At 64.4% G+C, this 46,879-nt stretch carries 51 protein-coding genes; 20 read left to right on the forward strand and 31 right to left on the reverse strand.

What is annotated here, in order from left to right; translation table 11 throughout:
• The 7 genes from C2134_RS07525 to C2134_RS07555 form a co-directional block, all read right to left on the reverse strand.
• Positions 1-507 (reverse strand): phage protein Gp37 (locus tag C2134_RS07525; protein WP_158248716.1); only part of this gene is annotated, 507 nt, incomplete at its 3' end.
• A 73-nt stretch (positions 508-580) separates the two neighbouring features.
• Positions 581-796, reverse strand: coding sequence for a hypothetical protein (locus C2134_RS07530; RefSeq protein WP_071110672.1), 216 nt, complete (start codon positions 794-796; stop codon positions 581-583).
• A 10-nt stretch (positions 797-806) separates the two neighbouring features.
• Positions 807-1,004: a TraR/DksA C4-type zinc finger protein gene (locus C2134_RS07535; RefSeq protein ID WP_043625671.1), complete on the reverse strand. Its 198-nt coding sequence runs from the start codon at positions 1,002-1,004 to the stop codon at positions 807-809.
• Entirely contained in the window at positions 1,001-1,564 is a 564-nt protein-coding gene (locus tag C2134_RS07540) for a hypothetical protein (protein ID WP_103318863.1), read from the reverse strand. The genes C2134_RS07535 and C2134_RS07540 overlap by 4 nt, the downstream gene beginning before the upstream one ends.
• The gene (locus tag C2134_RS07545; protein ID WP_103318866.1) at positions 1,561-1,782 is read right to left on the reverse strand and encodes a hypothetical protein; all 222 of its coding nucleotides are present in this window, start codon (positions 1,780-1,782) and stop codon (positions 1,561-1,563) included. Before C2134_RS07545 ends, C2134_RS07540 begins: the two co-directional genes overlap by 4 nt.
• 2 nt (positions 1,783-1,784) lie before the next feature.
• Positions 1,785-2,189 carry a M15 family metallopeptidase gene (locus C2134_RS07550; protein WP_103318868.1) on the reverse strand — a complete coding sequence of 135 codons (405 nt, stop codon included), beginning with the start codon at positions 2,187-2,189 and terminating at the stop codon, positions 1,785-1,787.
• A gap of 27 nt (positions 2,190-2,216) precedes the next feature.
• On the reverse strand, positions 2,217-2,636 hold the full coding sequence (locus tag C2134_RS07555; RefSeq protein WP_043625680.1) for a Mor transcription activator family protein: 420 nt from the start codon (positions 2,634-2,636) through the stop codon (positions 2,217-2,219).
• A 333-nt stretch (positions 2,637-2,969) separates the two neighbouring features.
• Here C2134_RS07555 and C2134_RS07560 point away from each other — a divergent pair, with 333 nt between their 5' ends.
• Complete coding sequence (locus C2134_RS07560; protein ID WP_158248717.1) at positions 2,970-3,716, forward strand: LexA family transcriptional regulator; 747 nt, start codon at positions 2,970-2,972, stop codon at positions 3,714-3,716.
• 58 nt (positions 3,717-3,774) lie between these two features.
• Entirely contained in the window at positions 3,775-4,368 is a 594-nt protein-coding gene (gmhA, locus tag C2134_RS07565) for a D-sedoheptulose 7-phosphate isomerase (RefSeq protein WP_103318873.1), read from the forward strand.
• Between the two features lie 36 nt (positions 4,369-4,404).
• Here gmhA and C2134_RS07570 read toward each other — a convergent pair whose 3' ends face one another.
• Complete coding sequence (locus tag C2134_RS07570; protein WP_103318875.1) at positions 4,405-5,343, reverse strand: alpha/beta hydrolase; 939 nt, start codon at positions 5,341-5,343, stop codon at positions 4,405-4,407.
• Between the two features lie 97 nt (positions 5,344-5,440).
• On the reverse strand, positions 5,441-6,316 hold the full coding sequence (locus tag C2134_RS07575; RefSeq protein WP_103318877.1) for an HD domain-containing phosphohydrolase: 876 nt from the start codon (positions 6,314-6,316) through the stop codon (positions 5,441-5,443).
• Between the two features lie 223 nt (positions 6,317-6,539).
• Here C2134_RS07575 and C2134_RS07580 point away from each other — a divergent pair, with 223 nt between their 5' ends.
• The 4 genes from C2134_RS07580 (at position 6,540) to C2134_RS07595 (ending at position 10,911) form a co-directional block, all read left to right on the forward strand.
• A complete protein-coding gene (locus C2134_RS07580) occupies positions 6,540-7,889 on the forward strand; it encodes an SGNH/GDSL hydrolase family protein (RefSeq protein ID WP_233196385.1) in 1,350 nt (449 codons plus the stop codon).
• Between the two features lie 110 nt (positions 7,890-7,999).
• Positions 8,000-9,013: a class I SAM-dependent rRNA methyltransferase gene (locus C2134_RS07585; RefSeq protein ID WP_103318880.1), complete on the forward strand. Its 1,014-nt coding sequence runs from the start codon at positions 8,000-8,002 to the stop codon at positions 9,011-9,013.
• A gap of 233 nt (positions 9,014-9,246) precedes the next feature.
• On the forward strand, positions 9,247-10,593 hold the full coding sequence (locus C2134_RS07590; RefSeq protein WP_233196386.1) for an SGNH/GDSL hydrolase family protein: 1,347 nt from the start codon (positions 9,247-9,249) through the stop codon (positions 10,591-10,593).
• A gap of 126 nt (positions 10,594-10,719) precedes the next feature.
• Positions 10,720-10,911, forward strand: a complete 192-nt coding sequence (locus C2134_RS07595) for a Lar family restriction alleviation protein (protein ID WP_103318882.1) — start codon at positions 10,720-10,722, stop codon at positions 10,909-10,911.
• Positions 10,912-10,967: 56 nt separating this feature from the next.
• Here C2134_RS07595 and C2134_RS07600 read toward each other — a convergent pair whose 3' ends face one another.
• Positions 10,968-11,759 carry an inositol monophosphatase family protein gene (locus tag C2134_RS07600; RefSeq protein ID WP_103318884.1) on the reverse strand — a complete coding sequence of 264 codons (792 nt, stop codon included), beginning with the start codon at positions 11,757-11,759 and terminating at the stop codon, positions 10,968-10,970.
• Positions 11,760-11,861: 102 nt separating this feature from the next.
• Between C2134_RS07600 and C2134_RS07605 the strand changes: the two genes are divergently transcribed.
• Positions 11,862-12,587 carry a 16S rRNA (uracil(1498)-N(3))-methyltransferase gene (locus C2134_RS07605; protein ID WP_103318886.1) on the forward strand — a complete coding sequence of 242 codons (726 nt, stop codon included), beginning with the start codon at positions 11,862-11,864 and terminating at the stop codon, positions 12,585-12,587.
• 111 nt (positions 12,588-12,698) lie between these two features.
• On the opposite strand, the gene C2134_RS07610 is transcribed toward C2134_RS07605, so the two are convergent.
• Entirely contained in the window at positions 12,699-13,913 is a 1,215-nt protein-coding gene (locus C2134_RS07610) for an HD-GYP domain-containing protein (protein ID WP_103318888.1), read from the reverse strand.
• Between the two features lie 399 nt (positions 13,914-14,312).
• Here C2134_RS07610 and pyrB point away from each other — a divergent pair, with 399 nt between their 5' ends.
• The 3 genes from pyrB (at position 14,313) to C2134_RS07625 (ending at position 17,191) form a co-directional block, all read left to right on the forward strand.
• Complete coding sequence (gene pyrB / locus C2134_RS07615; RefSeq protein ID WP_043625707.1) at positions 14,313-15,233, forward strand: aspartate carbamoyltransferase; 921 nt, start codon at positions 14,313-14,315, stop codon at positions 15,231-15,233.
• Between the two features lie 25 nt (positions 15,234-15,258).
• The gene (gene pyrI, locus C2134_RS07620) at positions 15,259-15,717 is read left to right on the forward strand and encodes an aspartate carbamoyltransferase regulatory subunit (protein ID WP_103318890.1); all 459 of its coding nucleotides are present in this window, start codon (positions 15,259-15,261) and stop codon (positions 15,715-15,717) included.
• A 163-nt stretch (positions 15,718-15,880) separates the two neighbouring features.
• The gene (locus C2134_RS07625) at positions 15,881-17,191 is read left to right on the forward strand and encodes a chloride channel protein (RefSeq protein ID WP_103318892.1); all 1,311 of its coding nucleotides are present in this window, start codon (positions 15,881-15,883) and stop codon (positions 17,189-17,191) included.
• On the opposite strand, the gene C2134_RS07630 is transcribed toward C2134_RS07625, so the two are convergent.
• Both C2134_RS07630 and C2134_RS07635 read right to left on the reverse strand, forming a co-directional pair.
• Positions 17,148-17,675 carry a GNAT family N-acetyltransferase gene (locus C2134_RS07630; RefSeq protein WP_043625712.1) on the reverse strand — a complete coding sequence of 176 codons (528 nt, stop codon included), beginning with the start codon at positions 17,673-17,675 and terminating at the stop codon, positions 17,148-17,150. The genes C2134_RS07625 and C2134_RS07630 overlap by 44 nt on opposite strands.
• Positions 17,676-17,739: 64 nt before the next feature.
• Positions 17,740-18,603, reverse strand: coding sequence for an NYN domain-containing protein (locus C2134_RS07635; protein ID WP_103318894.1), 864 nt, complete (start codon positions 18,601-18,603; stop codon positions 17,740-17,742).
• Positions 18,604-18,778: 175 nt separating this feature from the next.
• On the opposite strand from C2134_RS07635, the gene C2134_RS07640 reads away from it, so the two are divergent.
• On the forward strand, positions 18,779-18,994 hold the full coding sequence (locus C2134_RS07640) for a hypothetical protein (RefSeq protein ID WP_103318896.1): 216 nt from the start codon (positions 18,779-18,781) through the stop codon (positions 18,992-18,994).
• Between the two features lies 1 nt (position 18,995).
• On the opposite strand, the gene C2134_RS07645 is transcribed toward C2134_RS07640, so the two are convergent.
• The 5 genes from C2134_RS07645 to C2134_RS07665 form a co-directional block, all read right to left on the reverse strand.
• Entirely contained in the window at positions 18,996-19,538 is a 543-nt protein-coding gene (locus C2134_RS07645; RefSeq protein WP_103318898.1) for a DUF2059 domain-containing protein, read from the reverse strand.
• Positions 19,539-19,619: 81 nt separating this feature from the next.
• Positions 19,620-20,564, reverse strand: coding sequence for a substrate-binding domain-containing protein (locus tag C2134_RS07650; RefSeq protein WP_103318900.1), 945 nt, complete (start codon positions 20,562-20,564; stop codon positions 19,620-19,622).
• A 33-nt stretch (positions 20,565-20,597) separates the two neighbouring features.
• Entirely contained in the window at positions 20,598-21,194 is a 597-nt protein-coding gene (locus C2134_RS07655; protein ID WP_103318902.1) for an alpha/beta hydrolase, read from the reverse strand.
• A 105-nt stretch (positions 21,195-21,299) separates the two neighbouring features.
• Entirely contained in the window at positions 21,300-21,797 is a 498-nt protein-coding gene (locus C2134_RS07660) for a YgjP-like metallopeptidase domain-containing protein (protein ID WP_103318904.1), read from the reverse strand.
• A 35-nt stretch (positions 21,798-21,832) separates the two neighbouring features.
• Complete coding sequence (locus C2134_RS07665) at positions 21,833-22,363, reverse strand: GNAT family N-acetyltransferase (RefSeq protein ID WP_103318906.1); 531 nt, start codon at positions 22,361-22,363, stop codon at positions 21,833-21,835.
• Between the two features lie 149 nt (positions 22,364-22,512).
• On the opposite strand from C2134_RS07665, the gene C2134_RS07670 reads away from it, so the two are divergent.
• Complete coding sequence (locus C2134_RS07670) at positions 22,513-22,749, forward strand: hypothetical protein (RefSeq protein WP_103318908.1); 237 nt, start codon at positions 22,513-22,515, stop codon at positions 22,747-22,749.
• Here the strand turns inward: C2134_RS07670 and C2134_RS07675 are convergent.
• Together C2134_RS07675 and C2134_RS07680 are read right to left on the reverse strand one after the other, a co-directional pair.
• On the reverse strand, positions 22,713-23,249 hold the full coding sequence (locus C2134_RS07675; RefSeq protein WP_103318910.1) for a YaeQ family protein: 537 nt from the start codon (positions 23,247-23,249) through the stop codon (positions 22,713-22,715). The two genes, C2134_RS07670 and C2134_RS07675, sit on opposite strands and share 37 nt — an antisense overlap.
• 154 nt (positions 23,250-23,403) lie before the next feature.
• Positions 23,404-24,084: an MliC family protein gene (locus C2134_RS07680; RefSeq protein WP_146042110.1), complete on the reverse strand. Its 681-nt coding sequence runs from the start codon at positions 24,082-24,084 to the stop codon at positions 23,404-23,406.
• A 218-nt stretch (positions 24,085-24,302) separates the two neighbouring features.
• On the opposite strand from C2134_RS07680, the gene C2134_RS07685 reads away from it, so the two are divergent.
• Entirely contained in the window at positions 24,303-25,715 is a 1,413-nt protein-coding gene (locus tag C2134_RS07685) for a DEAD/DEAH box helicase (protein ID WP_103318914.1), read from the forward strand.
• A gap of 160 nt (positions 25,716-25,875) precedes the next feature.
• Positions 25,876-26,652 carry a substrate-binding periplasmic protein gene (locus tag C2134_RS07690; protein WP_199179894.1) on the forward strand — a complete coding sequence of 259 codons (777 nt, stop codon included), beginning with the start codon at positions 25,876-25,878 and terminating at the stop codon, positions 26,650-26,652.
• Positions 26,653-26,659: 7 nt separating this feature from the next.
• Here C2134_RS07690 and C2134_RS07695 read toward each other — a convergent pair whose 3' ends face one another.
• Complete coding sequence (locus C2134_RS07695; RefSeq protein ID WP_158248718.1) at positions 26,660-27,532, reverse strand: GNAT family N-acetyltransferase; 873 nt, start codon at positions 27,530-27,532, stop codon at positions 26,660-26,662.
• A 34-nt stretch (positions 27,533-27,566) separates the two neighbouring features.
• Positions 27,567-28,133: a TetR/AcrR family transcriptional regulator gene (locus tag C2134_RS07700; RefSeq protein WP_103318918.1), complete on the reverse strand. Its 567-nt coding sequence runs from the start codon at positions 28,131-28,133 to the stop codon at positions 27,567-27,569.
• A gap of 209 nt (positions 28,134-28,342) precedes the next feature.
• Here C2134_RS07700 and C2134_RS07705 point away from each other — a divergent pair, with 209 nt between their 5' ends.
• Positions 28,343-30,253: a sensor domain-containing diguanylate cyclase gene (locus tag C2134_RS07705; RefSeq protein ID WP_103318920.1), complete on the forward strand. Its 1,911-nt coding sequence runs from the start codon at positions 28,343-28,345 to the stop codon at positions 30,251-30,253.
• 38 nt (positions 30,254-30,291) lie between these two features.
• On the forward strand, positions 30,292-30,996 hold the full coding sequence (locus tag C2134_RS07710; protein ID WP_103318961.1) for a pseudouridine synthase: 705 nt from the start codon (positions 30,292-30,294) through the stop codon (positions 30,994-30,996).
• Positions 30,997-31,045: 49 nt separating this feature from the next.
• Here C2134_RS07710 and C2134_RS07715 read toward each other — a convergent pair whose 3' ends face one another.
• Positions 31,046-31,867 carry an NAD(P)H-dependent oxidoreductase gene (locus tag C2134_RS07715; protein ID WP_103318923.1) on the reverse strand — a complete coding sequence of 274 codons (822 nt, stop codon included), beginning with the start codon at positions 31,865-31,867 and terminating at the stop codon, positions 31,046-31,048.
• A 93-nt stretch (positions 31,868-31,960) separates the two neighbouring features.
• Between C2134_RS07715 and C2134_RS07720 the strand changes: the two genes are divergently transcribed.
• On the forward strand, positions 31,961-32,866 hold the full coding sequence (locus C2134_RS07720; RefSeq protein WP_103318924.1) for a LysR family transcriptional regulator: 906 nt from the start codon (positions 31,961-31,963) through the stop codon (positions 32,864-32,866).
• Here the strand turns inward: C2134_RS07720 and C2134_RS07725 are convergent.
• Complete coding sequence (locus C2134_RS07725) at positions 32,863-34,689, reverse strand: sigma-54-dependent Fis family transcriptional regulator (RefSeq protein ID WP_233196387.1); 1,827 nt, start codon at positions 34,687-34,689, stop codon at positions 32,863-32,865. The two genes, C2134_RS07720 and C2134_RS07725, sit on opposite strands and share 4 nt — an antisense overlap.
• Before the next feature lie 274 nt (positions 34,690-34,963).
• On the opposite strand from C2134_RS07725, the gene adh reads away from it, so the two are divergent.
• Positions 34,964-36,469, forward strand: a complete 1,506-nt coding sequence (adh, locus tag C2134_RS07730) for an aldehyde dehydrogenase (RefSeq protein ID WP_103318926.1) — start codon at positions 34,964-34,966, stop codon at positions 36,467-36,469.
• Positions 36,470-36,963: 494 nt separating this feature from the next.
• Here the strand turns inward: adh and C2134_RS22105 are convergent, their stop codons facing one another.
• The 6 genes from C2134_RS22105 to C2134_RS07760 form a co-directional block, all read right to left on the reverse strand.
• The gene (locus C2134_RS22105) at positions 36,964-38,385 is read right to left on the reverse strand and encodes a methyl-accepting chemotaxis protein (protein ID WP_103318928.1); all 1,422 of its coding nucleotides are present in this window, start codon (positions 38,383-38,385) and stop codon (positions 36,964-36,966) included.
• The gene (locus tag C2134_RS07740) at positions 38,382-38,936 is read right to left on the reverse strand and encodes a PAS domain-containing protein (protein ID WP_103318931.1); all 555 of its coding nucleotides are present in this window, start codon (positions 38,934-38,936) and stop codon (positions 38,382-38,384) included. Before C2134_RS07740 ends, C2134_RS22105 begins: the two co-directional genes overlap by 4 nt.
• A 169-nt stretch (positions 38,937-39,105) precedes the next feature.
• Complete coding sequence (locus C2134_RS07745) at positions 39,106-40,959, reverse strand: DUF3857 domain-containing transglutaminase family protein (RefSeq protein WP_158248719.1); 1,854 nt, start codon at positions 40,957-40,959, stop codon at positions 39,106-39,108.
• 224 nt (positions 40,960-41,183) lie between these two features.
• Positions 41,184-41,594, reverse strand: coding sequence for an ExbD/TolR family protein (locus tag C2134_RS07750; protein WP_103318935.1), 411 nt, complete (start codon positions 41,592-41,594; stop codon positions 41,184-41,186).
• A complete protein-coding gene (locus C2134_RS07755) occupies positions 41,581-42,258 on the reverse strand; it encodes a MotA/TolQ/ExbB proton channel family protein (protein WP_103318937.1) in 678 nt (225 codons plus the stop codon). The genes C2134_RS07750 and C2134_RS07755 overlap by 14 nt, the downstream gene beginning before the upstream one ends.
• The gene (locus C2134_RS07760; RefSeq protein WP_103318939.1) at positions 42,255-42,935 is read right to left on the reverse strand and encodes an energy transducer TonB; all 681 of its coding nucleotides are present in this window, start codon (positions 42,933-42,935) and stop codon (positions 42,255-42,257) included. Before C2134_RS07760 ends, C2134_RS07755 begins: the two co-directional genes overlap by 4 nt.
• A 144-nt stretch (positions 42,936-43,079) precedes the next feature.
• Here C2134_RS07760 and hslV point away from each other — a divergent pair, with 144 nt between their 5' ends.
• The gene (hslV, locus tag C2134_RS07765; protein ID WP_043630155.1) at positions 43,080-43,631 is read left to right on the forward strand and encodes an ATP-dependent protease subunit HslV; all 552 of its coding nucleotides are present in this window, start codon (positions 43,080-43,082) and stop codon (positions 43,629-43,631) included.
• 44 nt (positions 43,632-43,675) lie between these two features.
• A complete protein-coding gene (gene hslU, locus C2134_RS07770; protein WP_103318941.1) occupies positions 43,676-45,019 on the forward strand; it encodes an ATP-dependent protease ATPase subunit HslU in 1,344 nt (447 codons plus the stop codon).
• A gap of 82 nt (positions 45,020-45,101) precedes the next feature.
• On the opposite strand, the gene C2134_RS07775 is transcribed toward hslU, so the two are convergent.
• Entirely contained in the window at positions 45,102-46,418 is a 1,317-nt protein-coding gene (locus tag C2134_RS07775; RefSeq protein WP_103318943.1) for an MFS transporter, read from the reverse strand.
• Between the last annotated feature and the right edge of the window lie 461 nt (positions 46,419-46,879).

Genomic DNA, 46,879 nt, shown 5'->3' on the forward strand with positions numbered 1-46,879 from the left:
CTCGTCCAGCCAGTAGGTGCTGAAGTCGCAGGCCACTAGGCTCCACGGCTGGCCGTCGCGCGCCGCCTGGCCCAGCGGACGGACTTTTTCCGGCAGCAGCGGGTTGACGGCGAGGCCGAAGTCCTGCGAGGCCAGCAGGCGGCGCACCGCGTACACCAGCTGCCAGACGCCGGCGCCTTTGTAGGCGGCATCGGCTTGCAGGCGGTCGCCGACGATGACGGTGAACAGCGCATTGGCCTTGTAGCGCAGACGCTGGCTGGATTGCGGCTGGCTGGAGACGATGCCGCCGGCCACGGTCCACAACGCGGGCAGGCGGGCCAGCGCCTGCGGGTTGATGGTGGGGCTGGCCTGGCCCGGCGTGAGGCGGCTGCTGTAGTCGCCGTGGGCCAATTGCAGGCCGCACAGGGCGGTTTCGTCTAGGTCGGCCGCCACTTCGCGCACCATCTGGCCCATGCCCTGGCGCAGGCGGTCGGCGATGGCGGTTTGCAGCGTGATCAGCATGGACATGATCATTCCTTGGAGAATGCGGGGATGGGGGAAGTGTGCAGCGGGCAGCGCCTTGCGGCTTAGTTGAGGGGTGTCAGTGCAGTACGCGTTTGAGCATCTCGCCGGCCAAGGCGACCAGCAGCGCGGAGATGGCGCCGGACAAGGCGCCGCTCTTGGCGGCCTGCACTTCCACGTCGCGCAGCCGGCCGTCCAGCTCTTCCAGTTTTTTGTCCTGCTTGGCCAGGTGGGCGACGATCATGTCCAGCTTGCCTTCTATCCGGCCCAAGGCCATCAGGTTGTCCTGTTCCACGTGAAACCTCTCAGTCTTCCGCCTGTTGCTGGCACTGCACGCAGCGGGTGCAGCTGGGTATGGCCGCGCGGCGCGCGGCCGGTATCGCTTCGCCGCAGTCCTCGCAATGGCTGTAGCCGCTGGATTGCAGTTGCTGGAAATGGCGGGCCAGCGCCTGTTCGCGGAATTCGGTTTCCAGTTCGCTGGCGCGATCAAAGAAATCGCTCATGGTTGGGGTTCCTGTTGCGTGAAGAGTTGTTTCAGGGTGAGGAGGCGCTGCTCCAGCTCGCCGCACCAGGCGCCGTAGTCGGCGGCGTGGGCGAGGAGGTCGGGTGGCGGTAGCCCGCCGCCGGCGCCGGCGGTTTGGGCGGCAGATCCAGCAGATAGGGGCTGGGCGCCGGGCAGGTCGGCGGGATAGCCGAGGAGCTGGCGGTAGAGGCGCAGGCTGTCAGGGCCAAGGCCAGTAAAGCGGGGGCCATCGTTGCGGGCGACATCGTCTATCCTTTGCGTTTGTTGGCGCCGCAGGGCTTGCAGCGCGTTTTGCTTGTCCAGCAGCTGGCCTTCCAGCCGGTCCATGCGTTGCCGCCATTGCTGTTGCCACGCCAGTGCGGCAGCCTGCTGTTGTTGCAGCTGCTGGCTGTGATCGGCTTGCAGCTCGGCAAGCTTGGCCGCCATTTCAGCCTGCCAGAGATGGCGGCTGTGGGCGCTGCCCGCGGCATAACCGGCGGCGGCCGACAGGATGGGCAGCAGCAGGCAGCCGCCGATGCGCAAGGTGGACAGGCTGATCATGGCTGGCTCCGGTCGCGGTAGGCGGCGATCATGCGCAGCGAGGCGGAATAGCCGCCCACCACGCCCAGGTAGATCAGCCAGATGTCCGGCGTCAACGCGCCGCGCCAGCCGTCGCGGATGAACATCGCGGTGGCGGCGGCGCAGGCCACGTTGGCCCACAGCCGGCTATGGCTGATGCGGCGGCTGCGCGGACTGCACAGCAGGTCGGCGGGATGCATGCTCAGGGCTCCAGTGACAGTTGAAAATGCGGGAATTCGCGGTAGGGCGCGTCCAGTTGGCCATGCCAATACAGGCCCAGGCCGAGGGCGATGCGTCCCATTGTTTGCCAGTGGGGATGGTCGGCATCGCAGACCGGTTTGCCGCCGACCAGGGGCACGACGTCGAAGGCGCGCGCGGCCGGGCTGCCGTACAGCATGGCGTTGTGGGCGGATTCTCCGGGGCGGGCATAGGTGACGATCAGGCCGGGCTTGTCGCGACCTTGCTGGTACAGCGCGTCCTGCTCGGCCGCCGAGCGCCAGGTGCAGACGATCAATGGATCTACGCCGTGGTCGCGGCAGCGTCGCAGAAAGGTTTCGGCCAGCGGTTGCAGTTGCGGGTGCAGATCGGAAATGGCGCGGCTGGCCATGCGGGTTCTCCTAGGTTCGGGAAACAATCAATGCACTTCTCCCGGTGCCGGCGGGGTTTTCAACACGCGCCAGATCATGCGGTCGCTCAGGTGGTAGCGCATGGCGAGCACGCCGACCGCCTCATTGGCGCCCAGGCCATCGGCCAGCAATTCGTCGAAGTCGCGGATCAGTTGTTGATTGCGCGCCTGGCGCAGCGCCTGGCTGCAACGCGGGATGTACAAAATGTCGCCGCCGAAGTGGTGGGTCAGCCGTTCCGCGGCTTCCTGGCCGATCACATCGACCAGTGCGGCGAAGCGCAGCTGGCCGGCGCGGCTCTGATTCTTGGAGAACGGCAGGGTAGTGCCGCCTAGCGCCTGCACCAGTTGCAGCGTGCGAGGCATGCCGATCAGCTTGGCGACCAGTTGCATGGTGGACGGCAGGGCGGGATATTGCGCAAGAGTATTCATCACGGAAGCTCCAGGAGGTCGCGAATGGCCTTGGGAGACAGTAAGTTCTAAATAAGTTACAATTTTCTGATCACGGGAAAGACAGCCAGCCGTGTATGATCGGGCTATTTTTTAGAACTAACTTGCCTTGGTCATCAGTTTAAGTATACGTTTCAACTGTAAAAATAGAATTATTGGAACTGATTTGTCATTTAGTGGCTATTCTAGACGGGTATTTTGAACTAAACAAGCAGCGAGATGTCACTACGCATGTCAGTTCTATTGGACGAGATGACAAAAGAATAGTACTCTGGGGGGTCGATCCAGCGGTACATGCAACTGATGGAGTTCCAAATGGAAAATTCTCTGCAGGCTACGGGTTTCAAGCAGCGGCTGGAACTGCTGATCGGCGCCGAAAAGCCATACGCCTGGGCGGCGCGCATCGGCATCAACAAAGGCTCCTTCACCAATATGTGGTACAAGGGCGGCGTGCCCAGGATGGCGACGGCGCAGAAGATCGCGGCCAGCAGCGGCTGCCGTCTGCCTTGGCTATTGCACGGCGAAGGGGCGATGCGCGACGAGACGGTGGCGGCTGCCGAGCTGGCGGGCGACAGCGAGCGCGGCAGGACGGCACGTCCGCTGGACGCGGATGACGATTTCGTGCCGCCGGGCGTGCATGAGGAGTTCTGTTTTATACCGCGTTATAACTTGAAGGCGTCGGCTGGTTTTGGAACCAGCGCCTCGGGCGAACAGGCGATGTTCTATATGGCCTTCCGCCGTTACTGGGTAAAGAACTATCTCAACGCCTCGCCGCGCGATCTGGCGGTGATCAGCGTCAAGGGCGACAGCATGAGCGGCGTGCTGGAAGATCGGGACACCATCCTGGTCAACACCGCCGAGCGCAATCCCGGCGAAGGGCTGTTCGTGATCCGCATCGGCGACGACATCTTCGTCAAGCAGCTGCAACGGCTGCCGGGCGGCGCGGTGCAGGTGAAGAGCGCCAATCCGCTATATGAGACCTTTACCGTCGATCTGGCCGGCGCCGGCGCCGAGTTTGAGGTCATCGGCCGGGTGGTGTGGTTCGGCCGGCAGATCGCCTGAGGACCGCCCAAGGCGTTGGGTGTAAACTGTCGCCGACTTCGCAAGATCAGGATGCACCATGCAAAACCACATTCAGGCCAGTCTGGCCGAGGCGCAGAGCGCGCTAGATAATCTGCTGGCCAATCCGCAGGCGCTGGCAGCCATCGAAGCCGCCGGACAGACCATCATCGACGCGCTGGCTGGCGGTGGGCGGATTTTCTCCTGCGGCAACGGCGGCTCGATGTGCGACGCCATGCACTTCGCCGAGGAGCTGACCGGCCGCTACCGCGACAACCGCCGCGGCATGGCGGCGATTGCCATCAGCGATCCCAGCCACATCAGCTGCGTCGGCAACGATTATGGCTATGACGAAATCTTCGCCCGCTATCTGGAAAGCCACGGCCGGGCCGGCGACGTGCTGCTGGGCTTGAGCACCAGCGGCAACAGCCGCAATGTCATCCGCGCCGCCGAAGTGGCGCGCGAGCTGGGCATGAAGGTGATCATCCTGACCGGCCGCGCCGGCAGCAGGCTGGAGCCGCTGGCCGACGTCTACGTCAACACCCCGGGCGGCCATTACGCCGACCGGGTGCAGGAGCTGCACATCAAGGTGCTGCACATCCTGATCGAGCTGACCGAACGCCATTTCTGCCCGGAGAACTATCCGGCGCCATGATGGCGCGACGGCAGCCGGCGCGCCGGCCGACGCGGTTCAGTCGGCGTTGAGAAATTCGCCGATGCGGCGGTAGGCGAGGGCGCAGGCTTCTGGCACCAGTGCTTCCATGTTCAGGAAGGCGTGCATCTGGTCGTCCAGGTGCAGTTGCGCCACCGCCGCGCCGGCGGCCTGCAACTGGCGCGCGTACAACTGGCCTTCGTCGCGCAGGATGTCGAAGCCGGCAGTGATGACCAGCGTGGCGGGCCATTGCGCGCTGCATGGCCAATACAGCGGCGACGCCTGTCGCCGGTCTTCGCCATGCTGGAAATACTGATCGAAATACCAGGCGGTGCGGTTGGCGGTGAGGAAGTAGCCCTCGCCGTTTTCCTTCACCGATGGCTGGGTCAGCGTGTAATCGACGCAGGGATAGATCAGCACCTGGCGCGCGATCTCCAGCGAGGCATCTTGCTGCGCCTTGCCGCTGAGACTGGCGCATAGCGCGCCGCCGGCGGAGTCTCCCGCCAGCGCCAGGTGCCGTTGGAAACGCAATTGGCGCTGTTCCAGCACGCCCCATACCCCCTTGGCCACCGCCCAGGCGTCGTTCAAACCGTCGGGATAAGGGTTTTCCGGCGCCAGCCGGTATTCGGCCGCCACCACGATGTGGCGGCTGGCTGCCGCCAGCCGGCGGCTGATGCCGTCGTAAACGCTGACGCCGCCGGCCATGTGGCCGCCGCCATGCAGGAAGACCAGCACTGGCAGAGGCTGCTCCGGGGCGGGGTGGTAGATCCGCACCGGCACGCTGTAATCGGGTCCGGGCACCAGGTCATCGTTGACCCAGGCGATATCGGGGCCGGGGCTGACCATCTGCGCGGTTAGTTGCGCCAACGCCTCGCGCGCGCCGATGGCCGTCGCCTTGTAGCCGGCGGCGATTTTCTGCGCGGCTATTCGATTGAACTGTTCCAACCACGGTTGCAGCGTGGGGTGGAGTGTGTGCATGGTGGGCCTCTGCCAGAGAATGCGGCATGAATGGTTGTTTCAATTTATACCATACGCATTCTTGAGGCAAATAATATGACCCATATGCCGACCGTCCTCAGCCGAACAGCATTTCCAGCAGGCCAGGACGTTTGCGGCTGTTGAGCTTCTGGTTTTCCGCCAATAACTTGTCTATCAGATGGTTGTTGGCGCGGGGCTGGCGCGCTTTCACCAGGTCGCGTTTGCCCGATGGCGTCAGCGACAGCGCGCCACTGTGCTTGCTCAGGCGATAGCCGCCGCCGCAGGCTGGGCAGTAGATGTCTTCGCCATCCGCGGCGTCCGACGGCACGGCGATGATGGGGCCGCAGGACAGACAGCACTGCATGGGCACGCCCGGTTCGCTGTGCCCCAGCACATGGTCGAGCTTGCCGGCGCGGCCCAAGGCGACGAAGCGGTCGGCCAGTTCGGCGTCGAACTGGCCGCCGCGGTTTGCCTCGATGATGGCCAGCGCTTTCTCCACCGGCATGCCCTGGCGGTAGGGCCGGCTGCTGGTCATCGCGTCAAAAGCATCGGTGATGCCGACGATGCGCGCCGCCAAGGGTATGGATTTGCCGCTGAGCTGGTTGGGGTAGCCCCGGCCATCCGGCGTTTCGTGATGGCTGAGCACCGCGTCGATCACCAGGTCGGCCAAGGGATGGTCCAGCAGCAAATCCGCGCCGACTTGCGGGTGGGTCTTGATCACCGCGTATTCTTCGTCGCTCAGCTTGTCCGGCTTGTTCAGCACCGCGTCGGGCACCCCTATCTTGCCCAGATCATGCAGAAAGCCGCCCAGCGCGATGCGTTCCACTTCTTCCTGCGGCAGCTGCAGGTCCGTCGCCAGCAGCAGGCTATAGCGCGATACGCGCCATAGATGGCCGCCGGTGTATGCGTCGCGCGCCTCTACAAGCATGGCCATGGTGTACAGGGTTTTCAGCAGTTCGCGATTGGCTTGCATGGCAGCTCTCCTGGGCAGTGGTTTTCTTACTATGGCATATGCAAATCGAATCGACAGCGGACAGATGCTGCGCTGGCGAGATCACGACAGTCAGTCGAGTGTTTGATCTATTTCTTACGGCAAACCCTGGCCGGATATACAAATTTCATATTTCCTTTCTACTGTGCTGTGGTTGTGTCTATCCCTTCGATGCCGTACCCACCACTCATCACGAGGAGAACGCATGAAAGCATGGTTGCTGTTGGGCGTCGCGCTGGCCGCGCCTGCCTTTGCCGGGAATGCCGATGTGGCGCCGGACGCCCGCTACGCCCATATCCTGTCGCCGTCAGGTCCGCTGAGCCGGGAGCAGCTGCTGAAGCAAGGGCTGCCCAAGGCCAAGACTGCCACGGCGCGGCTGGGCGCCCAGTCCGTACCGGGCCCCGCGACTTACACCTATGTGCGCTGCTATTACCGCACCTCCGGCGCCAATACCCAACCGACGACCGACTACGTATGGGCGCTCGACCCGTCCAGCGGCGACTACTATCGGCTGAACGGCCACTGGTGGGGAAGCGGGCTGTTCGACTGGAAGAACATGTTTTACAGCGACGTGACGCAGGACGCGCTGCGCTCGGTCTGCCAGAGCACGCTGGCCAAGAAAGGCATCCAGCAGCCGCCGGCGATGGTGTTCGCCGCCGACAACGCCATGTCGTTCAACTATACGGTGTGGACCAATGACCAGGCAGGCCAAAGCAGCGCGATCAACAAGATCGTGGCCTTCGGCGACAGCCTGTCCGACAACCAGAACGTCTACAACGCCTCGCAATGGACGCTGCCGAATCGCAACAGCTGGTATGTCGGCCATTTCAGCAACGGCCCGGTGTGGGCGGAGTACCTGGCGTCGCGCTTGAAGCTGCCGCTGTACAACTGGGCGATAGGCGGGGCCGGCGTCAGCACCCAGAAGCTGGTGATTCCGGGCGTGGTGCAGCAGGTGCAGTCATGGCAGCAATACATGCAGCAGGCGTCCAACTACAACCCGGCCACGACCTTGTTCACCATGTGGATAGGCGGCAATGATCTGGTCAACTACGGCAGCACGCCGGACAAGGTGATTGCCGGCCAGCAGCAGGCGCTGACCAGCCTGATCCAGGCTGGCGGCCGCAACATTCTGCTGTTGAAGTTGCCCGATGTGTCGCGCGCTCCGGTGTACCAGCTGAAGGGCGGCGCCGCCACGGTGGCGGCCCAGGTGCTGGATTACAACCAGAAACTGACCGTATTGGCCGCCTCGCTGAACCAGCAGTACGGCGTCAACATCCAGGTGTTCGACAGCTATGCGCTGTTCAACGATCTGCTGACCAATCCGGGCAAGTACCAAGTCAGCAACACTACCCAGTCCTGCCTGAACATCAACACTGATTCGGCGCTGAACTATATGCAGGGGCAGTCGCCGCGCGGCAACTGCGGCAATGCCGATACCTTCGTGTTCTGGGACACGCTGCATCCGACCACGCATACCCATCTGCTGCTGGGTAACGCGGTGGCGGACTTCCTCAGCTCGTCCGGCGCCATGCCGCTGTTGAAGACGCTGCATTGACCCGCTTAGGCGGACGGCGCTTGGTGCGTTGTCCGCCAGGGCTTACAATTCGGTTTTGAACCGGCCGGGGCCAACACCCCGGTCCGGCCGAACCGTAATCGAAAGCCCCCATGTCCAGCCTGACCGAACTCCTCAGCCGCGCCGCCGCGGCTCGCGCCGAACTCGTAGCGCGCCTCGCCGCCGAAGACACCAACTGCTACCGCTTGTTCCACGGCAGCGTCGAGGGCGTGCCCGGCCTCACCATAGACCGCTACGGCGAGCAGATCCTGGCACAGAGCTTCCACCGCTCGCTGGAGGAGGCGGAACTGGAGGAAATCCGCGCCTATTACCGCGAGACCCTGCCTGAGCTGACGCTGGTGTACAACGACCGCAGCGAGGCCAATTCCCGCGTCCGCAACGCCTTGCCGCTGGCCGAGCAGGCAGTGGCGGAACAGGACATCACCATCCGCGAAAACGGCGTGGCGTTTCACTACCAGGCGCGCCACAAGGGGCAGGACCCCTGGCTGTTCCTCGACCTGCGCGCCGCGCGCCGCCGCGTGATGCAGCTGGCAGACGGCAAGAGCGTGCTGAACCTGTTTTCGTATACCTGCGGCGTGGGCGTGGCGGCAGCCAAGGCCGGCGCCAGCTTCGTGCTGAACGTCGATTTCTCCGAATCCAGCCTCAGCGTGGGCCGCGCCAACGCCAAGCTGAACCTGCTGGCCACCCGCCCGCGCTGCCTGCACAGCGACGTGTTCGCCGCCGTGCGCCAGCTATCCGGCATCGGCCAACCGGACCGCGTGCGCGGCAAGCGCATGCCGGCCTTCCCCAAGCTGGAGCCGCGCCAGTTCGATCTGGTGTTTCTCGACCCGCCGCGCTACTCCAAGAGCCAGTTTGGCGTGGTGGACCTGGTGAACGACTACCAGGCGCTGTTCAAGCCGGCTTTGCTGGCCACAGCGCCCGGCGGCATGCTGATCTGTTGCAATAATGTTGCAGAAGTCGACGGCGATGCCTGGCTGGAGTCGCTGAAGCGCAGCGCCGCCAAGGCCGGCCGCGAAGTGCGCGCCGCGGAGTGGATCGAGCCCGATGCCGACTTCCCCAGCAACGACGGCAAACACCCGCTGAAGATCGTATTGCTGAGTGTTTGAGCGCCGTTCTCCTCTTTCAAAACCGCTGCCCAGGCAGCGGTTTTTTCTTGTCCAGACTAGGCGCGGCAGCGGCAAATTGTGGTTATATATTTAAAATTGCAGGTTTATTTTAAATGTAAACGCCTGTTATTCTATTGTCGCAGGTGGTTTACGTAAGGCGCGGAATCCTTGCCGCGACCGATTGGCAAACCGGACCACCCGCTGACAACAAGATCAAGGTATCGGGTGAATACATGAAACGACTTTTCGCATCAACCTTGCTGGCCGGCCTGCTGGCCGCCGGCCAGGCGCAGGCGCAGGCGCTGCAACCGCCCAACGACGAACTGGACGGCGTGCTTTCCGCCGGCAAGCCGCTGTCCGAGGCCGAAGCGGCCTTGGCCGCCAGCCAGGCCAAACCGCAGCAGGGCAGCACGACCTACACCTATCTGCGTTGCTATTACCGGGTCAGCCCAGCGTCCAATCAGCCGCAAACCCGTTATGTCTGGGCGACCGACCCCTCCAGCGGCGACTACTACCGCGTCAACGGCTACTGGTGGTCCGGCAGCATCGTGGCGCTGAAAAACATGTTCTACAGCGAGGCCAGCCAGGACGCGCTGCGCGCGGCATGCCAGAACACGCTGGCCAAGCAGGGCGTCAATCGCCCGCTGGCGCTGGTGGCCGCCGCCAACAACGCCATGTCGTACAACCACACCATCTGGACGCTGGACAGCGCGGCGCAGGGCCCGGCCATCAACAAGCTGATCGTGTTCGGCGACAGCCTGTCCGATACCCAGAACATGTACGGCGCGTCGCAGTGGAAGCTGCCCACCGCCCAGAGCTGGTATATCGGCCGCTTCAGCAATGGCCGCGTGTGGGTCGAGCATCTGGCCGAGCAGCTGGGGCTGCCGATCTACAACTGGGCGATAGGCGGCGCGGCGGCGGACAAGCATCTGGTGGTGCCGGGACTACTGCAGGAAGTGGATTCCTGGACGCAATACATGCAGAAGGCGCCGGGCTATCGTGCGGAGAACACGCTGTTCACCATGCTGATCGGCGGCAACGACCTGCTGAACTACGGCCGCAGCGTCGATCAGGTGATCGCCGACCAAGGCAAGGCGCTGGAAAAGATCATCGCCGCCGGCGGCCGCAATATCGTGGTGCTGAACCTGCCCGACTTGTCGCGCACGCCGTCCGGCAGCAGCGGCGGCAAGGCCGCGCAACTGGCGCAGCAAGTGAAGGACTACAACGCCAAGTTGGCGGCGCTGGTGGCCACGCTGCAGCAGAAACATGGCGCCGGCCTCAAGCTCAGGCTGTTCGACGCTTACGGCATGTTCAACGATCTGTTGGCCAATCCGGCCAAGTACCAGGTCAGCAATACCACCCAGTCCTGCCTGAACGTGGCCGCCAATGCCAGCCTGCCGTATATTTCGGCGCAGACGCCGCGGCCGGAGTGCACCAATGCCGACGCCTATGTGTTCTGGGACAATCTGCACCCGACCACGCACACCCATCTGCTGCTGGGCGGCTTCGTCGCCGACTTCGTGCGGCAGCAGGGCTATGCGCTGCTGGTCCAGGCCAAGGCGATGACGCGCCGGCGTTGACATTTCGGGGAGGTCTTCGCGCGTTCGCCTTTTTCTTGTCGGCGGCCTTATGCAAACGCTAAGCTTGAGCAGATGAGAGAAGACTAGGGGCCCGCGCAGGGCCCTTGTTGCTTGAGGGAGACCAAGATGACCGAAACCGCTCCGCTGACACCAAAACCCTGTCCCAAATGCGGCGCGCGCGGCGAGCTGGTGAAGGCCGGTTCGCGCCGGCTGTGGGTGCAGTGCAGCCGCTATCCGGAAAAGGGCAATTGCCCGGCCATCGGCGCGCAGGCCGACAACAAGAAGGAAGCGATTCTGAACTGGAATCGGCTGAAGTAAGCCCCGCTGCCGAATTCGCCGACTCGACCGCGCGGCGACCAGCCCGCGCCTTGGGCTTACTGGTTGGCCCGCACCCAGCGGTGCCACTGCGAGAACAGCTCCGGCGTGATGGCGGCCACCACCGAGCGCTTCCAGATCACGTCGCTCCAGTAATCGTCGGTATTCAGGCTGGCCAGACGGGCGCCGGCTTCCTCGGCGATGACTGCCCCGGCGGCGTAGTCCCACAGCCGCTGGCCGCCATGCAGATACAGGTCGTAGCGGCCGGCCGCCAGAAAACACCAGTCCAACGTGCTGGAGCCCATATTGCGCTGGCTGCCGCACGGCGCCACGCTGCCGATGCGCGCCGCCAGCTTGCCGGAGCGCAGATACTTGACTTCAACGCTGGCGATGGCGTCGCCGATGCAGTTGTTGATGGTCTTCAGCGGCAGGCGATGGCCGTTCAGCCAGGCGCCGAGGCCGCGGCGGGCGTAGAACATCTCGTCCGACACCGGGTTATAGATCACGCCCAGCTCGCTCTTGCCGGCCACCATCAGGCCGACCGAGATGGCGAAATACGGCAGGCCGTTGACGAAGTTGGTGGTGCCGTCTATCGGGTCCACCACCCACAGGCCGTCGCGGTTGGCCTCCCACAGCGCGTCCTGTTCCTCGCGCTCCATCTCCTCGCCCAGCACCGGATGCGGCAGAATGGCCGGCAGGCCGTGTTGCAGCGCTTGCTGGCAGGCTAGGTCGGCCTCGGTGAACAGGGTGCCGTCGTCCTTGCGGCTTTTGCCCACGTGCAAAAAGCGCGGCATGACCTCGCGCGCCGCCACTTCGCGCACCAGTCGCATCACCTGTTCTAGCACCTGCATCCTGTCTCTCCTGCAAAAATGCGTCGTCGCGGCGCAAAAGCGGTTTGCCGAATGAAGCAAACCTAGCAAAATACCGGTATCAACAGCGACTTTCAATATCCGATGCCAAGGTTTTATCTGGACGCCGACCTCGCGGTCGGCCAGCAACTGTCCCTGCCCGATGCTGTGGTGCGTCATATCCAAGTATTGCGGCTGAATGCCGGCGACGCCATCACCTTGTTCAATGGACGCGGCGGCGAGTATCACGCCGTTCTCGGCGCGGTGATGAAGCGCGACGCGCAGTGCGTGATCGAGCGCTTCGACGACGTTTCACGTGAAACCCCGCTGTGGCTGGGCCTGGCACAGGGCATTTCCAGCGGCGACAAGATGGAGTTCACGCTGCAAAAGGGCGTGGAAATGGGCGTGGCGGTGTTTCAGCCCATCGCCGCCGGCCGCTCCGTGGTCAAACTCAGCGGCGAGCGCGCCGACAAGCGGGTGGCGCGCTGGCAGGAGATCGTGATTTCCGCCTGCGAGCAAAGCGGCCGCAACACGGTGCCGCAGGTGTTGCCCATTCTGACGCTGAACGAGTGGCTGGCGCAGAGCCAGGAAGCCGACATCCGGCTGATCCTGTCGCCGCGCGGTGACAAGAGCCTGGCGCAGTTGGCCGAGCGGCCGGCGCGCAGCTGGCTGATGGTGGGGCCGGAAGGCGGCTTCTCCGCGCTAGAGGAGGATGCGGCCTTGGCCGCCGGCTGGACGCCGCTGAAGCTGGGGCCGCGCATCCTGCGCACCGAAACCGCCGCGCTGGCCGCTGTCGGCGCCATGCAGGCGGTGTGGGGGGATTACCGGTAGGGCGGAAGCCCCAAGGGGGCGTTCCGCCGAGTCTCTGCGCATGCAAGTCGTTTGGCGCTAGCGTGATGGACGGCGAGATGGCGGAACGCCCGGCATGGCCGGGCTTCCGCCCTACAGGAAGCGCAGCGGGTCGATGTGCCACTTCTCCGGCGACTCGTGCTTGACGATCTTGTCGCCGCCGCCGGCGCCCATGCGGCGCGACAGGTCCACGATTTCCGGCTTGATGTGGGTATTGCTCTTGATGCTGAAGAACACCTTTACCTTGGGGCAGATCAGATTGTGGTCGTTCTGCTCCACCACCACGCCCAGCCTGCCGCTTTCCAGCCGCACCAGAGTGCCGATGGGGTAGATGCCGATGGCGCGCATGAAGGCCTGCACCAGCTCCGGGTTGAAGTGGAACTTCGACCATTCGTAGATCTTGCGCAGGGCGTCTGTCGGCGACATGCCCTGGTGGTAGCAGCGGTCGGAGGTCAGCGCATCGTAGACGTCGACGATGGCGGCCATCTGTCCCAGCTGGGAAATCTCGTCGCCTTTGAGGCCCGCCGGATAGCCGCTGCCGTCATGGCGTTCGTGGTGCTGGCCGGCTACCTGGATGGCGATTTCCGGAATGCCCGGCGTGGCATGCAGGATTTTCTGGCTTTCCACCACATGGCACTTCATCACCTTGAATTCCTGCTCGGTCAGCTTGCCCGGCTTGTTCAGGATGTCGTCCGGCACCTTCATCTTGCCGATATCGTGCAGCATGCCGCCGATGCCGGCGTGATGGATGGCCTCGCGGCTCATGCCCAGCGCGTTGCAAAAACTGACCATCAGCGCGCCGACGCTGACCGAGTGCTGGAAGGTGTAATTGTCCTTGTCCTTGATCCGGCATAGCGACAGCAGCGCGCCGTTGTTGCGCAGAATGGATTCGGTCAGTTTCTCCACCTGCGGCTCCACCTGCTCCAGCTGCACCTGCTTGCCCAGGCGCACATCCTGCAGGATGTGGCGGACGATCAGGTTGGCCTCGTTGTGGACCAGCTGGGCGCGGCCGAACTCCTCCGCCGCCTCGACTTTGCGCGTCACGGTGCTGGGGCGGCTGGCGATTTCGATCAGCTCGCTTTCCAGCTTCTGCCGCACCTCGTGTTCGGTAGGCGCGGACGGCAGATCGAGGCCCTTGCTGGTATCGATGTAAACCTCGTGGATGCCGGAATCGATAATCTTTTCGATTTCCGATTCCTTGCGCACCAGGAAGCGGTTGACCAGGAAGGGGTGGGACATCCAGTCGCTGTTCAGATCGTGGATGTACATGCCGATCTTGATGTCTTTGACGTCTATGCGCTTGATCATGTCGGGTGTTCGGGAAAAGTTGAGTGCGGGCCGTGGCGCAGCCTCTACTACAAGCATCATCCCCGCTGCGTCGATTTGCAAGGCTGCTGCGGGAACTGTTGCAATTCGGTCTGCCGGCGGCGGCGGAAAAGGACCGGCATCGAAAAAAAATCGACTGATCATGGGCTCTGCATCTTGTCAGCGGAGCAGGGGTGGGATATATTCCGACAATTTTGTTCGGAACGCAGGCATGAAACAGGCAGCAAGACAGCGAAGCAGCATCAGCGACACCCGTCTGGGTGGCGCGGCGGCGTTGTTGTTCCGTGCCATCGTTCCCGACGCTCCCGTATTCCGCAAAAAAAGCCCCTGAATCCAGGGGCTTTTTTTTCGTCCGCAACCGCCAACATGAGGAAAGCGATCATGGCCAATCCACTGTACCGCAAGCACATCATCTCCATACCCGACTTCAGCCGCGAGGAACTGGAACTGGTGGTGGAGACCGCCAGTCGCTTGAAGCAGAACCCGCGCAGCGATCTGCTGCAGGACAAGCTGGTGGCCAGCTGCTTCTTCGAACCGTCCACCCGCACCCGGCTGTCGTTTGAAACCGCGGTGCAACGCCTGGGCGGCAACATCATCGGCTTTGCCGACGGCGGCAATACCAGCGCCAAGAAGGGCGAAACGCTGGCCGACTCGATCAAGATCATCAGCTCCTACACCGACGCGGTGGTGATGCGCCACCCCAAGGAAGGCGCTGCGCGGCTGGCCAGCGAGTTTTCGGCGGTGCCGGTGATCAACGGCGGCGACGGCTCCAACCAGCACCCGACGCAAACCCTGCTCGACCTGTTTTCCATCCGCGAGACCCAAGGCCGGCTGGATGGCCTGACCGTGGCCTTCGCCGGCGATCTGAAATACGGCCGCACCGTGCACTCGCTGGCGCAGGCGCTGTCGCTGTTCGGCGCGCGCTTCTATTTTGTGGCGCCTGAGGTGCTGGCGATGCCGGACTACATCTGCGAGGAACTGGACGAGAAGGGCATTCAGTACACGGTGGCGGAGAGCCTGGAAGACGTGATCCCGGAAGTGGACGTGTTGTACATGACCCGCGTGCAGCGCGAGCGTTTCGACGAGGCCGAGTTCAAGAAAATTCAGGGCCAGTACGCGCTGCGCGCCGAAATGCTCAAGTCCGCGCGTCCCGGCATGAAGGTGCTGCACCCGCTGCCGCGGGTGGACGAGATCGCGGTGGATGTCGACGCCACGCCGCACGCCTACTACTTCGAACAGGCCAAGAACGGCGTGTATGCGCGCCAGGCGCTGCTGTCGCTGGTGCTGAACGAAACCGTGTAATCAGGCAAGAAAAGAGGACAAGATCATGCAATACACCCGCACCGTAGAAGCGCTGAAGCAAGGCACCGTGATCGATCACATTCCGGCTGGCGAAGGCGTCAAGATCCTGCGCCTGTTCAAGCTGGCCGAGAGCGGCGAGCGCGTCACCGTGGGCCTGAACCTGGTGAGCCGCCACATGGGCAGCAAGGACCTGATCAAGGTGGAGAATGTGGCGCTGACCGAGGAGCAGGCCAACGAGCTGGCGCTGTTCGCGCCCCAGGCTACCGTCAACGTCATCGAAAACTTCGAAGTTGTCAAAAAGCATAAATTGACGTTGCCGGAGGCGGTGGAGGGCATTTTTTCCTGCCCTAACTCCAATTGCATATCTCACAACGAGCCGGTGATCAGTTTCTTCTACGTGAAAACCGTCGCTAACGACACAAAAATGAAATGCAAGTATTGCGAAAAAGTGTTCAGTAGGGATATTGTTGCAGAAGTGCGCTGAGTCGTACAAAGGACGAGAATAGAGAAAATCAAGAACAAGCACTGCACTGACAGTCGCTGTAAAAAAAGAGGAGCGCCGCAGGCAACTGCGGCGCTTTTCGTTTTCCGCGCGGCGGCGCTCTGCTAGGCTTGACGCCAGTCGCCCTCACCGTGTTTCCGTTCGCATGCACTTGCCGCCCAAACTGCGCCATCTTGTTCTGATCCCCTTGTTCGCGGCCGCGTGCGGCGTGCTGGGCGCTTTGCTGGTGCTGTGCTTCCAGGCCGCGCTGCATGCGCTGGCGTATCTGCTGGGCGGGCACGCCAGCGGCCTGGTGGAGATCGCCAGCCGGCTGGCGCCGTGGCAACGGGCGCTGGCACCGGTCTTGGGCGGATTGCTGGCCGGCGTGGTATTGGAGCAGGGCCGGCACCTGTTGCGCGGCGCGGCCGCCGGCGATTACCTGGAAGCGGTGCGCGTAGGGGATGGCCACCTGAGCCTGCGCCGCACCCTGGTCAACAGCCTGTCCTCGCTATGCACCGTCGCCAGCGGCGGCTCCATCGGCCGCGAAGGGGCGATGGTGGCGCTGTCGGCGCAGGGCGGCTCGTTATTGACCCGGCTATTGCCGATGAGTTTGCCGCAACGGCGGCGTCTGGTGGCTTGCGGCATCGCCGCCGGCTGGGCCGCCGCCTATCATGCGCCGGTATCGGCGATGGTTTTCGTCTGCGAGGTGGTATGGCGACGGCTGGATGCGCGTTCGCTGCCGGCCTTGGCCTTGGCGGCGCTGACCGCCAGCCTGACGGTTAATCATCTGTTTGGCTTGTCTCCCCTGTATCAACCTCCGCCGTTGCCGGCGCCCGGCGCGCTGGCGCTGGCCGGCTATTGCCTGCTGGCCTTGATGTTGGGCGCTTGCGCCCCGCTGTTTCTGCTGCTGATGGAACTGGGCCGGCGCGCTTTCGCCGGCTTGCCCTGGCGGCTGCCGCTGCGGATGGCGCTGGGGGGCGCGGCGGTGGGCTGCCTTGCCTGGTTCTGGCCGCAGATGTGGGGCAACGGCTACAGCACGGTATCGTGGCTGCTGGGCCATCAGCCGGCCTGGCAGCTGGTGTTGACGCTGCTGCTGTGCAAGCTGGTGGCGACGGCGGCGACCAGCGGTTCCGGCGCGGTGGGCGGCATCTTTACGCCGATGCTGTTCGCGGGCGCGGCGTGCGGCGCGCTGGCCGGCCAGCTGTTGAATCTGGCTTTGCCCGGCTGCTTGCCAGGAGGGGGAGCGGTGCTGGTGGGGATGGCGGCGTTCTTGGCGGCGACTGCTCAGGCGCCGTTGTTGGCGGTGGCGATGCTGATGGAGCTGACCGGCGCCTGGAGCATGCTGTTGCCGGTGGCGCTGGTCGCGCTGCTGGCTGCGCGCGTCGGCCGCTTGCTGGGCGGCCGCGCGCTTTATCACGATGAGACGGAAGGTGTCAGGCGTCGGCTGCCGGGCCGTTGGTGGGGTCGCCGTCGATGAAGCGCTGCAGATAGACCAGATCCAGCCAGCGGCCGAATTTGAAACCGACTTGCGGCAGGCGGCCCACCTGGACGAAGCCCAGCTTCTCATGGAAGCGGATGGAACCCTCGTTTTCGGCGTCCACCGCGCCCAGCATCGTGTGTTTGCCCAAGGCCTGAGCGCGCGGGAACAGCGCCTGCACCAGCGCGGTGCCTATGCCCTTGCCGCGGGCCTGTTCGGTCAGGTGGACGCTGTGCTCCACGGTGAAGCGGTAGCCGGGGCGGGTGCGGAAATCGCCGAAGCTGGAGAAACCCAGCACGCGGCCATCGTCTTCCTCGGCCAGCAGCACCGGGTAGCCGGCCGCGGTGCGATCCTGGAACCACAGCGCGAATTCGCCCGGCGTCAGCGGGTCGTCGTTGTAGACAGCGGTGGTGGTGGCGATCACTTCGTTGTAGATGTCGAGTATCGCAGCCAGGTCTTCCAAGTTGGCTTCACGAATCTGCATGATCTGTCCTTGCGTGAGGTCGTAGGGGCCTTGAATCAAGGCTTGTGCAATTAACGTGCCAGTTTCAGCCGGCAGACGGGGTTTTCTTGCGCGGGCTGCGCTTCTTGCGGGCCGGGGCGGCCGGGGCATCCTCATGTTCGGCCGCCGGCGCGTCCGCGCTTGCCGGCTCGCCGTCATGGCGCAAGCGGATCTCGCTGTGCAGCTTGGAGCCATTGCGGCTCTCCTGCACCGTCAGGAAATCCAGTTTCTTCACCATCTGCGACAGCCGGCTATGTCCCCAATTGCGCGGATCGAACGATGGGTCGTTCTTGGCCAGGTAGGAGCCGACGGCCGATAGTTCGGCCCAGCCGCTGTCGCGGGACACCGCCTCGATCGCCGAGGTGAACATGTCTTGCAGCGGGTGGCGTTCCTTCGCCGGCGCCGGTTTGGCGCGCGCACGGCTGGTGCGGGTCTTCGGGGCGGCGGGTTCCGCTTTGGCCTTGGCCGGCGGGGCCGGACGCAGGACTTCGGTGAACACGAATTTATCGCAGGCGGCGATGAAGGGGCGCGGCGTCTTGGACTGCTCGCCCAGGCCGATCACGGTCAGTCCGGCTTCGCGCAGCCGGGTGGCCAGGCGGGTGAAGTCGCTGTCCGACGATACCAGGCAGAAGCCATCGAAATTGCCGGTGTAGAGCAGGTCCATCGCGTCGATGATCAGCGCCGAGTCGGTGGAGTTCTTGCCCTTGGTGTAGGCAAACTGCTGGATGGGCGAGATGGCGTACTGGTGCAGCACGTCCTTCCAGCCCTTCAGTTGTGTCGTGGTCCAGTCGCCATAGGCGCGCTTGACGACGGCGGTGCCGTATTTGGCCACTTCGGCCAACAGCTCCGCGATCAGCGACGACTGGGCGTTGTCGGCGTCTATCAGTACCGCCAATTTGCGGTTTTCCATTGATGCTTTCGGGTAGGGCGACAGCACATGCTAAGCCGGGCTTTTCGCATCTGTCAAAAAGGCGGTGTCGGGCAGGGCGGGGCGATGAGCCGCCGCACATCTTCGGCCGCAGCCGTTCCTAAGCTGGCATGGCTCTTGCGTTGTCTACTGTGACAGGGCTAACCGGGAGGGCGCAATGATGGCAGCGGCGGCGAGCAGAACCAGCGATATGGTGGTGTTCAATTATCGCCGTCCGGTGCGGGCGCGGCGAGTCGAACTGCAGGGCGGCAGCCGTTTGTGGCTGGTGGAGATGCTGGACATGCGCGGCCAGGTGTGGGTCTGGCAGGACGAATGGGACGGCGCCGACGCCGCGCTGGAGCGCGCGCGCCGGCTGAGTTTGATGCTGGAATGAATTATTTCTTGGCGATGGTCTTGCCGTAGGCCTCGGCTGCGGCCTGCATCTTCGGCAGCAGGGTCTTCTCGGCGGTCTTCAGCGTTTCGCCGGCGATAGCGTCGCCGATCTGAGGTTGTTGCTTCAGCAGCTTCTGACCGGCCGGGCTCTTGTAGAAAGTGTTGATCTGCTTGAGTTCGTCGGCGCTGAATTGCGCGCTGATATTTTTCACTACTGTTTGTTCAAACTGCTGCTTAACAGCGGCAGAACCAAAGTAGTCAGCAGCTAGTTTATGGATCCCATCCATGTAACCTTTAAGACCAGCCTGAGCCTTCTTTTGTTGGGAAGCATTGAGCTGGATCTTGTTCTTGCCGAGGTAGTCCTGCAGCAGAAGCGGGCCACTGGCAGTGGTGCGTTCAACTAGTGCGGGCAGCATGTTATTGATGTTCAGCGTGGCGGCCAGTTCCTTGGCACCGGCTTCCTGGGCGGCGTCAGCATGGGCCAACAGCGGCATCGAAAGCAGCACGGCGACGAGGCCGGCCTTCAGCGGGCGGGAAGCAAACATGGCAAATCCTTTGATCTGGTGAAAGATATCGGATCGGCAGTGTGACACCGCCAGGCGGGAAGGTCAAAGCGGAACGGGCGATCAATGGCTGTCGGCGGGCGGCAGCGGGCTTTGCCAGCCGCGGTAGGCGGCGAGATTATCGCGGGTGACCAGGGTGACCGGCACCTTCACCAGGCGCGCCGTTTTTTCCCCCTGCCGCAGGCGCTGCCCCAGCAATACCGCTTCGCGGCCTATCCGATACGGCGATTGGCTGGCCGAGGCGATGATGGGTCCGGGCTGGCGCAAGGCCCGCTCGATGTCCGGCGAGCCATCCACCGAGGCGATCCTGACGCGGCCGGCCTCCTGAGCGGGCAGCGCCTTGGCGCAACCGAGCGCCTGGCGGTCATTGGTGGCGAACACCGCGTCTATGGCTGCAAAGCGCGCCAGATCGCTTTGCAGCGCGCGCTGGCCGCCCAGGCTGGAGCCCTGGCCGTTGACGCCGTTCAGCACGCGGATGCCGGGAAAGGATGCCAGCGCGGCGCGGCAGCCGGCGATACGGTCGCTGACCGAACTGACCGGCGGCCCGCTCTGGATCAGCAGCGCGCCCTTGCCGCCCAGCTGCCGGGCCAGATGGCGGCAGCTGATTTCGCCGGCCTGGCGGTTGTCCGACTTCACCGTGCCGTCGGCGCCCGGCGCATCCACATCCACCGCCACCACCACAATGCCGGCGGCGCGCGCCGCCCGAACTTGCGGCGCGATGGCGCGGCTGTCCACCGCGCCGAGCAGGATCAGATCCGGTTTCTGTTCTATCAACTGTTGCATTTGCTCGCGCTGTCGCGGCAGGTTGAAGTTGGCGGACAGCGAAATGACTTGCACCGATGGATTGAGACGGTGCGCGGTCTGGATCGCGCCGCGCGTCAGCGCTTGATAGAACGGATTATCCAGCGCGCCCACCGTGATGCCTATCCGTTGCGGCGCGGCGGCTTGTGCCGGGGCGCAGGCGAGGAAAAACGGCAGGCTGGCCAAAAGGACGGTGGCGAGGCGCATGGCGACGGACCGCGAGAGAAACGATGTTTCAGTTTAGACCAGCGCCGAGTTGACTGGAGCCGCCTGAGATTGCAGACGGTGGCCGGCGCGCGTTGCCAGCCGCAGCAGCAAGGGCCAGCCTTCCTCCCATTGCCGGTGGCCGGAGTCGATATTGATATGGCCGGCGTGCTGCAGCCAGGTGATCGGCGCCTGCCAGTAACCCGCCATGCGCGCGGCGCGCGCCGATTTGCAGAACGGATCGTTGCTGCTGGCGACAATCTGCGCCGGGAAGGGCAGCGGCTGGCGCGGCACCGGGGCGAAGTTCAGCAACTCCGCCGGCGCGAAGGCGCGCTCCACGTCGGCCGGCGCCACCAGCAGCGCGCCGGCGATGCGGCCCGGGTGGCGGGCGGCGTAGTGGGCGACGGTGACGCAACCCAGGCTGTGGGCGATGACCAGCGGCGGCTTGCTGCAGCGCGCCAGCGCCGCGTCCAGGCCGTCCAGCCAGTCCTCGAGTTGTGGGCGTTCCCAGTCGGCGTTGTCCACCCGGCGCGCGCCCAGGCGGCGCTGCCAGTGGCTTTGCCAGTGCTCGGCGCCGGAGTTGCGCCAGCCGGGCTGGATGATCAGATCAAATGCTTGCAGCAGGGGGAGCATGGCTGGCCTTCGCATGGGTCGATGTCTGGACTGTAGCGTGGGGCGATCTGCAATAAAAATAATAATGGATTGATTTGTTATTCTTTTATGGAATAAATTGCCTGTTCAGCCGGACTCCCGCTCGCGGCAGTTCAGCCACAATCGCAGGTCGAATTCCAGCTGGTGATACTCCGGCAGCATGTGGCAGCACAGCTGGTAGAAGGCCTTGCCGTGGTCGCGCTCCTTGAGGTGAGCCAGCTCATGCACGGCGATCATCTGCAAGAAGGGCAGCGGCAGTTCGCGGAACAGCGCGGCGATGCGGATCTCGCTCTTGGTTTTCAGCCGGCCGCCCTGCACCCTGGAAATCGTGGTGTTGGTGCCCAGCGTGCCTTTCAAAGGGTGCTGTTGATTGTCGTACAGCACCTTGGACGGCAGCGGCGCGTTTTTCAGATAGCGCTGCTTCAGCGCGGCGACAAATTGATACAGCGCCTTGTCGGTTTGCACGTCGTGCGGGTCCGGGTATTTGCGGCGCAGCAGGGCGGGCAGCTCTCCTGCGTCGAACAGGGCTTGCGCCTGTTGCACCAGCGACAGCGGATATTGCGGCAGGTATTTGAGATTAGCCATGGCGTGTATTGTAAGCGCCGCAGTGTGGCCGGCGCTCATATTCCTGGCTGGCAAAGCCGGGCAGGGTCGGTCCAGTGAAAGCGCAGCGCGATGGCGCGGGTGGCGGCCGCCGTGTCCTCCTCGCGGCGCTCAAGCACTTCGCCGCCTAGCCTGGCATACACGGCGCAGGCATCGGCATTGCGCTCGTAGACCCAAAGATAGAGCGGCCTGCCCGGCGCGATGCGGCAAGCCTCGGCCGCTGCGGCTGCCATCAGCGCTCGGCCGATGCCGCGTCCTTGCTGATCGCCGCGCACATGCAGATTGTCCAGATAAACGCCCAGTTCCGGCGCCTCGTCGGGCAACAGGCAGACGAAACCGACCGGCTCGTCCTCCCAGCAGGCGATGCGCACCCAGAGCGGCGTTTCAGAGGCGAAACGGGCGCGCCATACGGCAAGCCTGTCGCCATCGGCGCGCTCGTCAAGGTAAGCATCAGGCAGGATGCCGCGATAGCTCGCGCGCCAGCTTTGCGCGTGGAGGGCGGCAATGAGGGGGATGTCGTCGCTATCAGCGGGACGCAGGCTAAGCATGGACCGGTTTTCCGCAAGGTTTCACGTGGAACAGCATAAAGCCGGTCTGGCGGATTTAGCCAATTTTTATGCGAGCCGGCCGGTTTTTTGCCGCAAATTTAGCAGGGCCTCTCTACGCTCCTGACGTTGACCAAAGCTAGGAGAGCGAGATGGCCGTTCCCGTCCGAAGCGCATTGCGTCGCAGCTGCCGCGAGGCCTGCGGAGTGGTGATTCTGAGCCGCCTGCCCGCCAAGCGCGATGGCGGACAGACGCTGCGTCAGCGCCGGCAGTTGGCGCGGCTGCGACTGGGGCATGGCTGCCTGCCGCCGCCGCTAGGGTTGTGGCAGCGGCTGGGCGGCTGGCTGGCGCGTCACTTCAGCCGCAACGGCGCGATCAAGACGTTCTGAGCGTCGTTCGACAGCCACAGCTGGCCGTCCTGGATGGTGGCGGTCAGCTGCATGCTGCGTTCGGCCAGCGCGGCCAGCGCCTGCAACGCTTCGAAATCGATGCGAAACACTTCCAGCTTGTCCAGCCGCGACAGCTTGCTCTCATTCTGTCCCCACCATACTTCGCTGGCGCGGCCGCCATAGCTGTACAGCGCCACGCGGTCAGAACGCGAACAGGCTTTCTTCAGCCGTTTTTCGTCCGGCTCGCCCAGCTCTACCCACAGCTCAATCTCGTCGGAATAGTTCTTCTGCCACAGCTCCGGCTCGTCGTCCGCGCACAGGCCGCGGGTGAAGGCCAGCGTGTCGCTGGCGTGCAGGGCGAAGGCGACGATGCGCAGCATCATCCGTTCCAGCGTTTCCGACGGGTGCTGGGCCAGGGTCAGGGAGTGGGTGGCGTAATAGCCGCGGTCCATGTCGGACAGGATGAGCGTGGCTTTGTAGATGGTGGCGTTCAGGGCCATGGCGGGTCTTTGCTGATTCGGGTTGCGCCCGGCGCAGGATGGCGCGGGCGTCCGATTCTAACCGCAGCGCGTCAATGGCGCCATGTTGGGGCGGCGCGCGGCTGACAAAATCCAGCCGCCGGCGTGCGTTGGTCCGTCCTGCGACGGGTAGGGTTTACGGCGTCGGCTGCGTGGTGCATTCCAGCGATTCGCCGCGCCAATTGACGCTGGCGTCGCGGCCCTTGATCCAGAATTCGACGCCCTGGCCTTGGTAGCGGGCGCCGCTGCCGCTCATGCCTTGGTGCACGATGACCAGCGAATTGCCGCGTTCCAGCTTGGCGGTGGCGGGGCGCGTGCGGTAGAAGGTCGCCAGGATGGTGCTGTCCGGCTGGCCCTTGCATAGATAGCGCAACGGCGTCAGGGACGGCGCCAGCGCCCAGGCCGCCTGCAGTTGGGAAATGCGCAGGATGTAGGTGTCGCCCAGGCACATGTGGGGATCCTCTTCCTTCATGCAGTCCTTCAATGACTTGACCCAGCGCTTCTGTTCATTGATCAGCTTGCCGCGCGCGTTGTTGCCGGTCTGATCCGCCTTGGCCAGCGCCTGGGCGTAGAACTTCTCCAGCCGGTTGTCCAGCCGGGTCAGGCCGTCGTCCTGGCACACCATGCTTTCCACGGCGTTGGCCGGCTGATCGCAGTGGAAGTCGGTGGCGACCTGCGGGGCTTCCGCCACCGGTTTGGCTGCCTCGACGGTCGTATGTTCGGCGCCGCCAGCATGCGGGCGGTCGTTCTTGCCGGCCAGCGCCAGCGCCGGCAGCAACAGCAAAGAGCCTATCAGCCTGGTAGGGGCTATGGGCATATTCAATCCTCAAAAACGACAACAAAAAACCACCGCATCGTTGCGGCAGAGCTGGCGGGGCCGGCGGCGAGTTCCCATCGCCATCGATTGCCTGTACACTGCGACGCTTCGTGCGAGTACCAGTCCCGCACGTTCTTCACTCCACGAGTTTCAACTCACACTATCCCGTCAGCCTGGATTGGTCGCAGTTCTGCGATAGGCCGTCGCAGGAGCATATTATGTCCGATCTTACCTTTGCCGACCTAGGCCTGGCAGACCCCTTGCTGCGCGCCGTAGCCGATACCGGTTATACCACGCCCACGCCTATCCAAGCGCAAGCGATTCCGCAAGTGCTGCAAGGCGGCGACCTGCTGGCCGCCGCGCAGACCGGCACCGGCAAGACTGCCGGCTTCACGCTGCCGCTGTTGCAACTGTTGATGCGTTCGCCCAGCCACCATGCCGGCCGGCCGCGCGCCCTGGTTTTGACCCCCACCCGCGAGCTGGCCGCCCAGGTGGAGGAGTCTGTCCGTACTTATAGCAAATACCTGCCTTTGAAGTCCTTGGTGATGTTCGGCGGCGTCAACATCAATCCGCAGATCAAGGCGCTGCGTTCCTCGGTGGACATCCTGGTGGCGACGCCGGGCCGTCTGCTGGACCATGTCGGCCAGAAGACAGTGGACCTGTCCGGCGTGGAAATCCTGGTGCTGGACGAAGCGGACCGCATGCTGGACATGGGCTTCATCCACGATATCAAGAAGGTGCTGGCCAAGCTGCCGGCCAAACGGCAGAACCTGCTGTTCTCGGCCACGTTCTCCGACGAGATCAAGGCGCTGGCCGACAAGCTGCTGGATAACCCCAAGCTGGTGGAAGTGGCGCGCCGCAATACCACCAACGAGCTGGTGACGCAGAAGGTACACCTGGTTGACCGCGATAAGAAGACCGATCTATTGATCCATCTCATCCGCGAGCACAATTGGTTCCAGGTGCTGGTGTTCACCCGCACCAAGCACGGCGCCAACCGCCTGGCGGAGAAGCTGGACAAGATCGGCATCTCGGCCGCCGCCATCCACGGCAACAAGAGCCAGAACGCGCGTACCCGCGCCCTGGCTGACTTCAAGAGCGGCGAGCTGCAGGTGCTGGTGGCGACGGACATCGCCGCGCGCGGTCTGGACATCGACCAGCTGCCGCACGTGGTCAACTTCGAGCTGCCTAACGTCCCGGAAGACTATGTGCACCGCATTGGCCGCACCGGCCGCGCCGGCACGCCGGGCGAAGCGCTGTCGCTGGTGTGCGTCGACGAGTTCAACTTCCTGCGCGACATCGAAAAGCTGATCAAGATGTCGATCGAGCGCTTCACCGTGCCGGGCTATGAGGCCGACCTCAACGTCAAGCCGGAGCCGATTCCGATGGGAGGCGGCGCGCGCGGCCGCGGCCAGGGACAAGGCCGTGGCGGCCAAGGACAGGGACGCAGCCAACAGCCGCGCAACCCGGCGTCCAAACCGCGCCATCAAACCGAAAGCAAGCCGGCCGGCCATGGCCGCACCGGCGGTCCGCGCCAAGGACAGGGCCAAAACGCCCGTTCCGAAGGCAACCGCAGCGGCAAGCCCGCCGCGCCGAAAGCCGCGTTGTTCACGCCGCCGAAGAACCGCTGAGCCAGCATGCGGACGACGCCCGGTGTAAATTACACCGGGCGTTTTTCATTGATGCGAATGGTATTGCCAGTTATTCTCACGAAGAGACTGTCCGCAGCATATAAAACAAACTGACAGCTCGTTCATTGCAGGAATCGGGAAAACAATGCGATACCACGGCATGCTGCTGGGTATCCTGAGCTGGGTTGCGCTGCTGGCGACTCCAGTTGAGGCTGCCCCGCGCCTCAAGATCACCCTGTCCAATCAGGAATGGCCGCCGTATATGGGCCAGGAGCTGCCTTACGACGGGATACTGTCGCGGCTGGTGAAGGAAGCCTTCGCCCGCGGCGGCGTTGACGTCGCTTTCCGCTATTACCCCAACAACCGCACCTTGCAATCGGCCCGCAACGGCCAGGTGGACGGCAGCTTCGGCTGGGCGCCGACGGCGGAGCGCAAGCGCGACTTGTTGTATACGCTGCCGGTGCTGTCGGCGCGCATGGTGTTCTTCCAGCGCAAGGAGCGCCCCTTGGCGTGGAGCCGCTGGAGCGAACTGAAGGGCGCGCGGGTCGGCATCACCGTCGGCAATTTCTATTCCGACGATTTCGACGCCCAGGTCAAGAATGGCACGTTGACGGTGGATAACGCGCCGGACGATCTGATCAATCTGCGCAAATTGATAGCCGGTCGCATCGACCTGTTTCCCATCGACCAGGAGGTGGGCAAATATCTGATCGCCCACCACTTCAGTCCGGCGCAGGGGGCGGTGCTGGAGGCGCAGAACAAGACGTTCTGGGCGGCGCCGCTGCATGTGGTCATCTGGCGCAAGCATGCGCGCGGACCGGAGCTGGTGGAGCGTTTCAACCGCGGCTTGAAGGCCTTGCAGGACAGCGGCGACTTCGAGCGCTTGCTGCAGGAGACGCGCGAGGCCTGCCTGCAGCCGCGCAGCGTGGCGCCGTAGGGAGCGCTTATATCGGCACCGCCAGCGTATGGCGGTAGACATGTCTGCGGCAGGTCTCGACAAAGCCAAGCTTGCGATGCAAGGCCAGCGAGCCGGCATTGCAGTCGGCGACTAGCGCTTCCATGGCTTCGATGCCCCGTGACTGCAACGCGATTGCTGCCACCGCGTACATTGCGGCGGCGATGCCCTGTCCGGTGTCGCGCGGATCGACGCCTACCGCCTCCACCTGTCCCGCAGCGCACGCCAGTAGAAAGGCTCGGTAGCTGCCATCCGGCGCCGCCCACACCTGGCTGGCGGCGTCATCGGCGCTTAGCCAATCCTCCCTCAGTTTTTCCGGGGAGTGGTACGGCACATGCGGAACCTCAGCGAAGCAGCGCGCGAACAATGCGGCTAGTCTGGTCCAATCCACTGCCATGGTCTCGACACGCTTCCATTCTTTTGGCATGGGGCGAGGCAAGATGGCGGCGCTCGGCGCGCTCAGCGTCAGAAAATCAAAGTGCGGCTGGAAACCATGCGCCAGCAAGGCGGCATGCTTGCCTTGCTCAGTGTCTGCGGCGCTGACGTGGACGAAGCGCGCGCCAGCCACGGCGGCTTCTTGCAGCAGCGTCTCAATCAAACCGTCCAGCGCGGGGCGATTGGCGGCTAGCAGGGGCCCGCCATAGAGTTCGCCGTTGCGCGGCACATTGGCGGCGACCCAGCCGACCACGCCGGCCGCTTTGCCACGCTCCAGCCAAACCCGAACTTGCTCGCCGTTGCCGCGCATCGGGTCATTCAGCAGGTTGCGCAGATCGTCGATCTGTCCGGCATCGGGCTTGGGCGCGCGCAACGCCGCCAGCACGCGCAGCCAGCGCTCTTCATATCGATAGGGACCGTTATGCATGATTTTGCCGGAAAAAAGCAAAATCATGACATTGCTATTTTGACGCGACAAGCCTTTCGCGCGCCTGTTGCAGCAGCTGTTGAGACAGTGCCGCATCGTCTATCAGCCGCGCCAGCGACAGGCTGCCCACCATCATGGCTAGGTCGGCCAGCGCGCTATCCGGTTGGCCGTCGCGCTGCCTGGCGTGCGCCAGCGTGGCCAGTATCGCCTCCAGCTCGCCGGCGACCCGCTGGCGGACAGTGACGCCCTGGCGCGCCAGCTCGCCGGCCAGCGCGGCCAGCGCGCAGCCGGAGTCGGGCAGATCGCGGTGGGCCGGGCTGAGGTAGTCGCTGGCCAGCGCCGCCATGCATTCGCCCGGCGCCGCCTGCTCCAGCAGTTGCCGCCAGTGTTGGTTCAGCTGTTGCAAGGCCTGGCTGCAGGCGGTGGCCACCAGTTGCTCCTTGCTGTCGAAATGGGCGTAGAAGCCGCCATGGGTCAGGCCGAGGTCGGCCATCAGGTTGGCGATGCCCACGCCGGCCAAGCCTTCGGCGCGGAAACGCAAGGCCGCCATCGCCACGATGCGCTGGCGGGTCTGGGTCTTGTGTGCGTCTGGATAGCGCATGCTTGCTCCAGGGTTTCATATGATTGCCATCATCTGAACAATACCAAGCGGAATCAGCAAGATAAACCGCAAGCTGCATGCCGATGCGACACGGCAATAGTCCTTCACAGGATAAGGCGGCAATTTGATGGATTTGCCGGCTTTTCAAGACTAATCTGAGATGCATAATCAGGCGCGGCGACGGCCCGCCCATACAGGATGGAGTCGAGATGTCGGTTCGCGATGCGGCTTGGCGCAGCTGGGGGGCGTTGGCTGTTTTACAGGCGGCGGTAGCCGCGGCCTGCGCGCTGTTCGCCGCGCTGTTGGCAGCGTGTCTGCCGTCGCCATATTCCCACTGGCTGCAGCTGGGCTTGCCGCTGGCGTTGGCCATGCTGTTGCGTCTGGGGCGGCGAGTCTGGCCAGGTCTGGCGCTGGGTTTGCTGTGGCTGGCGTGGGGCGAGCCGGGGCTGCTGCTGGCCGAGCGGCTGTTGCTGGCCGCCAGCGGCCTGGCTGCGGCCTTGTTCAGCGCCTATCTGCCGCCGCGGCGGAGTCGGCCCTTTTTCCGTCAGGCCGATGTGCTGGCCTTTCTGGCTGGGCCGGTGGCGCTGGGCAGCCTGCTGGCGGCGTTGGGCAGGGTCTTTGTGCTGTTGCCTGCTTACCGGCACCAGCTGCCGGAACTGGCCTGGGCATTCGCGCGGGTCTGGCTGGGCGATGCCGTGCTGCTGCTGACGCTGGCGCCGATTCTGCTGCTGGCCGGCCGCACCGAGCGCTCATGCGGCGGCGGGGCCTGCTGGCGCGAGACTTCGCTGGTGGCCGGCGCCACGCTGTCGCTGGCGGCGCTGGTGTGCTGCGCGCTGCCCGGGCGCGGCGGCCACTACGCCATTCTGCCGTACCTTTTCATCATGCTTTTGCTGTGGCTGGCTTTCCGCAGCCAGCTGCTGCTGGCGCACGTGCTGGCCCTGGCGATTGTCGCGCTGGCCTTGGCGGGCATCCGTTTCGAGGCCGGCGCGCTGGCCATCGCGCCGACCATCGATGAGTCGCTGCTGAATGTGGCGCTGCTGGGCCTGGTGCAGTCGGTGACGCTGCTGGTGTTCGGCGCTTTGCTGGAAGAGCGGCGCCAAGTGGAGCGCAACCTGTTGCAGGCCAACCAGTCGCTGGAAGCCAAAGTCGGCGAACGGACCAGCCAGTTGGTGGAGAGCGAGGCCCGCTTGCGGCTGATGGCGGATGCGGCGCCATTTCCCCTGGCGATGAACCGGCTGGCCGGCGGCGAGCTGATCTATGCCAACGAGCGCGCAGAGGAGCTGTTCGGCACCCATCTGCATCCATCGCGCGCGCTGCGGGTGCAGGATTTCTACGTTAATCCGCAAGAGCGGGAGGATGTGGCGCAGGCGTTGCGCGTCAACGGCCGGGTGGCGGACCGGGAGGTCAAGCTGAAAAACGCGCAGGGGCGAGAATTCTGGGCGCTGATTTCCTGTTCGGTGGTCAAGAGCGACAAGGTTTGGTATGCCATCAACGGCATCAACGACATCAGCGAGCGCAAGCGGCTGGAGCAGAATCTGCGCGATGCCAATGCCTCGCTGCGCCGCAAGGTGGAGGAGATCGAACGGCTGCAGCAGGGGCTGCGCGACCAGGTGCTGCGCGATCCGCTGACCGGCCTGTTCAATCGCCGTCACCTCGATGACATCCTGCCGCGGGTGCTGGATCACATGCTGGCGCTGCACCGCGACGTGGCGGTGTTGATGGTGGACGCCGACCACTTCAAGCGCGTCAACGACACCTACGGCCATCGCTGCGGCGACGCGGTGCTGACCGCGCTGGGGGCGTATCTCAGCGATCACTTCCGCAGCGGCGACATTGTCTGCCGTTATGGCGGCGAGGAATTCTTCGTGCTGCTGCCGGGGGCCTCGCTGGACGCGGCTTTCGCCAAGGCGCAACAGCTATGCGAGGCGGTGCGCGCCATGGAGATAGACGCGCTGGGCCATACCTTGTCGGTGACGCTGTCCATCGGCCTGGCGCTGTGCCCGCTGCATGGCGAAGACGCCGAGAGCGTGGTGCTGGCGGCGGACGAGGCGCTGTACCAAGCCAAGCAGCAAGGGCGCGACCGCGTTTGCGTCGCCGCGCCGATCCAGATGCTGTCCTGAGGCCGGCGCGCGCCTGCCGCGCGTGCTACCATCGCTGCATGGAACTCTATCGACTGTTGCAACAACAAGGCTTTGGCGGCCGCAAGGAGTGTCGCCAGCTGATCGAATACGGCCTGGTGCAAGTGAATGGCGAGGTGGTGGACAACTACCGCGCCCAGTATGAGCTGGCCGACATCGCCAGCCTGGTGGTGGACGACGAGCCGTGGCCGCTGGTGATAGGCCCGCTGTATCTGCTGCTGCACAAGCCGGCCAATTACGAAACCTCGCACAAGCCGCAGTGCCATCCCAGCATCTACCGCCTGCTGCCGGACCAGTTTTCCAATCTGGACCTGTCGGCGGTGGGGCGGCTGGATGTGGACACCACCGGCCTGATCCTGCTGTCCAACGATGGGCAGTTCATCCACGCCCTGAGTTCGCCGAAGAAGCTGGTGCCCAAGGTTTACCGCGTCACGCTGAAGCACGAGGCCACGCCGGAGCTGATCGCCAAGCTGCAGAGCGGCGTCTACCTCAACGACGAGGCGCGCGAGTTCGCCGCCGACAGCATCGAGCAGATCGACGCCCACACCATCCTGCTGACCATCACCGAGGGCAAGTACCACCAGGTGAAGCGCATGGTGGCGGCGGCCAGCAACCGCGTCGAGGCGCTGCACCGCGAAAGTCTGGGCGCGATTGTCCTGGGCGACCTGCCGGTGGGCGAATGGCGGCATTTGACTCGCGCAGAATTGGCGGCCTTCGGCTTCTGACAGAAGCGGAAACGCAACAACGGCGGGAAGCCTGGCTCCCCGCCGTTTTTCATGGCTCCGCGCTTGCCGCGGCAAGCGGCCGCGGCGCGTCGTTGCGCGGGGCGGCCACATGCGCCCAGATGCCGGAGATATCCGGCGCGACATGGTCGGCCAGACTATGGTCGTCCGGATAATCGCCGCCGTTCTGGCGGCGGAACGGAATCGGGGCCTCGTCGAACAAGCCGGCCAGCCGGCGTCGCCAGTGCTTCAGCTGGTCTGCCACTTCCTCCCGGCTCAGATGGTTGACGCCGTACACTGCGTGGATGGGCAGCACGTCCATGCCTGGGTAGAACAGGCAGCCATGGGTCACCGGAAACAACAGCTCCTTTAACGGCCCATTGATGCCGCGCAGGCCGTAGTCTTGCTCGCCGCCGCCCACCATCGCCGCCAGCAACGCGCGCTTGCCCTTGAGCAGGCCGTCGCCGTAGCGCAGCCGGTTGCCCTGGCCCTGATAGCCGTAGCCGAAACCATAGGCGTAAACGCGCTCGAACCAGCTCTTGAGAATGGCCGGGATGCCATACCACCACAGCGGAAACACAAAGATCACCGCGTCGGCGGCCAATAGCTTGCGCTGCTCCTCCGCCACATCGGGCGGCTGCGTGCCGGCGGCGTAGGCGTGGCCGGATTCGGCGATGAAGGACAGGCGCTCGGGATCGGCGCGGTCCGGAAAGTCATCGGCGTCCAGCACCGCTTTCCAGCGCATGCCGTACAGGTCTGACTGCAGGACGCGATGACCGTTGCGGCTCAGGGTGTCGATGGCGACATCGACGAAACTACGGGTCAGCGAGGTTGGTTCAGGCTGGGCGTAGACCAGCAGGACGGTGCGGCTCATGGGGGCTCCGTGGCATCAGATCAAGGTGGCCGCAGTGTGGCCGGATATGATAGATAAGTGAAATTGATAGATTTCTTGCTAGCTATTCATCCTATGGATACCAAACGCCTCGATCTGAATCTGCTGCAAACGCTGGAAGCGCTGCTGGAAGAAGGCAATGTCACCCGCGCCGCCGCGCGGCTGCACTTGAGCCAGCCGGCGGTCAGCGCGCAATTGGCCAGGCTGCGCGCGCAATTCGGCGATCCGCTGCTGATTCCGGCGCCGCGCGGCATGCGGCCGACCGCCAAGGCCGAGGCGCTGCTCGCGCCCCTGCGCGATGCCTTGCGCCAAGTGCGCGACATGCTGGCATCGCATCAGGATTTCGATCCCGCCACGGCACACATGACTTTGAACATCGCCTGCACCGACTACGCCCAGGCGGTGGCGGTGATTCCGCTGCTGCGGCGCTTGCGCGAGGCCGCGCCCGGCATCCGCGTGGCGGTGCGCAATCTGGAGCCGGCCCGGCTGCTGGCGCAGACCGAACGCGGCGAAGTCGATCTGGCGCTGATCAGTCCCGATTGCGCGCCGGACAGCCTGCACGCCAGATTCTTGTTCGATGACCGCTATGTGCTGATCGGCCGCCACGGTCATCCGGCGCTGCAAGGCGAAGTGACGCTGGAGCATTATTTGACGCTGGAGCATGTAGTGGTGTCGCTGGGCACGGGCGATTTCTCCACGACGGTGGATGCGGCGCTGGCGGAGAGAGGCGTAGCGCGGCGGGTGGCGCTGTCGGCCGCGTCCTTCTTGCTGGTGCCGGAAATCGTCGCCCAGACCGATTGCGTCGCCTTGCTGCCGGAACGCTTGGCCTTGGCCTGCCGCGAACGCGTGCAGCTGCGGGAGTGCCCGTTTCCGCTGCGCCGCTTCGACGTGGCCATGGCGTGGCACGAGCGTAGCCACGGCCATCCTGGCTTGTGTTGGTTGCGCGGCGAGCTGGCTGGCTTGATGGGTGCAGAGGTTTAGCCCTTCTTTGCCAGCCGCCTATACAGCGTGGAGCGGCTGATGCCCAGCGCCCGCGCCGCCGCGCTGGCATTGCCGCCGCAGCGGCGCAGCACTTGCTCTAGCGCGCTCTCCGTCACGGCATGGCCCGCGCTGGCCATATCCGCGCGCAGCGCGGCCGGCAGATGCTCCAGGGTTAGCGTTGCGCCATCGTCGGCCAGCGCCAACAGCGTGGCCAGCAGGTTGGACAGCTCGCGCAGATTGCCCGGCCAGCGGTAGCCGCGGATGGCCTGGGCCAGGGCGGGCGACAGCGCGATGCCGCGCCGGGCGGCGCCCATGCCGTCCAGCATGCTTTGGGCGATGGCCGCTACGTCGCCGCGTTCGCGCAGCGGCGGCAGCGTCAACGGATAGTGGCATAGCCGGTAGTACAGGTCGGCGCGGAAGGCGCCTTCGGCCACCCGCGCGCGCAAGTCGCGGTGGGTGGCGCAGATCAGCCGGATGTCCAGCCGCTGCGCCGGCCCGCCGCCCAACGGCGTCACTTCGCGCTCCTGCAATACCCTCAGCAGCCGCGCCTGCAGGCTCAGCGGCATGTCGCCTATCTCATCCAGGAACAGCACGCCGCCATCGGCCTCGCGCAGCCGGCCCTTGCTGCCCTGGCGGCTGGCGCCGGTGAAGGCGCCGCTCTGGTAGCCGAACAATTCGGCCTCGATCAGCCCTTCCGGAATCGCCGCGCAGTTGACCGCGACAAACGGCGCGCCGCGGCGGCTGCCGTGATCGTGCACGGCGCGCGCCAGCCTGTCCTTGCCGGTGCCGGTCTCGCCTAGGATCAGCACCGGGATGTCGGCTTCCAACAGTTTCAAGGCGGTGGCGAACAGGGGCGCAGATAAGCCGTCCAGCGCGGGCGCGCTGTGGGATGGCGCTGCTGGCTGCGCCGGGCGGTGCTTGGCGGCGGGCGGACGCAGCCGGGCCGATGCCTGCTGCGCCCCGATCCCCAATGCGCCCAGCGCCTCGCCGTGGCGGCTCAGCCAGTGCTCCAGGCTCTGGCCGAACAGGGCGGCGAAGTGGCGCGGCCGCCAGTCGCCCGGCTCCAGGCCGCATAGGGCCAGCCCGGCGCGGTTGGCGGCCAGCAGCCGGCCGTCTTCGTCGAAAACCAGTTGGCAGGCGGCCGGGCTGTCCAGCAGCCGCGGGTCGCGATGCAGGCTCAACCGCCAGCCGAGGCGCGCCGCCTCGCTCAGCAGCAAGGCCTCGATCTGGCCGCGCGCGGCGCGCAATGCTTGCAGCTGCGTCTCGCCCAGTTTGCGGCTGGCGCCGCTGATGTCCAGCACGCCCAGCATCTGGCCTTGCGGGCCGAGCAAGGGGCTGGCCGCGCAGCTGAGGGCGCGGTTGCGCTCCAGGTAATGCTCCGCGCCGCGCACCAGCATGCTGTCCGCCGCGGCCAGCGCGGTGCCGATGGCGTTGGTGCCGCGCGCCGCCTCGCTCCAGTCCATGCCCGGGGCCAGCGCCAACCGCGCCGCCTTGTCCAGAAAACCGATGTCGCCGCTCTCGTCGAGTATCAGCCCTTGGCTGTCGGCCACCACCAGCGCCAGCTCATGCCCGGCCACCTGTTCGTACAGGCCGGCCAGGGCCGGCCGCGCGGCTTCCAGCCAGCCGGCGTTGGCTTCGCGCCGTTGGCGCAATGCGGCTTCCTCCAGCCGCTCTCCGCCGCGGCCGCCTGTGGGTAGGCCCAGGCTGCGGCAGCGTTGCCAGGAATGGAGGATGGATGACGGCAAGGCATGGCCGGGCAAGGGCTGGTCGGTGAAGAAGCGGCGGCGGATTTCGTCCAGCGGCAGGCGGGCAGCCTGGGTCATGCGCGTCTCCAGCAGGCTGTGCCGTCGCGGTGCGACAGCTGTGTCAGTCTGCGACAGTTTGGTGGGCGGTTTTGCCGATTATCGGTGCTTTGCCAGGCGTGGCAAGTGGCTGATTGGGAAGAAAATATGCTGCATTGCAATGTGGTTTCGCCGCATGCCGCGCAGCTTGCCGCTTTGCCAGATGCTGCCATGCAGTATGGGTAGAGGTTGGCACGCCGCTTGCACTGTGGCGTGATCCCCAAGCCAGGGGGTCATTACCACCAAGGAGACTGCGATGGCAAACCTGCAACCCGGCTTTCCGCTGAAATCACGCTACGCCAACTACATCGGCGGGCAGTGGGTGCCGCCGGTGAACGGCCGATACTTCGAAAACGTCACGCCCATCACCGGCAAGCCGCTGTGCGAGATTCCGCGTTCCGACGAGCAGGACGTGGAGCTGGCGCTGGATGCCGCCCACGCGGCCCGCTTCCAGTGGGGCCATACTCCGGTGACCGAGCGCGCCATCATCCTGAACAAGATCGCCGACCGCATGGAGGCCAATCTGGCCCTGCTGGCCGAGGTGGAGACCTGGGACAACGGCAAGCCGATACGCGAAACCCGCGCCGCCGACATCCCGCTGGCCATCGACCACTTCCGCTATTTCGCCGCCTGCGTGCGCGCGCAGGAAGGCAGCCTGGGCGAGATCGACGCCCATACCGTGTCCTATCACTTCCATGAGCCGCTGGGCGTGGTGGGCCAGATCATCCCGTGGAACTTCCCCATCCTGATGGCGGCGTGGAAGCTGGCGCCGGCCCTGGCCGCCGGCAACTGCGTGGTGCTGAAGCCGGCCGAGCAGACGCCGCTGTCCATCCTGGTGCTGATGGAGCTGGTGGGCGATCTGCTGCCGCCCGGCGTGCTGAATGTGGTCAACGGCTTTGGCGTGGAGGCCGGCAAGCCGCTGGCCAGCTCCAAGCGCATCGCCAAGATCGCCTTCACCGGCGAGACCGGCACCGGCCGCCTGATCATGCAGTACGCCAGCCAGAACCTGATCCCGGTGACGCTGGAGCTGGGCGGCAAGTCGCCGAACATCTTCTTCGACGACGTGGCGGCGCAGGACGACGCCTTCTTCGACAAGGCCATCGAAGGTTTTGTGATGTTCGCGCTGAATCAGGGCGAAGTGTGCACTTGCCCCAGCCGCGCGCTGATCCAGGCGTCCATCTACGACCGCTTCATGGAGAAGGCGCTGGCCCGCGTCGCGGCGATCAAGCAGGGCAATCCGCTCGATCCGTCCACCATGATAGGCGCGCAGGCGTCCAGGGAGCAGATGGACAAAATCCAGAGCTACCTCGCCATCGGCCGCGAGGAAGGCGCCCAGTTGTTGGCCGGCGGCGCGCGCGCGCAACTGGACGGCGATCTGGCCGGCGGCTTCTACATCCAGCCGACGGTGTTCCACGGCCACAACAAGATGCGCATTTTCCAGGAGGAAATCTTCGGCCCGGTGGTGTCGGTCACCACCTTCCAAGACCGCGACGAGGCATTGGCCATCGCCAACGACACCCTGTATGGCCTGGGCGCCGGCGTGTGGACGCGCAATATCAACACGGCGTTCTATCTGGGCCGCCACATCGAGGCCGGCCGAGTGTGGACCAACTGCTACCACGCCTATCCGGCGCACGCGGCTTTCGGCGGCTACAAGCAATCCGGCATCGGCCGCGAAACGCACAAGATGATGCTGGAGCATTATCAGCAGACCAAGAACCTGCTGGTCAGCTATGGCGAGGACAAGCTGGGATTTTTCTGAGCTGGGGTCATTGGTTTGTTATGACCCGGCCGTGCTGTTGCCGAACCGCCCCCTGGATGGGGCGGTTTTTGTTTGGGGCGGCAGGAAGGGTTTGGTATTGGACGTATTTCATGAGTGGAAATTGATGGAGAAATATGCTTTTCTCTTGGTGTAAGATTGATTTTGTAATTTATATAATGAAATACATTATTTATTTACGTAAATAAATGCTATGAATGTGCGAAGGCATGCTGATTGCGTTATAGACACAAATCCAGGGGTAATCACTTCAGGCAATCTGGGCGCAGGAGGGACGAGTCCTGCGGCGCGCAAGGGCTGGCGCTGTATGGGGGCGCGAGGAGAAGATGCGGCGCTGGGTGGCGCGCTGCTTGTCGGAAGACGATGCGATGCGGCAGGCGGAGCCAAGGGCAGCCAGGCTATGGAGCGCATCCTGGGGCATGGCATAAAAAAACCGGGCCACGAGGCCCGGTTGCGGGGACGCCGATGGTTGGGACTTACCCGGCCGCCAGCTTGTCCAGTTCGTTCTGCAGTTTGACGCTGATCTGCTCCATCGCCTGCATCTTGCTGATGATGCCGGCTTCGTCGAGTTGACCGCTCTGCGCCGCGGCGGCCACCGCAGCCTCCACTTGCTGCTGCAGATTCTGCAGCGGCGCGCGCAAGGGCTGGACGGCGGCGGCGCCGAACAGGGCCGCGCCGTCGCCGTCTATCCATGGCGCGAGTTCTTGCGACGGCGCCATGGCCTGCGCTTCCTCCACGGCGTGATAGGCGCTTTGCTTGTAGATCACATGGCCCACCTTCTGCAGCGAGGTTTGCGATTTCTGCTGCACATCGCTGACCTGGCGCAATACCAGATCCGATTGCTCGGCCAGGCTGGAGAAGCGTTGGCGGAACGCCTCCACCGAAGCCTGCACCTCGCCTGCCACGCTGCCGGCGGCGCTGGCCTGCGTCTGCATGTCGTCGATCCGGGCCGATAGCGAGCCCAGCACTTCCTGCACCTGATGCGCCGTGCTCTTGCTGCGCTCGGCCAGCTTGCGCACTTCGTCGGCCACCACGGCGAAACCGCGGCCCATCTCGCCGGCGCGGGCGGCTTCGATGGCGGCGTTCAGCGCCAAGAGATTGGTCTGGTCGGCAATCGCGGAAATATCGGCCAGCGAGCTTTCAATGCCATGCCATTCCTTGGCCAGCATCTGGCTGGCCGTGTCCATGCTGGCTACGCTGCCGGCTATGGTTTGCAAATGGCCGGACAGCTCGTTCGCGCTGTTCAGGCTTTCGCGCGCGCCGGCGGCGTTGTCGCGGGTGATGCCGGCCACGGCGTCCATGGACTGGCTGATGGCGGACAGGTCGCGCTGGCTGCCGGATAGATCCTGCCGCAAGTGCGGATTGCCCAAGGCGGCCAGTTGCGACGACAGGCGGTTGCGCCGCACGAAACCGTCGTTTTCCGCCATGGTTTGAATGGCTTTGTCCACGCTGTCCAGCGAACTGGCCAGGATGCCGGGCAGGCCCTGGCTCAGCGGGCGGCGGCTGAAGTTGCCCTTGCTGATTTCCTGGAAGCAGGTGTTGATTTCCTTGAAATAGGTTTCCACCAGATCCAGAAAATCGTTCAGCTGCCAAGCCACCTTGCCGGCTTCGCCCATTGAGCGGGTGCGGCTGCTGCGGTGGTGCAGCTCGCCGCTGCAGGCCAGGTGAAGTTGCTTGGCCAGGGTGTCCAGCAGCAGGAAGGTGCGCTGGACTTTCTGCCACAGCCACCAGGACAGGCCTAGCGAACCGGCAAACAGCAGCAGGTTGACAAGGTGGCGGGGCAGACCGGACAGCAGGTAGTTGCCGCCTATGGCCAGCAAGGCCAGCATATTGATGACGATCAGGCCGGTTGCCAGCCGCGAATGCAGATAAGGCGTGGGCTTGTGGGGGGCGCTCATCCGTTGACTCCTTTGGCTCTGAGCACATCGGCGTTCAGGTTCAGTATGAAGTCCTGATAGCTGCAGCCTTTTTCCTGCAACTGTGCCAGCAGCCAGTCGCGCGAGGCGTCCGGCGCTTCTGCCTTGCCGTGGGCGGCTTCGATCTTGCGCATTTCGGCATAGATGGGTTCGATGGCGGCAATGGCGCTGCGGCTGGGCGGCCGGCGCACCGAATAATAGCCCTGAAGTTTGCCGCGCAGGTCGTAGTCCGGCGTTACATTTGCCAGCACCCAGTAGTAATTGCCGTCTATGGTGGCGTTCTTGACCACGGCGAAGAATTCACGGCCGCTTTGCAATGTTTGCCACATCAGGCGATAGGCGCCGCGCGGCATGTCGGGGTGGCGGATGATGTTATGCGGCTTGCCCAGCAGCAGGTGCTCGGGATAGCCGGATATCCGCATGAAGACGCGGTTGGCGTAGGTGATGTGGCCGCTGGGATCGGTCTTGCTGACGATCAGCTCGTTTGGGGCCAGCTGTATTTCGCGCCCCGCGGCGATGGGAGTGTGTTCCATGCTTCGCTTCTTTCTGAACCTTACCCTTTGTAGTAGTACGGGCAAAGGGGCATTGTCATGGCCTAAGCATGGCACGGCAAGCATTTATTCAATTGTTCTTTATGGAACAATAGGCAGATTTAAAACCGGGCGGCGGCATGTGCTTGCGCGGCATGCCGCCATGGCTGGTTTACAGCTTGATGATCTGGCGGGCCTGGGTCACGCAGGCGCGGGCTTCCGCGCTGAGTTTGGCAAACGCCGGGCTGGCGATGTCGGCATGATCCAGCCAGCGCACTTTGCGGGTCAGGCGGAATTCATAGCGCAAGCCGCTGGCGCTGGATGTCTGCTTCAGGTCCAGATCGAACCAGGGAGAGCGGGCCTGGCAGCTGAACGGCGGCTGGATCGGCTTGGCGCCCTGCAGCGTGACGGTGCGCTCCATGGTTTCCGGATCGCCCAGATAGACATCGGCCTGGTTGCCGTTGCTGCGGTAGTTGTCGAAATCATTCCAGCGCTTGTCCAGGTGCGGGTCGTACAAGTACAGCCCGGAAATCTTCTCCACGGCCCGGGTGTCGACGGACTGGATGCGGACCGGATAGCTGTCCGGGAGCAGGAAGCCGGTGGCGGCACGCTCCACCTTGCAGCCTTGCGGCTGGTTGCCGCTGCCGCGGCAAATGCTCTGCTCGCTGCTGCTGCTGCCTTGGTAACGGTCGCGCATGGTCAGCTCCACCAGCGGCCAGCCCGCCATCACGCTGACGCTGGAGACCAGGGCGCTGCCGTCCTGGCGCAGCACTTCATGGCGCTTGACCACCATATCGGTGGTCGGGGCCTGGCGCGGGATGCGCTCCTGGCGCACGCTGCCGTCGCTGCCTATCAGATAGGTGGCGCGCTCCTGCAGGTCCGGCATGATGCGGTCCGGGGCAAAGAACGGATTGGTGGCATCCAGCCAGGCCACTTTGCCGTCCACCATCGCGCGCACGATCATGTGGTTGACGGTGCCCAGACCCGGCAGCAACGGTTCCGGCGCGAAATTGCCGCGGAACACCAGGGCCGGCTCCGCGTTGATGCCAGCATGGCGCAGCATGGCGGTCAGCAGCGTGGCCAGGTCTTTGCAGTCGCCGTACCCATGCTGCTCGATTTCGGCCAGGGTGAACGGCACCAGGCCGCGCTCGGCCAGCCGCTGATCGTTCAGATAGCGGTAGTGGCTGTTGATGTGCTGCATGAAGGCCGCAACTTGCTGCGCCGCCGGCTTGCCTTGCTGGGCAGCCACCACGGCGGCGGCGCCCGGCGGCAGCGGGGCGGCCAGGATTTCGTTGTAGCGCGCCGCGTAGCTGCCGAAGTGCTGCTGCGGTTGGTCGCTGGTGGCGATGCTCAGCCGCGGCCAGCGGCGGATGGCGCTGTTGTCCCATTCATTGGTGAAATTCAGATAGCGGACGCCTTGTTGGTCGACGGTGATGGACTTGCCGTCGGCCGCGGCCGCCACCTGAAAGCCGTCCATGCTTTCCCCGCGCCACAGCAGCGCGCGGGGGGAGCGCAGTTCGAAATGGTAAGCGTCGTAGCGGACCGGCTCCGGGTCGAAGTCCAGCCGGTAGAGCAGCTCGCGGCTCAGCGGCGGCGCGGCGATGTGGTGCTTCACCTCGTAGCGGACCTGGCTGCCCACGGCCAGTTCGGGGAAGGCCAGCCAGGTTTGCTTGTCGCGGCTGACGCCGGCATAGGGGTTCGGCGCGGCGCGGGTTTCCACCTGCGATTTTTCCAGCTTGATCACGCGGCCGTCCTGCTGGCGCACTTCGCCGCTGACCACGTCCAGTCGGTCGGTATCGGGATAGGTGAAGTCGATGCGCGACAGAAAGTCCTTGCCGGCCGGCTTCAGGATGGTGAATTGGTTGCGGGTGGTGCAGTCCAGGCTGTTGTCGGCATTGTGCTGGCAATCGATGCTGGTCTGCAGCGCGAGCGGCGCTTCGCTGACGGGTTGCCGCGCGGCGTTGGCCGCGTGGCCGGCGCAGGCCAGCATGGCGGCTAGGCTGAGGCGGGAAACAGGAATTCGCATCTTGATGAAACCATCGGTTGGGCCGCGTCTGCTGGCGCGGCAAGGCGAGTTAGCGTAAATGACAAGGATATTGCCACGCGGCGGCATCGCTAGCCAGTGTCATGTGATGGCGGCTGCGCGGCCGGGGCGGTAGGCAGGGGTTTGGACAGGACAGCGCCGCATCGGTTGCGGCGCCAGACGGCGCAGCTGTGCACGGCTGGCGCAGACCATACTGATCAGTATAGCTATTGCGCTGCGGTGACGAAGCCTATCTTGCCGACACCGTTCTGTTGCGCGGCGGCCAGCGTCTTGGCCACTGTTTCGTAGCGCACGGCTTTATCGGCAGACAGATGCAGTTCGACGTTGGGATTGGCGGTGGAGGCGGCGGCGAAGCGGGCCGGCAGATCGGCCTCCGGCACCGGCTGGTCGTTCCAGTACAGCTTGCCGGCCACGTCCACCGTCAGCCGGATCTGCTCCGGTTTGGCCTGATGCTCGGCGGCGTGGGCGCGCGGCAGGTCCACCTGCACCGCGTTGGTCAGCAGCGGCGTGGTGATGATGAACACCACCAGCAGCACCAGCATCACGTCCACCAGCGGCGTGGTGTTGGGTTCGGCCATCGGCGCGGACGGCCCCTGGTTGAAACTACCGAACGCCATGGCCGTCTCCGGACTGGGTCAGCAGCTGTGCGTGCAGGTCGTGGGCGAAGTAGTCCAGCTCCTGCGACATCACGCGCTGGGCGCGGGTGAGCGCGTTGTAGGCCAGCACCGCCGGGATGGCGGCGGCCAGGCCGGCGGCGGTGGCCACCAGCGCCTCGCCGATCGGACCGGCTACCGCGCCTATGCTCATCTGGCCGGCGTGGCCGATATTGACCAGCGCGTGGTAGATGCCCCAGACCGTGCCGAACAGGCCGATGAACGGCGCGGTGGAGCCGATCGAGGCCAGCACGGTCAGGCCGGTTTCCTGGCGGGCGTTTTCCTGCGCCAGCACTTTGCGGATGGCGCGGGTCAGGAACTCGTCCACGCCGCAGGCCTGGCCCAGCGCGCGCCCGGCCTGGCTCTGGTATTGCTTCAGCGAATCGATGCCGGCGCGCGCCAGATTGGCGAACTGCGACTGGCTATGGCGCAGGCTGTCTTCCGCCTGCTGCCAGTTCGGCGCGTCCCACAGCAGGCTTTCCGCCTCGCGGTTGGCGCGGCGCAGGCGCCAGGTCTGCGCGCCGCGCACGATGATCAGGTACCAGGTCAGCACCGACATCAGGATCAGGAGCATGAACACCGTGATCAATACGGCGTCCCCTTGTTGGAATACGGTGAGAATGTTCATGAGCGGATCGATTTCAAAGAGAATTCAACGGGAACGACAAAGGTGTAGGCGATCGGTTCGTCGCCGCGCTTGGCCGGAATGAAACGCCAGCGTTTGACGGCGGCCAGCGCGGCGCGGTCCAGCCGAGGGAAGCCGCTGCTGTCCTGCACCGACACGTCCAACGGCAAGCCCTGGGCGCTGACATGGACGCGCAAGCGCACAGTGCCGGCTTCGCCGTCCTCCTGCGATTGCGAGGGATAGGCCGGCGCCGGATTGTTCAGATAGCCGCCGCGCGCCAGCGGCTCGGTGATCGCTTGCGACTTGCCTGCGCTGACGGTTTGGCCATCGGACTTCGGTGCGTCGCTTGCTGCCGCGGCCGCAGGCGCGCTGATGGCTTGGGCCGGCGCAGGCGTCTCGCTGGACATCTTGCTGGTTTGCACCGGCAGCGTTTTGGGCGCGGGCTTGGCCGGAGCCGGCTTGGCTTCGGCCTGGCGTGGCCGGGATGGCTGAGGCGTTGCCGGGGGCGAGGCCGCGGGCCGGCTGGGCGGCGCCAGCGCAATCATGTCCATCCGCGCTAGGCGCGGCGGCGTGATGGGCGCTTGGCGGGCATGCTGCTGATTCAACAGCCACAGCGCCAGTACGTGCGCCGCCAGTACGCCGCCCAGGGTGGATAATTGCAGAATTGAGGCCGACTTCATGTTGTCGATGATAACGCAAACTATTCTCATTTTCTACGGTGAGCCGATTCTGAAGGCTTGCCGATGCTTGCAATCGGTACAATCGCCTGCATATTGTGGACAAAGGCCGGCAGCTCGCCGGCCATCATCTACTGGAATCCAAACATGCAGCAGTTCGACGGAACCACCATTGTTTCCGTCCGTCGCGGCGAGCGCGTGGCGCTGGGCGGGGACGGGCAAGTGACCCTGGGCAATATCGTGATCAAGGCTACCGCGCGCAAGATACGCAAGCTGCACGGCGGCAAGGTGCTGGCGGGCTTCGCCGGTGGCACCGCCGATGCCTTCACCCTGATCGAGCGCTTCGAGGCCAAGCTGCAGAAGCACCAGGGCAACCTGCTGGTGTCGGCGGTGGAGCTGGCCAAGGATTGGCGCACCGACCGCATGTTGCGCCGGCTGGAGGCGATGCTGATTGTCGCCGACAAGGATCACACCCTGATCATCACCGGCAACGGCGACGTGCTGGAACCGGAGCAGGGCATCGCCGCCATCGGTTCCGGCGGCGCCTTCGCCCAGTCCGCCGCGCGCGCGCTGTTCGAGAACACCGACCTGGCGCCGGAAGTGGTGGTGAAGAAATCGCTGGAGATCGCCGGCGACATCTGCATCTACACCAACCACAACCACCTGATCGAAACCCTGGGCCCGGACGACGCGGCCTAATCCCGAATGCAAGACCCGGCCATGCCGGCCGGGCGGAGAACGTCATGACGCAAATGACCCCGCAGGAAATCGTCCACGAACTGGACCAGCACATCATCGGCCAGCACAAGGCCAAGCGCGCCGTCGCCATCGCGCTGCGCAACCGCTGGCGCCGCCAGCAGGTGGCGGAGCCGCTGCGCAGCGAAATCACGCCCAAGAACATATTGATGATCGGCCCCACCGGCGTCGGCAAGACCGAGATCGCCCGCCGCCTGGCCAAGCTGTCCGGTGCCCCCTTCATCAAGGTGGAAGCCACCAAGTTCACCGAGGTCGGCTATGTCGGCCGCGATGTGGACACCATCATCCGCGACCTGGTGGACGTGGCGATCAAGGACACGCGCGAAGCCGCGATCAAGCGCAACCGCGTGCGCGCCGAGGATGCCGCCGAAGAGCGCATCCTGGACGTGCTGTTGCCGCCGGCCCGCAAACCGTCCGGCTTCTTCGCCGAAGAGCCGGTGGCTGTGGAAAAGCAGGAAGACGGCGCCACTCGCCAGAAATTCCGCAAGATGCTGCGCGAAGGCAAGTTCGACGATAAAGAGATCGAACTGGAAATCGCCGCGCCGGTGGCGCAGATGAATGTGATGGCACCGCCGGGCATGGAAGACTTCGCCAGCCAGCTGCAAGGCATGTTCCAGGGCCTCGGCGCCGGCAAGAAGCAAACCGCCAAGATGAAGGTGGCCGACGCTTTCAAGCAGCTGATCGATGAAGAGGCTGCCAAGCTGGTCAATGAGGAAGAGCTGAAGGCCGAGGCGCTGAAGAACGTCGAGCAGAACGGCATCGTGTTCATCGACGAGATCGACAAAGTCACCAGCCGCGGCGAAGGCCACAGCGGCGCCGACGTGTCCCGCGCCGGCGTGCAGCGCGACCTGCTGCCGCTGGTGGAAGGCACCACGGTGTCCACCAAGTACGGCATGGTGAAGACCGACCACATCCTGTTCATCGCCTCCGGCGCCTTCCAGCTGTCCAAGCCGTCCGATCTGATTCCGGAACTGCAGGGCCGCCTGCCTATCCGCGTCGAACTGTCGTCGCTGTCGGTGGACGACTTCAAGGCCATCCTGACCAGCACCAACGCCTGCCTGACGCGCCAATACCAGGCATTGTTGGCCACCGAGGGCGTGGAGCTGGAGTTTGTCGAATCCGGTATCCAGCGCCTGGCGGAGATTGCCTGGCAGGTCAACGAGAAGACCGAGAACATCGGCGCCCGCCGCCTGTACACGGTGATGGAGAAGCTGCTGGAAGAAGTGGCCTTCGACGCCAAGTCCGGCCCGTGCAAGATCGACGGCGACTATGTCGACAACAAGCTGGGCGAAGTGGCCGAGCGCGAGGATCTGGCGCGCTACGTGCTGTAATGAAGAGAGGCGGACTGCGGTCCGCCTCATCACATATATATAGATAGAGAGAGCGGCGACCTTCATGGTCGCCGTTTACCTTTTATATAGATTGATTCAACTTGCTGCTGGCGGTGGCGATAGGTTCGAACGCCTCCGGGTGTTGGCGCAAATACCACTCCTTCACTTCTTCGTGATTCAGGCTGAGGAAACAGTTGACCCCGGGCAGGCGCAGCATCGGCGGCACCGTCACCATATGGAACACGGCGAAGAACAGATAGACCGCATCCAGCGACCAGCGCGATAACAGAATACCGGCCAGCGCCGGCCCCAGCATGCCTCCCAGCTTGGCCACCAGCACATTGATGGCGGACACGCGCGCGCGATAGGCTTCCGGCACCGCCAGTGTGCGGTGCGTCTGGCCGATCAGCATGGTGATCGACAGCAGCACGCCTTCGATGCCGAACATCGTCAGCATCAGATACGGATGATCGGTCAGCGCCACCACCAGGAACACCGCCGCCAGGGCCCACATGGCGAAGGCGCGGGCGCGCGGCCGGCTACAGTATTGCAGCAAGCGGTGAGTGAACCACAGCGAGCCGACCAGCAAGCCGCCGCTGGCGGCCGCTTCGCAAGCGCCCAGCCAGAACGCCGGCAAACCCAACTGGTGCAGCTTGATCGGTAGCAGCGTCACCACCATCGGAATATAGGCTGTCATCATTAATAAGCCCCACAGCGCCCAATTGCGCTCCAGCGGGATGCGCCAACGTATGCGCAGGCCGACGCGAATCTGGTCGATGAAGCTTTCCGCCTGGATGTGCTCGCGGTTGCGCGGCGGGATCTGGATGCGCAGCGCGCCAAGTGCGGCGATGGCCAATAATGCCGCGTAGCTGCCCAGCGCCAGCCAGGCTGGCGTGAGCGCCATCAGGCTGCCGCCCACCACGGGCCCGATCAGGTTGCCGACGGACTGGGAGCTTTTCTGCAGCGACAAGGCATCGGACAGTCTGCCTGCCGGCACCAGCTCGGAGGCGATACTCAACATGGATGGAATGACCAGGGCCCAAGCGAACATCGAGAGAGACTCGCTGGCCACCACCCAAGCCAGGCGATAGAAATTGAACCAGGCCATCGTCGCCAAGGCCAGGCCGGACAACATGGCCAGCGCGATGCCGCAGGCGATGACGCGATTCTTGGGGAAGCGGTCGCCCAAGGGGGCGGTCAGCGGCAGCGCCACCAGCATCACCAGCGCGGTCAGCGCGCTGAACCAGGCCATATCATGCGCGCCGCCCACGCTTACCACCCACCAGCTGATGCTGACATAGCCGGCGCCCATGGCCAGGCCGCTCAGCACATCGCTGAGCATCAAGAGATGGAAACCAGGAGGCAGGCCACGTAATCGGTGCTTTAGAGAGATATTCATGGCGCGCTCCTTGGGGGTGAGGGCATTTGATCCTATCACGAAATGACATCGTCACAAAATGACCATCTCAAAAACTGTCTCCCAGCTGCTCTGGCAGAAAATTCATCAAATTTGGAGTGGTTTTTGAAAGTTATCTGGGCGCCTACTCAGGCTTTGCCAGCGGTTTTCGCAACATTCCTGCCCTCATGCCAAAAAATCCTTCAAGTCGATAGTGTTGAAAATCAATCGTTTATGGAGTTTATTATTGGAAACCTGCATTTTTCTCAAAAAACCTGTTGACCGAGGGTGAGGGCGCAGGTATAGTTCGTCTCCTCAGCTGACGCAGCGAACGAAACCAGCCGAACGAAACAGGTTCCGGCGGCGGTCGCAGCGAAGGCACTGCTCTTTAACAGAACGAATAACCGATAGGTGTAAGTGCTTGGCGAAAGCCAAATACTTGCACTGCAAGAGATAGGAAATAC

The sequence above is a fragment of the Chromobacterium sinusclupearum genome, from assembly GCF_002902845.1.
Classification (GTDB): Bacteria; Pseudomonadota; Gammaproteobacteria; order Burkholderiales; family Chromobacteriaceae; genus Chromobacterium; species Chromobacterium sinusclupearum.

What these genes read in the sequence shown, in the direction of transcription:
- C2134_RS07645 (WP_103318898.1), bottom strand. Translation starts at nt 19,538, where the DNA reads ATGTTTGCTTCCCGCCCGCTGAAGGCCGGCCTCGTCGCCGTGCTGCTT.
- C2134_RS22105 (WP_103318928.1), bottom strand. Translation starts at nt 38,385, where the DNA reads ATGAGCGCCCCCCACAAGCCCACGCCTTATCTGCATTCGCGGCTGGCA.
- C2134_RS07610 (WP_103318888.1), bottom strand. Translation starts at nt 13,913, where the DNA reads ATGATCAAGCGCATAGACGTCAAAGACATCAAGATCGGCATGTACATC.
- C2134_RS07640 (WP_103318896.1), top strand. Translation starts at nt 18,779, where the DNA reads ATGATGGCAGCGGCGGCGAGCAGAACCAGCGATATGGTGGTGTTCAAT.
- C2134_RS07720 (WP_103318924.1), top strand. Translation starts at nt 31,961, where the DNA reads ATGGATACCAAACGCCTCGATCTGAATCTGCTGCAAACGCTGGAAGCG.
- C2134_RS07670 (WP_103318908.1), top strand. Translation starts at nt 22,513, where the DNA reads ATGGCCGTTCCCGTCCGAAGCGCATTGCGTCGCAGCTGCCGCGAGGCC.
- C2134_RS07585 (WP_103318880.1), top strand. Translation starts at nt 8,000, where the DNA reads ATGTCCAGCCTGACCGAACTCCTCAGCCGCGCCGCCGCGGCTCGCGCC.
- hslV (WP_043630155.1), top strand. Translation starts at nt 43,080, where the DNA reads ATGCAGCAGTTCGACGGAACCACCATTGTTTCCGTCCGTCGCGGCGAG.
- C2134_RS07710 (WP_103318961.1), top strand. Translation starts at nt 30,292, where the DNA reads ATGGAACTCTATCGACTGTTGCAACAACAAGGCTTTGGCGGCCGCAAG.
- C2134_RS07660 (WP_103318904.1), bottom strand. Translation starts at nt 21,797, where the DNA reads ATGGCTAATCTCAAATACCTGCCGCAATATCCGCTGTCGCTGGTGCAA.
- C2134_RS07550 (WP_103318868.1), bottom strand. Translation starts at nt 2,189, where the DNA reads ATGGCCAGCCGCGCCATTTCCGATCTGCACCCGCAACTGCAACCGCTG.
- C2134_RS07680 (WP_146042110.1), bottom strand. Translation starts at nt 24,084, where the DNA reads ATGCCCATAGCCCCTACCAGGCTGATAGGCTCTTTGCTGTTGCTGCCG.
- C2134_RS07580 (WP_233196385.1), top strand. Translation starts at nt 6,540, where the DNA reads ATGAAAGCATGGTTGCTGTTGGGCGTCGCGCTGGCCGCGCCTGCCTTT.
- C2134_RS07700 (WP_103318918.1), bottom strand. Translation starts at nt 28,133, where the DNA reads ATGCGCTATCCAGACGCACACAAGACCCAGACCCGCCAGCGCATCGTG.
- hslU (WP_103318941.1), top strand. Translation starts at nt 43,676, where the DNA reads ATGACGCAAATGACCCCGCAGGAAATCGTCCACGAACTGGACCAGCAC.
- C2134_RS07775 (WP_103318943.1), bottom strand. Translation starts at nt 46,418, where the DNA reads ATGAATATCTCTCTAAAGCACCGATTACGTGGCCTGCCTCCTGGTTTC.
- C2134_RS07760 (WP_103318939.1), bottom strand. Translation starts at nt 42,935, where the DNA reads ATGAAGTCGGCCTCAATTCTGCAATTATCCACCCTGGGCGGCGTACTG.
- pyrI (WP_103318890.1), top strand. Translation starts at nt 15,259, where the DNA reads ATGCAATACACCCGCACCGTAGAAGCGCTGAAGCAAGGCACCGTGATC.
- C2134_RS07630 (WP_043625712.1), bottom strand. Translation starts at nt 17,675, where the DNA reads ATGCAGATTCGTGAAGCCAACTTGGAAGACCTGGCTGCGATACTCGAC.
- pyrB (WP_043625707.1), top strand. Translation starts at nt 14,313, where the DNA reads ATGGCCAATCCACTGTACCGCAAGCACATCATCTCCATACCCGACTTC.
- C2134_RS07745 (WP_158248719.1), bottom strand. Translation starts at nt 40,959, where the DNA reads ATGCGAATTCCTGTTTCCCGCCTCAGCCTAGCCGCCATGCTGGCCTGC.
- C2134_RS07740 (WP_103318931.1), bottom strand. Translation starts at nt 38,936, where the DNA reads ATGGAACACACTCCCATCGCCGCGGGGCGCGAAATACAGCTGGCCCCA.
- C2134_RS07545 (WP_103318866.1), bottom strand. Translation starts at nt 1,782, where the DNA reads ATGCATCCCGCCGACCTGCTGTGCAGTCCGCGCAGCCGCCGCATCAGC.
- C2134_RS07625 (WP_103318892.1), top strand. Translation starts at nt 15,881, where the DNA reads ATGCACTTGCCGCCCAAACTGCGCCATCTTGTTCTGATCCCCTTGTTC.
- C2134_RS07595 (WP_103318882.1), top strand. Translation starts at nt 10,720, where the DNA reads ATGACCGAAACCGCTCCGCTGACACCAAAACCCTGTCCCAAATGCGGC.
- C2134_RS07570 (WP_103318875.1), bottom strand. Translation starts at nt 5,343, where the DNA reads ATGCACACACTCCACCCCACGCTGCAACCGTGGTTGGAACAGTTCAAT.
- C2134_RS07605 (WP_103318886.1), top strand. Translation starts at nt 11,862, where the DNA reads ATGCCAAGGTTTTATCTGGACGCCGACCTCGCGGTCGGCCAGCAACTG.
- C2134_RS07705 (WP_103318920.1), top strand. Translation starts at nt 28,343, where the DNA reads ATGTCGGTTCGCGATGCGGCTTGGCGCAGCTGGGGGGCGTTGGCTGTT.
- C2134_RS07650 (WP_103318900.1), bottom strand. Translation starts at nt 20,564, where the DNA reads ATGCGCCTCGCCACCGTCCTTTTGGCCAGCCTGCCGTTTTTCCTCGCC.
- C2134_RS07755 (WP_103318937.1), bottom strand. Translation starts at nt 42,258, where the DNA reads ATGAACATTCTCACCGTATTCCAACAAGGGGACGCCGTATTGATCACG.
- C2134_RS07675 (WP_103318910.1), bottom strand. Translation starts at nt 23,249, where the DNA reads ATGGCCCTGAACGCCACCATCTACAAAGCCACGCTCATCCTGTCCGAC.
- C2134_RS07590 (WP_233196386.1), top strand. Translation starts at nt 9,247, where the DNA reads ATGAAACGACTTTTCGCATCAACCTTGCTGGCCGGCCTGCTGGCCGCC.
- C2134_RS07750 (WP_103318935.1), bottom strand. Translation starts at nt 41,594, where the DNA reads ATGGCGTTCGGTAGTTTCAACCAGGGGCCGTCCGCGCCGATGGCCGAA.
- C2134_RS07665 (WP_103318906.1), bottom strand. Translation starts at nt 22,363, where the DNA reads ATGCTTAGCCTGCGTCCCGCTGATAGCGACGACATCCCCCTCATTGCC.
- C2134_RS07685 (WP_103318914.1), top strand. Translation starts at nt 24,303, where the DNA reads ATGTCCGATCTTACCTTTGCCGACCTAGGCCTGGCAGACCCCTTGCTG.
- C2134_RS07560 (WP_158248717.1), top strand. Translation starts at nt 2,970, where the DNA reads ATGGAAAATTCTCTGCAGGCTACGGGTTTCAAGCAGCGGCTGGAACTG.
- C2134_RS07655 (WP_103318902.1), bottom strand. Translation starts at nt 21,194, where the DNA reads ATGCTCCCCCTGCTGCAAGCATTTGATCTGATCATCCAGCCCGGCTGG.
- C2134_RS07715 (WP_103318923.1), bottom strand. Translation starts at nt 31,867, where the DNA reads ATGAGCCGCACCGTCCTGCTGGTCTACGCCCAGCCTGAACCAACCTCG.
- C2134_RS07725 (WP_233196387.1), bottom strand. Translation starts at nt 34,689, where the DNA reads ATGACCCAGGCTGCCCGCCTGCCGCTGGACGAAATCCGCCGCCGCTTC.
- gmhA (WP_103318873.1), top strand. Translation starts at nt 3,775, where the DNA reads ATGCAAAACCACATTCAGGCCAGTCTGGCCGAGGCGCAGAGCGCGCTA.
- C2134_RS07555 (WP_043625680.1), bottom strand. Translation starts at nt 2,636, where the DNA reads ATGAATACTCTTGCGCAATATCCCGCCCTGCCGTCCACCATGCAACTG.
- C2134_RS07535 (WP_043625671.1), bottom strand. Translation starts at nt 1,004, where the DNA reads ATGAGCGATTTCTTTGATCGCGCCAGCGAACTGGAAACCGAATTCCGC.
- C2134_RS07635 (WP_103318894.1), bottom strand. Translation starts at nt 18,603, where the DNA reads ATGGAAAACCGCAAATTGGCGGTACTGATAGACGCCGACAACGCCCAG.
- C2134_RS07690 (WP_199179894.1), top strand. Translation starts at nt 25,876, where the DNA reads ATGCTGCTGGGTATCCTGAGCTGGGTTGCGCTGCTGGCGACTCCAGTT.
- C2134_RS07540 (WP_103318863.1), bottom strand. Translation starts at nt 1,564, where the DNA reads ATGATCAGCCTGTCCACCTTGCGCATCGGCGGCTGCCTGCTGCTGCCC.
- C2134_RS07575 (WP_103318877.1), bottom strand. Translation starts at nt 6,316, where the DNA reads ATGCAAGCCAATCGCGAACTGCTGAAAACCCTGTACACCATGGCCATG.
- adh (WP_103318926.1), top strand. Translation starts at nt 34,964, where the DNA reads ATGGCAAACCTGCAACCCGGCTTTCCGCTGAAATCACGCTACGCCAAC.
- C2134_RS07600 (WP_103318884.1), bottom strand. Translation starts at nt 11,759, where the DNA reads ATGCAGGTGCTAGAACAGGTGATGCGACTGGTGCGCGAAGTGGCGGCG.
- C2134_RS07695 (WP_158248718.1), bottom strand. Translation starts at nt 27,532, where the DNA reads ATGCATAACGGTCCCTATCGATATGAAGAGCGCTGGCTGCGCGTGCTG.